The 55,617-nt window shown below is 70.3% G+C and carries 54 protein-coding genes, 2 tRNA genes and 1 other RNA gene (2 of these 57 only partly in view); 33 read left to right on the top strand and 24 right to left on the bottom strand.

What is annotated here, in order from left to right; genetic code table 11:
- Positions 1–748, top strand: partial view of a three-Cys-motif partner protein TcmP gene (gene tcmP, locus DFI_RS12760; RefSeq protein ID WP_027464093.1) — the 3' portion only. Its footprint begins 83 nt before the window's first position; the window shows 748 of its 831 coding nt (coding positions 84–831); its start codon lies off the left edge, out of view; it ends in the stop codon at positions 746–748.
- A 1-nt stretch (position 749) separates the two neighbouring features.
- Here tcmP and DFI_RS12765 read toward each other — a convergent pair whose 3' ends face one another.
- The gene (locus DFI_RS12765) at positions 750–1,466 is read right to left on the bottom strand and encodes a DUF5131 family protein (RefSeq protein ID WP_043779476.1); all 717 of its coding nucleotides are present in this window, start codon (positions 1,464–1,466) and stop codon (positions 750–752) included.
- Positions 1,467–2,135: 669 nt separating this feature from the next.
- Here DFI_RS12765 and DFI_RS12770 point away from each other — a divergent pair.
- From DFI_RS12770 to DFI_RS12790, 5 genes are all read left to right on the top strand, one after another.
- Positions 2,136–2,387: a helix-turn-helix domain-containing protein gene (locus DFI_RS12770; RefSeq protein WP_043779474.1), complete on the top strand. Its 252-nt coding sequence runs from the start codon at positions 2,136–2,138 to the stop codon at positions 2,385–2,387.
- Positions 2,388–2,492: 105 nt separating this feature from the next.
- A complete protein-coding gene (locus tag DFI_RS20775) occupies positions 2,493–2,801 on the top strand; it encodes a helix-turn-helix domain-containing protein (protein WP_043779471.1) in 309 nt (102 codons plus the stop codon).
- The gene (locus tag DFI_RS12780) at positions 2,798–5,290 is read left to right on the top strand and encodes a bifunctional DNA primase/polymerase (RefSeq protein WP_051308258.1); all 2,493 of its coding nucleotides are present in this window, start codon (positions 2,798–2,800) and stop codon (positions 5,288–5,290) included. Before DFI_RS20775 ends, DFI_RS12780 begins: the two co-directional genes overlap by 4 nt.
- Positions 5,291–5,498: 208 nt before the next feature.
- Positions 5,499–5,759 carry a hypothetical protein gene (locus tag DFI_RS12785; protein WP_027464091.1) on the top strand — a complete coding sequence of 87 codons (261 nt, stop codon included), beginning with the start codon at positions 5,499–5,501 and terminating at the stop codon, positions 5,757–5,759.
- A gap of 85 nt (positions 5,760–5,844) precedes the next feature.
- On the top strand, positions 5,845–7,053 hold the full coding sequence (locus tag DFI_RS12790; RefSeq protein ID WP_027464090.1) for a tyrosine-type recombinase/integrase: 1,209 nt from the start codon (positions 5,845–5,847) through the stop codon (positions 7,051–7,053).
- Positions 7,054–7,153: 100 nt separating this feature from the next.
- Here the strand turns inward: DFI_RS12790 and DFI_RS12795 are convergent.
- Positions 7,154–7,230: transfer RNA gene (locus tag DFI_RS12795), tRNA-Pro, on the bottom strand.
- A 74-nt stretch (positions 7,231–7,304) separates the two neighbouring features.
- Between DFI_RS12795 and DFI_RS12800 the strand changes: the two genes are divergently transcribed.
- On the top strand, positions 7,305–8,540 hold the full coding sequence (locus DFI_RS12800) for an aminopeptidase (protein WP_022800925.1): 1,236 nt from the start codon (positions 7,305–7,307) through the stop codon (positions 8,538–8,540).
- A gap of 59 nt (positions 8,541–8,599) precedes the next feature.
- Here the strand turns inward: DFI_RS12800 and DFI_RS12805 are convergent, their stop codons facing one another.
- The gene (locus DFI_RS12805; RefSeq protein WP_051138445.1) at positions 8,600–9,340 is read right to left on the bottom strand and encodes a carbonic anhydrase; all 741 of its coding nucleotides are present in this window, start codon (positions 9,338–9,340) and stop codon (positions 8,600–8,602) included.
- A gap of 31 nt (positions 9,341–9,371) precedes the next feature.
- On the opposite strand from DFI_RS12805, the gene DFI_RS12810 reads away from it, so the two are divergent.
- From DFI_RS12810 to ffs, 3 genes are all read left to right on the top strand, one after another.
- Positions 9,372–9,761, top strand: coding sequence for a hypothetical protein (locus DFI_RS12810; protein WP_022800923.1), 390 nt, complete (start codon positions 9,372–9,374; stop codon positions 9,759–9,761).
- Positions 9,762–9,833: 72 nt separating this feature from the next.
- The gene (locus tag DFI_RS12815) at positions 9,834–10,031 is read left to right on the top strand and encodes a hypothetical protein (RefSeq protein WP_022800922.1); all 198 of its coding nucleotides are present in this window, start codon (positions 9,834–9,836) and stop codon (positions 10,029–10,031) included.
- A 55-nt stretch (positions 10,032–10,086) separates the two neighbouring features.
- An RNA gene (gene ffs / locus DFI_RS12820) (signal recognition particle sRNA small type) lies at positions 10,087–10,185 on the top strand.
- A gap of 137 nt (positions 10,186–10,322) precedes the next feature.
- On the opposite strand, the gene DFI_RS12825 is transcribed toward ffs, so the two are convergent.
- Positions 10,323–10,405 (bottom strand) — tRNA-Leu (locus tag DFI_RS12825).
- A 213-nt stretch (positions 10,406–10,618) separates the two neighbouring features.
- On the opposite strand from DFI_RS12825, the gene rpsO reads away from it, so the two are divergent.
- Entirely contained in the window at positions 10,619–10,894 is a 276-nt protein-coding gene (gene rpsO / locus DFI_RS12830) for a 30S ribosomal protein S15 (RefSeq protein ID WP_022800921.1), read from the top strand.
- 58 nt (positions 10,895–10,952) lie between these two features.
- Here rpsO and DFI_RS12835 read toward each other — a convergent pair whose 3' ends face one another.
- Complete coding sequence (locus DFI_RS12835) at positions 10,953–11,402, bottom strand: gamma-glutamylcyclotransferase family protein (protein ID WP_027464088.1); 450 nt, start codon at positions 11,400–11,402, stop codon at positions 10,953–10,955.
- Complete coding sequence (locus DFI_RS20955) at positions 11,399–12,097, bottom strand: XRE family transcriptional regulator (protein WP_043779463.1); 699 nt, start codon at positions 12,095–12,097, stop codon at positions 11,399–11,401. The genes DFI_RS12835 and DFI_RS20955 overlap by 4 nt, the downstream gene beginning before the upstream one ends.
- A gap of 144 nt (positions 12,098–12,241) precedes the next feature.
- Between DFI_RS20955 and DFI_RS20255 the strand changes: the two genes are divergently transcribed.
- The 4 genes from DFI_RS20255 to DFI_RS12855 all read left to right on the top strand — a co-directional run bounded on the left by DFI_RS20255 (position 12,242) and on the right by DFI_RS12855 (position 16,938).
- A complete protein-coding gene (locus DFI_RS20255; RefSeq protein ID WP_022800918.1) occupies positions 12,242–12,643 on the top strand; it encodes a hypothetical protein in 402 nt (133 codons plus the stop codon).
- On the top strand, positions 12,640–13,878 hold the full coding sequence (locus DFI_RS12845) for a S1C family serine protease (RefSeq protein WP_081426002.1): 1,239 nt from the start codon (positions 12,640–12,642) through the stop codon (positions 13,876–13,878). Before DFI_RS20255 ends, DFI_RS12845 begins: the two co-directional genes overlap by 4 nt.
- A gap of 104 nt (positions 13,879–13,982) precedes the next feature.
- A complete protein-coding gene (locus DFI_RS12850) occupies positions 13,983–14,471 on the top strand; it encodes a hypothetical protein (protein WP_027464085.1) in 489 nt (162 codons plus the stop codon).
- A 61-nt stretch (positions 14,472–14,532) separates the two neighbouring features.
- Positions 14,533–16,938, top strand: coding sequence for a glutamine--tRNA ligase/YqeY domain fusion protein (locus DFI_RS12855; protein WP_027464084.1), 2,406 nt, complete (start codon positions 14,533–14,535; stop codon positions 16,936–16,938).
- 28 nt (positions 16,939–16,966) lie between these two features.
- Here DFI_RS12855 and DFI_RS12860 read toward each other — a convergent pair whose 3' ends face one another.
- Complete coding sequence (locus DFI_RS12860; RefSeq protein WP_043779460.1) at positions 16,967–17,599, bottom strand: SGNH/GDSL hydrolase family protein; 633 nt, start codon at positions 17,597–17,599, stop codon at positions 16,967–16,969.
- Positions 17,600–17,602: 3 nt separating this feature from the next.
- Positions 17,603–19,300 carry a M14 family metallopeptidase gene (locus DFI_RS12865; protein ID WP_027464082.1) on the bottom strand — a complete coding sequence of 566 codons (1,698 nt, stop codon included), beginning with the start codon at positions 19,298–19,300 and terminating at the stop codon, positions 17,603–17,605.
- A 95-nt stretch (positions 19,301–19,395) separates the two neighbouring features.
- On the opposite strand from DFI_RS12865, the gene DFI_RS12870 reads away from it, so the two are divergent.
- From DFI_RS12870 to DFI_RS12880, 3 genes are all read left to right on the top strand, one after another.
- On the top strand, positions 19,396–20,454 hold the full coding sequence (locus DFI_RS12870; protein ID WP_027464081.1) for a hypothetical protein: 1,059 nt from the start codon (positions 19,396–19,398) through the stop codon (positions 20,452–20,454).
- Positions 20,455–20,527: 73 nt separating this feature from the next.
- A complete protein-coding gene (locus tag DFI_RS20260) occupies positions 20,528–22,321 on the top strand; it encodes a WD40 repeat domain-containing protein (protein WP_027464080.1) in 1,794 nt (597 codons plus the stop codon).
- A 70-nt stretch (positions 22,322–22,391) separates the two neighbouring features.
- A complete protein-coding gene (locus tag DFI_RS12880; RefSeq protein WP_027464079.1) occupies positions 22,392–24,053 on the top strand; it encodes an adenine deaminase in 1,662 nt (553 codons plus the stop codon).
- A gap of 6 nt (positions 24,054–24,059) precedes the next feature.
- Here the strand turns inward: DFI_RS12880 and trxA are convergent, their stop codons facing one another.
- Positions 24,060–24,488 (bottom strand): thioredoxin, encoded by a 429-nt coding sequence (trxA, locus tag DFI_RS12885; RefSeq protein WP_043779455.1) that lies wholly within the window; start codon positions 24,486–24,488, stop codon positions 24,060–24,062.
- Positions 24,489–24,514: 26 nt separating this feature from the next.
- Entirely contained in the window at positions 24,515–25,930 is a 1,416-nt protein-coding gene (locus tag DFI_RS12890; RefSeq protein ID WP_027464077.1) for a hypothetical protein, read from the bottom strand.
- 271 nt (positions 25,931–26,201) lie between these two features.
- Between DFI_RS12890 and ftsH the strand changes: the two genes are divergently transcribed.
- Positions 26,202–28,067 (top strand): ATP-dependent zinc metalloprotease FtsH, encoded by a 1,866-nt coding sequence (gene ftsH / locus DFI_RS12895; RefSeq protein ID WP_027464076.1) that lies wholly within the window; start codon positions 26,202–26,204, stop codon positions 28,065–28,067.
- 106 nt (positions 28,068–28,173) lie between these two features.
- Positions 28,174–28,635 carry a GNAT family N-acetyltransferase gene (locus tag DFI_RS12900; RefSeq protein ID WP_043779450.1) on the top strand — a complete coding sequence of 154 codons (462 nt, stop codon included), beginning with the start codon at positions 28,174–28,176 and terminating at the stop codon, positions 28,633–28,635.
- A gap of 8 nt (positions 28,636–28,643) precedes the next feature.
- Here the strand turns inward: DFI_RS12900 and DFI_RS12905 are convergent, their stop codons facing one another.
- Complete coding sequence (locus tag DFI_RS12905) at positions 28,644–29,006, bottom strand: hypothetical protein (protein ID WP_027464075.1); 363 nt, start codon at positions 29,004–29,006, stop codon at positions 28,644–28,646.
- Between the two features lie 111 nt (positions 29,007–29,117).
- Between DFI_RS12905 and DFI_RS12910 the strand changes: the two genes are divergently transcribed.
- Entirely contained in the window at positions 29,118–29,771 is a 654-nt protein-coding gene (locus DFI_RS12910; RefSeq protein ID WP_027464074.1) for an Lrp/AsnC family transcriptional regulator, read from the top strand.
- A gap of 13 nt (positions 29,772–29,784) precedes the next feature.
- Here the strand turns inward: DFI_RS12910 and DFI_RS12915 are convergent, their stop codons facing one another.
- From DFI_RS12915 to DFI_RS12935, 5 genes are all read right to left on the bottom strand, one after another.
- Positions 29,785–30,165, bottom strand: a complete 381-nt coding sequence (locus DFI_RS12915) for an ACT domain-containing protein (protein WP_081426000.1) — start codon at positions 30,163–30,165, stop codon at positions 29,785–29,787.
- Between the two features lie 89 nt (positions 30,166–30,254).
- Positions 30,255–31,763, bottom strand: coding sequence for a S41 family peptidase (locus tag DFI_RS12920; protein ID WP_027464072.1), 1,509 nt, complete (start codon positions 31,761–31,763; stop codon positions 30,255–30,257).
- Between the two features lie 84 nt (positions 31,764–31,847).
- A complete protein-coding gene (locus DFI_RS12925) occupies positions 31,848–32,369 on the bottom strand; it encodes a DinB family protein (RefSeq protein WP_027464071.1) in 522 nt (173 codons plus the stop codon).
- Positions 32,370–32,673: 304 nt separating this feature from the next.
- Positions 32,674–33,012 carry a DUF1905 domain-containing protein gene (locus tag DFI_RS12930; RefSeq protein WP_244940276.1) on the bottom strand — a complete coding sequence of 113 codons (339 nt, stop codon included), beginning with the start codon at positions 33,010–33,012 and terminating at the stop codon, positions 32,674–32,676.
- On the bottom strand, positions 33,009–33,497 hold the full coding sequence (locus tag DFI_RS12935) for a DinB family protein (protein ID WP_027464069.1): 489 nt from the start codon (positions 33,495–33,497) through the stop codon (positions 33,009–33,011). Before DFI_RS12935 ends, DFI_RS12930 begins: the two co-directional genes overlap by 4 nt.
- A 95-nt stretch (positions 33,498–33,592) precedes the next feature.
- On the opposite strand from DFI_RS12935, the gene DFI_RS12940 reads away from it, so the two are divergent.
- The 7 genes from DFI_RS12940 to DFI_RS12970 all read left to right on the top strand — a co-directional run bounded on the left by DFI_RS12940 (position 33,593) and on the right by DFI_RS12970 (position 41,071).
- Complete coding sequence (locus DFI_RS12940) at positions 33,593–34,552, top strand: helix-turn-helix transcriptional regulator (protein WP_027464068.1); 960 nt, start codon at positions 33,593–33,595, stop codon at positions 34,550–34,552.
- A gap of 21 nt (positions 34,553–34,573) precedes the next feature.
- Positions 34,574–35,617, top strand: a complete 1,044-nt coding sequence (locus DFI_RS12945) for a DmpA family aminopeptidase (protein WP_027464067.1) — start codon at positions 34,574–34,576, stop codon at positions 35,615–35,617.
- 128 nt (positions 35,618–35,745) lie between these two features.
- Complete coding sequence (locus tag DFI_RS12950; RefSeq protein WP_051308256.1) at positions 35,746–37,167, top strand: TldD/PmbA family protein; 1,422 nt, start codon at positions 35,746–35,748, stop codon at positions 37,165–37,167.
- Positions 37,164–38,519, top strand: a complete 1,356-nt coding sequence (locus tag DFI_RS12955; RefSeq protein ID WP_027464065.1) for a TldD/PmbA family protein — start codon at positions 37,164–37,166, stop codon at positions 38,517–38,519. Before DFI_RS12950 ends, DFI_RS12955 begins: the two co-directional genes overlap by 4 nt.
- A 133-nt stretch (positions 38,520–38,652) precedes the next feature.
- On the top strand, positions 38,653–39,783 hold the full coding sequence (gene mqnE / locus DFI_RS12960; RefSeq protein WP_027464064.1) for an aminofutalosine synthase MqnE: 1,131 nt from the start codon (positions 38,653–38,655) through the stop codon (positions 39,781–39,783).
- A 2-nt stretch (positions 39,784–39,785) separates the two neighbouring features.
- Positions 39,786–40,136, top strand: a complete 351-nt coding sequence (locus DFI_RS12965; RefSeq protein WP_027464063.1) for a nuclear transport factor 2 family protein — start codon at positions 39,786–39,788, stop codon at positions 40,134–40,136.
- 62 nt (positions 40,137–40,198) lie between these two features.
- A complete protein-coding gene (locus DFI_RS12970; RefSeq protein ID WP_027464062.1) occupies positions 40,199–41,071 on the top strand; it encodes a menaquinone biosynthetic enzyme MqnA/MqnD family protein in 873 nt (290 codons plus the stop codon).
- Position 41,072: 1 nt separating this feature from the next.
- Here DFI_RS12970 and DFI_RS12975 read toward each other — a convergent pair whose 3' ends face one another.
- Together DFI_RS12975 and DFI_RS12980 are read right to left on the bottom strand one after the other, a co-directional pair.
- Positions 41,073–42,305 (bottom strand): M16 family metallopeptidase, encoded by a 1,233-nt coding sequence (locus DFI_RS12975; RefSeq protein ID WP_027464061.1) that lies wholly within the window; start codon positions 42,303–42,305, stop codon positions 41,073–41,075.
- Positions 42,298–43,608, bottom strand: a complete 1,311-nt coding sequence (locus DFI_RS12980) for a M16 family metallopeptidase (protein WP_051308254.1) — start codon at positions 43,606–43,608, stop codon at positions 42,298–42,300. The genes DFI_RS12975 and DFI_RS12980 overlap by 8 nt, the downstream gene beginning before the upstream one ends.
- A 111-nt stretch (positions 43,609–43,719) precedes the next feature.
- On the opposite strand from DFI_RS12980, the gene DFI_RS12985 reads away from it, so the two are divergent.
- The 4 genes from DFI_RS12985 (at position 43,720) to DFI_RS13000 (ending at position 47,282) form a co-directional block, all read left to right on the top strand.
- Positions 43,720–44,229, top strand: a complete 510-nt coding sequence (locus tag DFI_RS12985) for a M23 family metallopeptidase (protein WP_027464060.1) — start codon at positions 43,720–43,722, stop codon at positions 44,227–44,229.
- Between the two features lie 89 nt (positions 44,230–44,318).
- Complete coding sequence (gene ddrC, locus DFI_RS12990; protein WP_027464059.1) at positions 44,319–45,017, top strand: DNA damage response protein DdrC; 699 nt, start codon at positions 44,319–44,321, stop codon at positions 45,015–45,017.
- A gap of 86 nt (positions 45,018–45,103) precedes the next feature.
- Entirely contained in the window at positions 45,104–46,147 is a 1,044-nt protein-coding gene (locus DFI_RS12995; protein ID WP_081425999.1) for an LptF/LptG family permease, read from the top strand.
- 28 nt (positions 46,148–46,175) lie between these two features.
- Positions 46,176–47,282: an LptF/LptG family permease gene (locus DFI_RS13000; RefSeq protein ID WP_022800884.1), complete on the top strand. Its 1,107-nt coding sequence runs from the start codon at positions 46,176–46,178 to the stop codon at positions 47,280–47,282.
- 157 nt (positions 47,283–47,439) lie between these two features.
- On the opposite strand, the gene DFI_RS13005 is transcribed toward DFI_RS13000, so the two are convergent.
- From DFI_RS13005 to DFI_RS13030, 6 genes are all read right to left on the bottom strand, one after another.
- Positions 47,440–48,599 (bottom strand): IS3 family transposase gene (locus tag DFI_RS13005; RefSeq protein ID WP_118375897.1). Its coding sequence is split into 2 segments (ribosomal slippage): positions 47,440–48,335 and positions 48,335–48,599, totalling 1,161 coding nucleotides; the frame shifts between segments, so codons are not numbered across the junction.
- Positions 48,600–48,623: 24 nt separating this feature from the next.
- On the bottom strand, positions 48,624–48,983 hold the full coding sequence (locus tag DFI_RS20265; protein ID WP_155864602.1) for a hypothetical protein: 360 nt from the start codon (positions 48,981–48,983) through the stop codon (positions 48,624–48,626).
- A gap of 17 nt (positions 48,984–49,000) precedes the next feature.
- A complete protein-coding gene (gene pta, locus DFI_RS13015) occupies positions 49,001–51,136 on the bottom strand; it encodes a phosphate acetyltransferase (protein ID WP_027464126.1) in 2,136 nt (711 codons plus the stop codon).
- Positions 51,133–52,383: an acetate kinase gene (locus DFI_RS13020; protein WP_051308263.1), complete on the bottom strand. Its 1,251-nt coding sequence runs from the start codon at positions 52,381–52,383 to the stop codon at positions 51,133–51,135. Before DFI_RS13020 ends, pta begins: the two co-directional genes overlap by 4 nt.
- A gap of 64 nt (positions 52,384–52,447) precedes the next feature.
- Positions 52,448–52,675, bottom strand: a complete 228-nt coding sequence (locus DFI_RS13025; RefSeq protein ID WP_022800881.1) for a hypothetical protein — start codon at positions 52,673–52,675, stop codon at positions 52,448–52,450.
- A 63-nt stretch (positions 52,676–52,738) separates the two neighbouring features.
- Positions 52,739–53,626, bottom strand: a complete 888-nt coding sequence (locus DFI_RS13030) for an SMP-30/gluconolactonase/LRE family protein (RefSeq protein ID WP_027464125.1) — start codon at positions 53,624–53,626, stop codon at positions 52,739–52,741.
- Between the two features lie 151 nt (positions 53,627–53,777).
- On the opposite strand from DFI_RS13030, the gene DFI_RS13035 reads away from it, so the two are divergent.
- Positions 53,778–55,617: the 5' portion of a 2-oxoglutarate dehydrogenase E1 component gene (locus DFI_RS13035; protein ID WP_027464124.1), read on the top strand. 1,004 nt of this gene lie beyond the right edge of the window; only the first 1,840 of its 2,844 coding nucleotides appear in the window; it begins with the start codon at positions 53,778–53,780; the stop codon falls past the right edge of the window.

The raw sequence follows: 55,617 nt of genomic DNA on the forward strand, positions 1-55,617 counted from the left end.
TAAGCAGTGGTGGAGGGAAAACGAGGGCCACGCGAACACCTATTACGTGGACGGGTTCGCCGGGTCCGGCCGCAATGATTTCGGTGAGGAATCGCGTCTCGGGTCGCCCCTAGTCGCACTTAGCATTACTCCAGCCTTCAAGCGCTATTTCCTCGTCGAGTGGAAGTCGAAAAACGTCAAGCTTCTGGAGCAGGAACTTGCGCATCCTGACTTTGATCAGCTGCGTCCGCGCGTAGATCTCTGTCACGGAGATATCAATTCGGAAATTGATCGCATCCTTCACTCTATTCGTGACGGGCACCCCACCTTTTTCTTCTTGGACCCAGAAGGCATGGAGCTGGAGTGGAGGACTGTCGAGAAGATCGGGCAGCGGCAGCGCGCCGACTTGTTCATCCTGATCTCGGCGAGCGGAGCGGTAAGAGGCGCAAGTCCTGACCGACCAGACATGCACGAGCGGATCACGTCGTTTTACGGACACGAGCGTTGGCGAGAGATTGCCGAGCGGGACCGCATCCCAGGCCGTTCAGGTCAGCAGGCATTCGAGGACTACCTGACTCTTTATCTCGAGGGCCTCCGGGGCTTAGGATTCACGCACGTTGACAAGTTCCTTATCGCCTCAAACAGCAAAAATGTCGCTATGCATGGCCTGGTGTTTGCCGCAAAAAACGATGTGGCGATTAAAATCGCCACATCGCAGATCGAAAAGCTCATCAAGGCCCGAAAGGGTACCCAGCCGACGTTGTTCTAGGTCAGTCTGCTGCGCTAGGTAACTCGCGCGGCATCTGGCTCCACTCCACGCCGTCGAGCAGGCGCCCTTTGGACTTCGTGCGGATGCCGCCCCATTGCTTGTGGAAGAACGCCACGTCCGCCGCGAGGCACTGGTCACGGATGCTGCGCACCCAGTCCTCCTCAATGGGCCGGTGCCCGCGGCCGGACTCCCCCCCGGTGATCACCCAGTGGATCCCGTCGAGGTTCAGGTCCAACGGCCCGAGCAGCGGCTCGCAGGACAGGAACCGCACGGCTGCCTGAACCGTGCGCAGCTGGTCGACGCGGTGCACGTATTTCTGCGTTTCGACGCTGACGCCTACCCAGATGTTCTCCGGCCAGGGTAGTAGGGGTGCCAGCTCGGCCAGGCGTTCCCCGCGTTTGGTCAGCACCTGGAAGACGTGCTGTGGGCAGGCGGCCATGACCTCGAACACCTGCTGCAGGTATGTCAGCGGCATGGCCTCGTGAAAGAGGTCGCTCATGCTGTTCACGAACACGCGGCTGGGTTTACGCCAGCGCCGCGGCTGGTCGAGCCGCTCGGGATGGAGCGTGAATTCGAAGCCGTTCGGGAAGTGCGCGGGGAAACGTTTCGTGATTTCCAGGGCGTAGCAGTGCTTGCAGCCGGGGCTCACCTTCGTGCAGCCGGTCGTGGGATTCCACGTCTTGTCCGTCCACTCGATGCCTGTTTTGGTACTCGCCATGATTCACCCCCTCCCGTTCGGCGTACAGCGTAACGCATCGAGCCTGATACAAACGCGACACTTGCGTTCCTCTTATTGCACTTACCGCGGGGTATGTCACTGGCAGCAAGACCTTCTCCTAGGGCTGCCAAATCTGGCCGACGTTACTAATTCCCGACGCGACTGAGGAATACGGCGAGTGCCACATTGGGATTGACAACACGAAAGCTCAATTGCCTGTCTGAAGATTGAAAGGCAAAATTTGCCCACTCATCTGAAGCCAACGAAGCGTAAGGGGGCAATGGGGCAATGAAATCCATTGATTTCCAACGCTCGGGGGCAATCCATAGGGTTATCAACCCTAGGGGCAATGCCATCGCTTGGCGCGGAAATTCTCAGTTCGGATTGTGCACAGATATGTGATTTTTTCTCTCATATGCAAATCTAAGGAATTACGGAATACAAGCTTCAACACGCAAAAAGTAAATTAGATAAATATTAGAAAACTCCTCCAAGCTCTAATATCTGTATATATACATTAAGAGCATTATCGCGCTCAGCGCAAGAAACACTTGCATAGTACTTCTCATCCGTATTACGTTACGTCCACGCCTAACCGGCAGCCGTGATTCTTCCCAGAACGTCACGACTGCGGTTTCAGGTGTCATGACCCACACCCCAAGGAGACGTATGTGCAAGACCCGCACCAGGCAAGCCCCCCCGGGCTCGCCGGACACCCCGCCGCTGCCCAAAAACAGCCCTGACCCCGAGCCTACCACTCCCCTGCTCCTGACGGTCCCCCAGACGGCCAAGCTCCTGCAACTCGGCCTGAACCGCGTGTACGAGATGTGCCGCACGGGTGAACTGCCCACCGTGAACGTCGGCAAGCAGGTGCGGATCCCCAGGCAAGCCCTGGAACGCTGGGCCAACCCGACCCAGTAACCCTGAGCCCCGGCTGCAGGCATCAGCCCACGCCGGAGAACCCACCGAACCGAGCGCCCTGACCCCAGGGTGCAGGGCGCTCACACCCCAAACGAGGCCTCTGATATGAACAGCGAACTCCATATTCCGTCCAACTCGACTCTCCTGCACACCGTGGATCACGGCCACGCCTATGCGGTCACGCAGACCCAGGCGAAGCAACCCCCCCAACTCCCCACCCCGGTCAACATGAGCGCCCTGCTGACCCAGCTGGTGTACACGCCGCAGGACCTGGAGCCCCTGCTGCAGCTGTCCAAGAACACCATCAACGCGCTGCTGAATTCCGGGAACCTGCGCGCCATCCGCGCCGGGCGCAAGTGGCTGGTTCCCCGGGACGCCGTGCTGGAGTTCCTGAATCACGGGGGCGCCCGGTGAACGCCGACACGATCACGGCCGCGCTCCGTGCGGCCCCGCGGACCCTGGGCGAGCATGCCTATCACTACACGAGCGTGTTGGGTTTTGGGGTGACCCCCACCCAGGGCAAGCGCGCCTACCTGCCCAACTGGAACAGCCCGGAGAACGCCCTGCGCGATCCCCAGTCCACCCAGGCCCACTTCGAGCGCACGAACGACAACATTGGCCTCGTTCATGCGGCCAGTGGCACGGCCACGTTCGACGTGGATAACGAGGAATACATGCGGAAATTGTTCGCCGAATTCGGGCGTGATTGGGACAAACTCAAGGCGCAGAGCCCGTACCGCATTCGGGGCCAGAAAGGCGAGAAGCCTCTGTTCCTCATCCCCGAAGGCGTGACTCTGCGCTCCCACAAACTGGTCATCACGTGCCCCAAGACCGGCAAGAAAGTGACGGTGTGCGAACTGCGGACGGGTCAGATGCAGGACCTGTTGCCCCCGTCCATTCACCCCATAACGAAGGAACCGTATGTGTGGGTCAATGGCCCGCCCCGGAGCCGCGACGACATTCCTGTCCTTTCCGGGGAGCTGTTGGACCTGTGGCTGAACTGGGAGGCCGCGCTGCCCCTTATGCTGGCTGCCCTGGGTCAGACTGATGTTGCCCCGCAAGCGCACGTCAGCCGCACGCCGACCGAGTCCCACGAAGAGCTGGGGAACGAGAGTGTCATTGAGTTGTTCAATACCCACCACACCCCGGGCGAAGTTCTGGAACGTAACGGCTACACGCGCAGCGGAAATCACAGCTGGGTGTTCCCGGACAGCACGACTGGCTCGGCTGGCGTCCACCTGCTGCCTGATAGCCGGCCCCTGAGGGTGTATTCCCACCATCAGGCCGACCCGCTGTGCACCGAGCACGGTCACGACGCCTTCAGCGTCTTCACCATCCTGGAACACGGCGGGAACCTGCACCAGGCCGTGAAGGCCGCCGCGCAGGAACTGGGCTTGCCCTTTATGAAGAAGTCCAATAAACCCGGGGAAGCGTCCCATGAAGGTCGCCCTGCGGGGAACCACAGCGAGCCGCGCATCAGTAAGGGGACCCGTGCACTTCAGTTGGTCCTCGACAAAGGGGAACCGTGGCGGGACGACGCGGGTCAGGCGTACATCACGGTGCCCGGCAAGGGCTGCCTGGAGCACCATCGCCTAAGCAGTCGTGGGGCCAAGGACTACGTGGGGGATCTGTTCTTCGACTCTGAGGAGCGCATGCTGGGCGGCCCTGCCCTCTCGGAAGTGATCGATGCGCTGTCCGCTCGTGCCCGCCGCTCCGGACAGGTGTATCCCACGGGCCAACGGGTGAAGCACTGGCAAGGCAAGAGTTACCTGGACCTGGGCCGCGAGGACTGGCTGATCGTCGCGGTCGAGGATGGAGACTGGCACCTTGTGCCTGCGGCGGATTGCCCGGTGCGGTTCACCAGGTCGCCGCAAATGAAGGCCCTGCCCCTGCCGGAGCGCGGCGGCAGCCTGGGCCAGCTTTCCGAGTTGCTGAACACGGACCGCAAAGGCCTGATCCTCTGCACGGCGTTCTTGTTGGGTGCCCTGTCGGCCCGTGGCCCGTACCCCCATCTGGCGTTCAAGGGTGAGCAGGGGGTCGGAAAAAGTACGGCGGCCAGCACGTTGCAGCGACTGATTGATCCGTCCACAGCCAATCGACGACGGGCCCCTCGGAAGGAACAGGACCTGTTCATTGCGGCCCGCAGCTCGCACGTGCTCAGCTTCGACAACCTGTCGAGTATCTCGGCGGATCTGAGCGACAGCCTGTGTGCTCTCTCCACGGGTGGGGCGTTCGCCACCCGAACGCTCCACACCAACGACGAAGAGACCGTGTTGCAGGCGATGCGCCCGGCGATTCTCAACGGGATTGCCGACCTGCTGACGAGGGCAGACCTGGCCGAGCGGACGCTGCTGGTGGAGTTGCAGCGCATCGATGCCAGCCAGCGGCTTACCGAGCAGGCCTTGGAAGAGCGGTTCACCGACCTTCACCCGCAACTCCTTGGCGCCCTGCTCACGGCGCTGGCGGTGGGCCTTCAGAATCTGGAGCAGACGCACCTGGAGCGTCCGCCCCGTCTGGCCGATTTCGCCAGGCTCATCGTGGCGGCCGAGCCGGCGCTGCCCTGGGAACCGGGAGACTTCCTGCAGGTGTACGCCGACATGCAGGAAGAAGCGGCCCGCGTGATCCTGGAGGGCGACGACCTGGCCCAGGCCTTGCGGACCTTCCTGGATGAGCGCAGGCACTGGGAAGGCCCGATCAACCTGCTCTTGAACCTGCTGAACGAGCAGGAAGGCCTGATGGCGGGCTACAGCCGGCCGGCTGTTGACTGGCCCCGGAATCCCCGTGCTCTCGGGGAGCGGCTCCGCCGCCTGGCTCCTCCTCTCTCCAAGACCGGGTATGCCACCACGTACATGGGCAGGCGCAAGGGCGGGATGCACTACCGCTTGCAGAAAGTCCAGGTTTAGACGTTCACGACATACACCATGAGGAATTTCCTGATCTGGACGTGGCTGAGCGCCATCCCGCCACCTGAGGACGTACACCGACCTTCACTGAGAAGTGCATGTCTGTCAGGGGAGAAAAAGATCTCCCAAAGCCAAAATTTCGCCGCAGTGAACATGATGAATGTCCAGAACGGACCTAGTCACTGCGGCACTCCAAAGGAGCCCAACAATGTTCTACCTGCGCACTCGTTCGTTCCACGCTGCCCACAAACCCGCCCAGCTCCCCAAACTGCTCCGCCCGCTCGTGGAAGCTGCCCAACAGGGTGAACTCGCTTTCCCGGCGCAGCTGGCCGAGTACCGCGTCACCGACCTGGGTCGCTGGGTGCTGAAACAGGCTGCCGGCTACTCCACGGGCCGGTACACGACGCGTCGGCTGCGCGACTTGTGGGAGGCCTATGGCATCTGGCAGCAGCGCCACATGTCGGCCTGACAGGAGGAGAGGACGAGCAAAGAGGGGAGCCAAAAGGCTCCCCTATCATCTGGGCAGGAGGTCGCTCAGGAAGGAAACGATTCACTTGACGAACAAGGCCACCACGCCTCAGAAGAAGGCACGGAAGACGAAGGAACGCGGCAATGGACAGGGCAGCGTGTACGCCTACAAGGGCGGACCCAGCCACCGCTGGCTGCTCACCATCGGGGTGCTCCCGAACGGCCGGCCCCGCCGCATCGGAGGCATCGAGCCCAACAAGACTCTGGCACTGAAAGCGCTCCGCAGGGCGCAGCAGGACTTGGAGAGGGGCCTCCTCAGCGTCCCCTCGCAGGTGACCCTGGGGGAGTGGCTGAAGGTGTGGCTCAAGGGCCGGCAGCCTGAAGTGGCAGAAACGACGTTCTACCAGTACGAGCTCTATGTCCGGCTGTACATCCCTGAGGAGTTGACCCGTATGAAGGTGCAGGAGATCAAGCGCACGCACTTACAGAACCTGTCGGCCGACCTGGCTGCCCGGGGGCTGAAGGCCGCGACGCGTTCCAAGGTCTTCCAGCATCTGCGCTCGGCATTCCGGGAGGCAGTCGATCAGGAGTTGATCGTGGTGAATCCAGCCGAAGGGCTGCGCGTTCGCGCCACGGCCACGGAGAGGCTGGAGAAGAGGCCCAAGGCGCTCACGGACCAGGAGTTGGAACGGTTCCTGACGGTCGCTGAGGGGGACCGGCTGTACCCGCTGATCTACGCCCTGTTCGCTCTGGGCCTGCGTCGTGGCGAGGCGCTGGGGCTGCGCTGGACGGACGTGGACTTCCGGGTGCAGAGCATTCGTGTGGAGCAGCAGGTGAAACTGCTGGGGAACACCCCGATCATCGGTGCGCTGAAGACGGCCAACTCACGCCGCACGGTCTACTTCGGAGCGGACCTATTGGATGTCTTGCAGGGCTGGCGAGCCAGACAGTTGGGGGAGCGGAAACAGGCCGGCTCTGCCTGGGAGGACTCTGGCCTGGTCTTCACGACCGCCCTGGGAAGCCTTCTGGACCCCCACAATGTCAACCGGACCTTGCGCCGGCTAAGCAAGGAAGCGGGCGTGCGGTCCTTCGGGTCCCACACCGGCCGTTACACGAACATCACCAACCGGCTGCGGGCCGGGCAGCCCCTGGAGGTCGTGTCCGCGATTGCCGGCCACGCCAACCCTTCCATCACCCTGGATGCCTACCGCGACGTCCTGGAAGACGAGAAGCGGACGCACACCTTCGACCTGCGGCAACACCGCGCCAACGTTGTTGCACACGCACAGGCCTGAAATTCCCTATTGCACACGTATTGCACACGGAGGGCAAAAAAGCGCCTGTAGACCGTCTGGGGTAAAAAGAAAAAAGCCCCTCTAGGAGGGACTTTTCTGCTGGTCGAGGCGGCGAGATTTGAACTCACGACCCCTACCACCCCAAGGTAGTGCGCTACCAGGCTGCGCTACGCCTCGACGGCCAGCCCCAAGACTATAAGTGTCGTTTCTCATTCCGTCAAGGGTGCCGGGACGGGTATATGCTGCCGGTCATGGCGCTTTCTTTCGATGAGAAGCTGAGGAACTACGCCCGTCTGGCCGTCCGGGTGGGCCTGGGGGTCAAGCCGGGGCAGCGGGTGCTGGTGCAGGCCCCGGTGGAAACGGCGAAACTGGCCCGGCTGGTGGTGCGCGAGGCGTACGCGGCCGGCGCGAGCTTCGTGGATGTCCGCTGGGACGACGACGACGTTCAGCTGGCCCGCTTCGAGCTGGCGCCGGACGGCACCTTCGACACGATCAGCCGGTGGCGCGTGGACGCGGAGACGGAGACGGCCGACGCGGGCGGCGCGGTGATTGCGATCCGCGCGACGAACCCGAACCTGCTGGCGAACGTGGACGCCAAGCGCGTCAGCACGTACCAGAAGGCGTGGGCGACGTACCGGCAGCCGTACTCGGCGCAGGTGATGACCAACCGCCTGAACTGGAACCTGATCAGCGCGCCCGTGGCGGACTGGGCAGCCCTGATGTTCCCGGACGCCAGCGCCGAGGAGGCCGTGGAGAAGCAGTGGGACGCGATCTTCGCCGCGACCCGCGCGGACCTGCCGGACCCCGTGGCGGCCTGGGAGGAGCACCTCGCGCACCTGAAGGGACGCCGCGAGGCGCTGAACGCCAAGCAGTACGCGGCCCTGCACTTCCGTGGGGGCGAGACGGACCTGACCGTGGGCCTGGCAGACAACCACCTGTGGGGCGGCGGCGCGGCCGACACGACGGGCGGGATCACGTTCACCGCGAACATCCCCACCGAGGAAGTGTGGACGGCCCCGCACCGCGAGCGGGTGGACGGCGTGGTCGTGAGCACCAAGCCTCTGTCGTACAGCGGGGTGCTGATCGACGGCATCCGCATCGAGTTCAGGGACGGGCGGATTGTGGATGCCAGCGCCCGGCAGGGCGAGGCGGCGCTCAAGGAGATGATCTCCACGGACGAGGGCAGCCACCGCCTGGGCGAGGTGGCGCTGGTGCCGCACAGCAGCCCCATCAGCCGCTCCGGGCTGTTCTTCTACAACACCCTGTACGACGAGAACGCGGCTTCTCATATCGCCATCGGGCGGGCGTACCGCTTCAACGTGGCGGGCGGCGTGGACATGACCGACGAGCAGTTCGCGCAGGCCGGCGGGAACGACAGCCTGACGCACGTGGACTGGATGATCGGCAGCGATCAGATCGACGTGGACGGCATCACGAAGGACGGCAACCGCGAGCCGGTGATGCGCGGCGGCGAGTTCGTGATCTGAGCGTTCGGTACACAGGGGGCAGGCGGTCAGTATGAGCCGCCTGCCCCCTGCTGTTCCGCTTATGGTCTGAGGTCGTCCTCGTCGATCAGGAAGTCCACGGCGCCGCTGCCGATCTCGTAGAACGCGCCGATCACCTTGATCTGCCCGCGCGCCTCGGCCGCCTGGATGACCGGTTCCTGCCGCAGCTGGTGCACCTGGTAGCGCACGTTGTTCAGCACGGCCTCCCGCATGCGGGCCTTCTTGTCGCGGATCTTCGGGAGGTCCTGCACGCTGGGCTGGATGCGGCGGATCAGTTCCCGCAGGTTGGCGGGCTCCTTCTCGATGGCCGTTTCGGGCATCAGGGCCGCGGCGACCGCGCCGCAGCCCTCGTGGCCCATCACGACGATCAGGTGGATGTCGAGGTGTTCGGTGGCGTACTCCAGGGTGCCCAGGCCGCTCGCGCCGACGACGTTCCCGGCGTTGCGGACCACGAACAGGTCGCCGAGGCCCACGTCGAACACGAGTTCCACCGGGACGCGGCTGTCGCTGCAGGCCAGCACGGCCGCGAAGGGGGTCTGCTGCATGATCAGCGCGCGGCGTTCGTTCACGCCCACGTCGGCGCGGCCGCCCTCGCCGGTGAAGAAGCGGGCGTTGCCGTCGCGGAGGGCCTGGATGGCGTCGTCCGCGTTGCCGACGCGGGACTCGCGGAGGTTCGCCATCTCCTCCATGCTCGCGCCGCGCCGCACGGCTTCCAGCACGCGGCGCCTGAGTTCGTCGGTGTCCAGTTTGCCAGGGGCAGGGGTGTCGCTCACGCCCTCCATCCTACGGGCAAGGGCGCCCTATCCTGAACCCATGACTGACGCGACCGGTTCCGCGGAGCCCGGGGAGACCCCCACGCTGAGTGACCTGCTGGAACGCTACGCGACCATCCGCGACACGTTGCAGGGCCTGGAGGTCGAGCGTGACGAGCTGGCCGGCCTGATCAAGGCCGCGCTGCTGGCCGGCGAGCACGCGGAGACGGAGCTGTACCGCGCCACGCTGAAGACGAGCCGCCGGGTCGAGTACCCCCTGGAGCGCTTCCGGGAGACGTTCGGGGACGCGGCCGCGCTGGAGGTCGCCAGCATCGACCGGAAGAAGGCCGAGGCGCTCGCCAAGGCCGGCGACCTGGACGGCGAGCGCCTGAAGGACCTCGCGGTGGTGCGGGAGGTGCAGGCCCTGGTGCTGCAACCCAAGACGATCTGACCCCCGCCGCGGGCTGACCGGCGCGTGACCGGGCGCGGACCGTCCGGTGACACTCGCGCGCCACCCTGAGGCATGACGGAACTTCTTCTCCCCCTTCCTTTTTCCGTTGACCGTGCCGGCCTGACGGGCGGGCCGCTGCCGGGCGCGGCGCCCACCTTCCGCCCGGCGGGCGAGCTGATCACGCCCGCCGGTCACCTGCTGGGCGAGCGCGAGGTCCGGCACGCCCGGGCGCGGGCGAACCAGTCGGTGCTGGAACGCCTGACCCGCTGAGACTTCCCGGGGCCGCTGCCCTTCCTGGCGGGCGTGTGGTACACTCCCTGGCGCATTGCTGGCGCAACGCAGCGCGGACGCTCGAACCTGGTCAGGGCCGGAAGGCAGCAGCCATAAGGGATGCTTCGCGGGTGCCGTTGCTCACCGGCAATGCTTTTTTATGCCTGTTCTCCGGCGTGACCGCTGCAAGTGGAGCGGCCGACTGTGAACAATAGGAGCCGCCTCAGACCGATCTTCCCTGGTGCCGTAATAGAGAAGGCGCCAGCTTCCTTGCGGTTGCTGGCGCCTGTCTGGTGCTCGGGATGGGACTTGAACCCACACGGTCTCCCACACGCCCCTCAAACGTGCGCGTCTACCAATTCCGCCACCCGAGCAGCCTGGGTGTCTGAGAGGCGAAAGCAATAGTACGGGGGCGAGGCGGGGGTGTCAAGACAGCCGCGTGGTGGGCCGGGGTTGTGGTGGGGGCGGGGCGTGGTATCCTGGCGTTTGCCGCCGCGAGCGGTGGGGCCCGCAGGATCGCTCAGGTGTTCTGGTGGATTTTGCCCCGGCTGCTGCGCGCGGGACTTTCGAGGACAAGAGGTTCAATCATGATCGACAAACAGAAGACCATCCAGACCCACGCCAAGAGCGCCAACGACACCGGCAGCACCTCCGTGCAGATCGCCCTGCTGACCGAGCGCATCAACAACCTGAGCGTGCACCTGACCGCCAACAAGAAGGACAAGGCCGGCCAGCGCGGCCTGCAGCTGCTCAACGGCCAGCGCCGCCGCCTGCTGAAGTACCTGGAGCGCAAGAACTACGACGAATACATCGCCCTGACGGATCAGCTGAAGATCCGCCGCGGCCAGCGCATCGTCCGCTGAGTCCCGCCTCCCGCCGCCGCCCCACCTCGGGGCGGCGGTTTTTTTGTGCCGCGTCCGGCTAGCGGTCGCCGTGGGGCGGCCGGGCCCGGTCGGGAACGGCCAGCCAGTCGCCGCCGGGGACGGGGGTGGCGCCGGGCCGGGCGAGGCGGTCGGCGCGGGCGTACACGTACACCCAGGCGGGCAGGGGCCCCGTGCCGGTGTGCAGGGTCACCCGGTCGCGGGTGTACAGGGGCGGGGTGTCGCGCACGCCTTCCAGGGCGTCCAGGAAGACCAGGGCAGCGGCCCAGGCGTGGGGGGCGTAGGTGAGGGCCATGCCGCGCACCGTGTCGGCGGGGGCGCCCGGAATCACGGCCGGGTAGCCTTCCGGGTGCAGGTGCAGCAGGCGGTGCCCGGGCAGGGTGGCGGGCTGCGCGGTGAACGGGCCGCCCTGACGGGCGACGTGGGCGTTGCGTTCGCCGGGCATCAGGGTGCCGTACACGAACACGGTGGTGGGCGCCGGGGCGCTCACAGGCGGTGGCCCCGGGGCTGGTGGTAGTACACGCGGCCGACGGTGGTGGCCTCCTCGGGTTTCACGGGGGGGTGGTCGGGGTTGTCGCTGGTGAGCCACAGGTGCTCGCCGTAGCGCCGCAGGCGTTTGACGGTCAGGCCCAGGCCGGGGACGTGCAGCACGTACACGCGGCCCTCGCGCAGGTCGAGGTCGCCGGGGTCCACGTAGATGCGGTCGCCGGGGCGGATGCCGCTGGCGCCGCCGTCGGTGGTCATGCTGTCGCCCTGCACTTCCAGCACCAGCATGCCGGGGCGGTGGTCGCGGACGGGCACGAGTTCGTGGTCGATGATGCTGTGCTCGTCCTCGGCGAGGGGCAGGCCGGCGGTGGCGAGGGCGCGGACGGGCACGCGGACGAGTTCCAGGGTGTCCAGGACGTCCTCGGTGGGGGTGTGGGCCAGGAGGGGCAGGCCGGTGCGGGCGATCCATTCGCTGGCGGTGATCTGGAGGGCGCGGCGCAGGGCGTCCTGGCGGGCGGGGGTGAGGGCGGCGAGGTCGCGTTCGCCGCGTTCGAGGCGGCTGAGGTAGGGCTGGGTGATGCGGGTCTGCTCGCCGGCCTGGGCGGTGAGGCGGCTGAGGTCGGCCTGCTGGAGGCCGAGGCGGGTGCGGGTGTCGCGCAGCCAGGCGGCCAGGGGGGCGGGGTCGGCGGCGGGCGTCATGAGGGGAGTGTAAGGGCGCAGCCGGGCAGCAACTGGAATGCGCAGCCTTGACGGTATGCCTGTGGACATATAGACTGGCCGTGTCGTTACGCCCTGAACAGATTCAGGGCGCCCGTTCCAACCCTGCCCGAATGGAGGTGCCCCATGCCCGACGTCCTCTCCCCTCCCCTCCTGGCCCTCGCCCCGCTGCTCGGCACCGCCCTGGTCGCCGGCAGCCTCACCCAGCTCGCCCGCCGCCTCGCCCTCCCGGACGCGCCGCGCCTGCGGCCCACCCTGGCCCTGAGCCTCGCCGCCGGTATCGCCGCCCTGACCGTCACCGCCCTGCTGCTGGGCCTCAGCCGCGACCCCGGCAGCGTCTCGCCCGCGTGGCTGCTGGCGGCCGCCTGCATCACCGGCTGGAGCGGCCCGGACATCCTGGCGCGGCTCGGGCAGCTGATCGAGAAACGCCTGGGCCTGCCCGCCACGCCGCCCCCGCCCGACCCCACCGCGGGCAATGTGCCCCAGGTTCCTGCCGCGCCGGCCCCCGGCGCCGAGAATGGCTCATGACCGGGGAACGCACAGGCCCGCACACCACACCCGCACAGCAGCCCGGCCGGTGGCGCGCGGCCCTGCTGCTCGCCGCCCTCCTGACCGGCCTGCCCGCCGGCAGCGCCCAGACGCCCCCGGGGGCGGGGGGCGCCGCGGCCCAGACCCGGGACGCGCAGGACTTCCCGCGGCGCGACTACCAGGGCCGCGCCTCGAACACCAAGGCCAGCCGCGAGAAGATCAGCGTGCAGGAGCAGGGCACGCTGGACGCGCTGTACACCCGGCTGCGGCCCGCCACGCTGCGCATCGAGGACTGCCCCACGCCGGGCGTCGCGGCCGGCAGCTGCGCCGAACCGGACGGGGTGGGCACCGCCTTCCTGATCTCCGCCGACGGCCTGGCGCTCACCGCGTACCACGTGGTGGAGGGCGCCAGCAATCTGGTGGCCGTGACGGCCGACCGCAAGCGCTACCCGCTGAACGTGGTGGGTTTCGACGCGCAGAACGACGTGGCGCTGCTGCGCGTGCAGGTGCCGGCCGGCACGCCGTTCTTCCCGCTGGCGGGCGCGGCACCCAGCGTGCGGGACCCGGCGCTGGTGATCGGCAACGGGGACGGCCGCTTCCTGCGCTCCAAGACGGGGCGGCTGCTGGCGCTGGACACCGCCGCCGAGCAGGCGGACTTCCCGAGCGGCACGCTGAAACTCACGGCGGAACTGATTCCCGGGGACAGCGGCGGCCCGGTGATCAACGCGCGAGGCGAAGTGGTGGGCGTGGTGAGTTACATCAGCGTACAGGGCTCGTCGCGGCGGATCACGTCGTACGCGGTGCCGGTCACGTCGGGCTCGGCGCTGCTGGCGGACCTGCGCCGGGGCGTGCAGCGGGACGTGCCGGTGATCGGCGTGTCGCTGCCGCCGGCCCTGGCGGAGCTGTCCGAGGACGAGTTCCGGGAGGTGAACCGCCAGCTGCGCCTGGGGCTGGGCACGACCGCCGGGGCGTTCTTCACGACGGTGGCGCCCGGCAGTCCGGCGGCGCAGGCGGGCCTGAAGGCCACGCGGATCGCCTCGAACGGCGGGGCGGGCACGCCCGGGGACGTGGTGACGGCCGTGAACGGCAAGCGGATCTTCAATTTCAGCGATTTCCAGTTCGCGGTGCGGGCCTTCCGGCCCGGGGACACGGTGACGCTGACGGTGGTGCGGGAGGGCGCGCAGCGCACGGTGAAGCTGGTGCTGGTGGGCCGGCAGGAAGTCCGCAGCGGCTGAGTCCTGGCAGACGGGCGTGAGGGTGACGGGCAAACGGGTCCGGCCACCCTTCATTGTGTCTAAATTCATCTTGACAATTCTGCTTAAAACAGAATAATGCGGGCATGGACACCCTGAAAAAAGCCGGCGCGATGCTCGCCCACCTGGACCTCTTCAGCCAGATGCGCGACCTGCGCAGCCTCCTGCAACTCGCCGCGCACATGGAGGAGCGGGGTGACCGCGTCACCCTGATCAGCCCCGAGCAGATCACCCTGGTCGGCGCGCAGATGCACACCGAGGCCGCGGTCACCACCGCCAAGGGCGCCACCATCCAGGCCGCCACCGCCTACGCCGTCCTGCACGGCCTCAAGGGCCACGACGCCCCAGAGTACGCCGTCACCCGCGAGGAACTCGCCGCGCTGAACGCCCGCGCCGTGGCCGAACTCGAGGCCAGCGACGCCCTGCGCGCCTTCGAACAGACCCTCGCGCGCATCGGGGCCGCCCCCGCCCCGGCCGCCGAAGCGGCCCCCACCGCCGAACGCCCCGCCCGCCCGCGCCGCACCGACCCCGACGCGACCCCCAGCGGCCCCGCCCCGGCCCCCTCGGCTGCCTGAGCCCCCGCCCTCCCCGCGCCCCACTCCGGTTCACTCCGGGTGGGGCGCGTATCCTGTCGGGATGACGGACGTTCCCTCCCCCACCCCGGACGCGACCGGTGGCCCGGCGCCGCTGGTCGCGCCGAACTTCATCACGGAAGTGATCGAGAAGGACCTGGCCGCCGGCAAGTACCCCGAGATCGTCACGCGCTTCCCGCCGGACCCCAGCGGGTACGCGCACCTGGGCCACATCTTCGCCAGCTTCCTGGACTACCGCACCGCCGTGCAGTACGGCGGGAAGTTCAACCTGCGCATGGACGACACGAACCCCGAGCTGGTCAGGCAGGAGTACGTGGACAGCATGGTGGACGACCTGAAGTGGATGGGCCTGGACTGGGAAGACCGGCTGTACTACGCCAGCGACTACTTCGGCCGGTACTACGAGTACGCCGAGCAGCTGGTCCGCCAGGGCGACGCCTACGTGGACAGCGTCAGCGCGCAGGAGATGTCGCGCCTGCGCGGCAATGCCCACACGCCCGGCACGCCCAGCCCCTACCGCAACCGCAGCGTGGAGGAGAACCTGGACCTGCTGCGCCGCATGAAAGCCGGCGAGTTCGAGAGCGGCGCGCACGTGCTGCGCGCGAAGATCGACCTGAGCAGCCCCAACATGAAACTGCGCGACCCGGTGCTGTACCGCATCGTGAAGCACCCGCACTTCCGCCAGGGCGACGCGTGGTGCATCTACCCCGCGTACGACTTCGAGCACCCCCTCCAGGACGCCATCGAGGGCGTGACGCACAGCATGTGCAGCCTGGAGTTCGTGGACAACCGCGCCATCTACGACTGGCTGATGGAGCGCCTGGGCTTCCAGCCGCGCCCGCACCAGTACGAGTTCGGCCGCCGGGGCCTGGAATACACCATCACCAGCAAACGCAAGCTGCGCCGGCTGGTGCAGGAAGGCAAGGTGAGCGGCTGGGACGACCCGCGCATGCCCACCATCCGCGCGCAGCGCCGCCTGGGCGTGACGCCCGAAGCGATCCGGAACTTCGCGTCGCAGATCGGCGTGAGCCGCACGAACCGCACCGTGGACATCAGCCTGTACGAGAACGCCGTGCGGGACGACCTGAACCACCGCGCGCCGCGCGTGATGGCGGTGCTGGACCCCGTGAAGGTCACCCTGAGCAACCTGGACGGCGAGAAGACCCTGAGCCTGCCGTACTGGCCCTTCGACGTGATCCGCGACAGCCCGGACGGCCGGGTCGCCCTGCCGGGCGGCGAGCGCGTGGCCCCCGAGCAGGCCGTGCGGGACGTGCCGCTCACCCGCGAGATCTACATCGAGCGCGACGACTTCAACCCCGAGCCGCCAAAAGGCTACAAGCGCCTCACGCCGGGCGGCACCGTGCGCCTGCGCGGCGCCGGCATCATCCGCGCCGACGACTACCAGACCGACGACACCGGGCGCGTCACCCACGTCACCGCCACCCTGCTCGGCGAGGACGCCAAGGCCGGCGGCGTGATCCACTGGGTGAGTGCTGGGCGCGGCCTGCCGGTGGAATTCCGGCTGTACGACCGCCTGTTCCGCGTGCCGCACCCCGAAGGCGAACAGGAAGCGGACGACGACGACAGCGCCGGCCCCTCCGAGCACGACGCCGAGCACACCGCCGCGCCCGTGGATGCCGGGTACATGCGTTACCTCACCGAGGGCAGCCTGAAGGTCCTGCACGGCTTCGTGGAACCCAGCGTGGCGGGCGACCCCGTCGATACCCGTTACCAGTTCGAGCGGCAGGGCTACTTCTGGCGTGACCCGGTGGACAGCCGCGAGGACGCCCCGGTGTTCGGCCGGATCATCACCCTGAAAGACACCTGGGCGAAAGAAGCCCAGAAGGCCGAGCCCGCCAGGCCCAAGGCCGCCCCGAAACCCGGCGCCACCCCGAAAGCTGACGGGCCCGCGAAAACCCTGACGCCCGAACAGGAGGCCGAGGTGGCGCGCCTGACCGGCCTGGGCGCCGCGGACGCCGACGCCCGCACCCTGGCGCGGGACGAGGCGCTGCTGGCCTTCGTGGGCGGCGCCGTGCAGGACAGCACCTTCGGGCAGGTCGCGTCGTGGACGGTGAACGACCTGGCGGTGGGCCTGCGCGGCGGCGAGGTGAAGGTGCAGGCCGCGGACCTGGCGCCGCTGGCGGCCCTGCTGGCCGGCGGCGGGATCACCACCCGCGTGGCCCGCGACGCCCTGGCCCGCGCGGCCGCGTCCGGGGACGCGCCGGTGGCGATCATCGAACGCGAGGGCCTGAACGCCGGCCTGTCCAGCGACGACCTGCGCCGGGCCGTTCAGGACGTGCTGGCCGCGAACGCCGACAAGGTCGAGGCCTACCGCGGCGGGAAGACGGCCCTGATGGGCTTCTTCACCGGGCAGGTCATGCGCGCCACCGGCGGCAAGGCCGACCCGAAAGCGCTGGCGCAGGCGCTCGGCGAGGCGCTCGGCGGCTGAGGAAGTCCCCTGCTCCCCTCTGGCCCCGTCAGTCCGCTGGCGGGGCCGCTTCCGTGCCGGGCAGGCCCAGCAACTCCGCCATCGCCTGCGCCACCTGCGCGTACCCGCGGGCGTTCGGGTGGACGCCGTCGGCACTCCACACGGCCGCGTGGTGAAACGCCTCGTCCGCGCCGATGTCCAGCAGCAGCGCGCCGTGCTTCCGGGCGAGGCGGCGGATGATCCCGTTCGCCTGCACCCACTGCCGTTCGAAGCGGGCCGTCATGGTGGGCGGCATACGCAGCGGTACCGAGAAGTTCGGCAGGGTCATGGTGAGGCAGGTGGCGCCCGGGAAGGCGCCCAGCAGGGTGCCCAGGTCGGCCTCGAACCGCGCGGCGTCCCAGCGGCGCAGCAGCAGGTCGTTCGCCCCGGCGATCACGCTGACCAGATCGGGGCTCAGGGCCCGGGCCGGGTCCAGCTGGGAGGCCAGGATCTCGTGGCTCTGCAGGCCGCGCCGGGCGAGGTTCACGTACACCAGCGCCGGGTTGAGCCGCCGCAGCCGGTCGGCGAGCTGATCGTGCGAGCCCCGGTCCGGGAAGCCCGGCACGGGATCCCCCACGCCCTCCGTGACGCTGTCCCCCAGGGCCACGAAACACTGCACGGGGATTCGGCTTGGCGTTGGCATGGGCTAGTCGAGCGCCACGTCGGCGCGTGCCACGCCGGCCCGCTGCCCGGCGGCCTCCACGGTCACGCGCCCGCCCGCAGGGGCGTGGATCACCCATTCCAGCTTGCGTTCCTGGGTGCTGCCGCCCGCGTCGGTGGCGGTGCCGCTGCGGCCGTCCAGGTGCCCGATGTCCTGTGTGGCCTCCCCGCTGACCAGCGCCGCGCCCGGCCCCGGCGTGACCTTCACGCGCACCGGGTCCACCGCCTGCCGTTCCAGGGCCTTGGCGGTGGTGTGGGTGGGCAGGAAGCCGGCGTTTTCCAGCACGCCCACCACCCGCCACAACCCGCCGTCCAGGGCGTGGACCTCGATCAGTTTCCAGTTCAGCAGGGGGCTGGCGGCGGCGTGCGCGAGCGTGAAGCGGGCGTTGCGCTCGGCGATGTCCGGCAGGAACTTCAGGGGCGCCACGCCCCAGAAGCGGCGGTAGTCCCAGCCGCCGATCTCCACCGCGCCGAGCTGCGGGTGGTCGAAGGGTCGCCACGCCTCGAAGCCCTGCAGGTCGTGTTCGTCGTTGAACTTCAGGAGCTTGACGTCGTCTTCCTCGGGGTGGGTGCGGGGCCAGGCGATGAAGTCGCGTTTCAGAATGCCGGCCTTGTCCTTCTCGCCGATGCCGGCGGCGGACACCACGTCCCACAGTTCGTTCGCGAAGGCGAACAGCCCCAGCGAGTCGTACAGCCAGTCGAACAGCCCACCGTGCAGGTTGGCCTTGGGGTCGTAGCGGAAGCCGTGGTGCACGCTGGTGTGCGGGTACCCGGTGAGTTCCGTGCCGCGGTCGCCGAGCAGCTGGTACACCCGCAGGTCGTGCGTGGGGAAGGTGTCGTCGGGTCTGGAGGCGTACGGGCGCAGGATCACGCCGCCGTAGGTGTGGTAGGACTGCACGCCGTTGATGTTGCGGTGCGTGCTGAAGAATTCCGCGATGGCCCGCGTCTCCGGTTCGCTGGCCGGGTAGGGCCCGGCGCCGCGCTGCTGGCCTTCCGGCGCCCAGTCGAAGGGAAAGTTGCGGTTCAGGTCCAGGCCGTGCTTCACCGGGGCGGGCTTCACGGTGTACCCGTCGAAGTCGCGGATCAGACCTTCCGGGTACACCTGGTAGAAGGGCCCTTCCCGGTCGTCGAAGCGGCGGCGGCGCATGATGCGCGGGTCCGTGTCGCTGGCCCGCCAGGGGCCCTTGGGGTCGGGCACGCGCATCTGCAACATGCGGCCGTCACCGTCGATGTCGTGCGGGTACAGGCCCTCGCGGTCGTCGCTGAACGGGTAGGGGCGCAGGCTGGAGCGCACGTGCCGCTCGCCGGTCAGGAACGCCTCGGTGCCGTCCGGGGAGAGCCGGGGCGCGATGTAGAACGCGAAACGGTCCAGCAGCCAGGTGACCTCCTGCCCGTCCGGGCCGTCCTGCCCGAAGTGGCGGACGAGGTGGTCGATGGTCCACAGGGCAGTGGCGCCGCCCGTGATCTCCCCGGCGTGGATGTTCGCGTCGATCCAGTAGGCGGGTTTCTCGGTGTCGGGGCCGGTGCGGGTGTTCGTGAGGGTCATCACCCACAGGTCGCGGCCCTCGTAGGACTGCCCCATGCTGTCCAGGCGCGCGAGGTCCGGGTGCTGCGCGGCCACGTCCCGGAGGTACGCGGTCAGCTCGTCGAAGGTGTGGTAGTGCGGGAACTGTAGTGTCGCCATGCGTCTCCTTGAGGGGGCCGGGCCGCGGGCGTCGGGCGGGGCCAGGGGTTGTGCGGTGCGGGCAGTGTAGGGCCGGGGCGCCTAGCATGAAGCGCATGCCGGACGCCCCGACCCCAGAAGTGCCCCTGCTGCCGGCGGCGCTGCACGCCGTTCCCGGCCGGGGCGTGACGCTGCTGCCGGACACCGAGCGGCAGGTGCTGGGCGGGCCGGGCAGCCTGACGCGGCAGCTCTCAGGCGTGTACGACGACGTGACCGAGCGCGTGCGGGTGGCCCTGCGGGTCCCGGCGGACCTGCCGGCGCGCCGGGCGCACCCCTGGACCCTGCTGACCGAGCACGAGTCGCCGCTGTGGCCGCTGCTGGCACTGAAGGACCCGCCGCCCCTCACGGCCGCGCAGGTGGCGCGGCTGGTGCGGCACCTGGGCAGCGCGCACCAGGCCATGCCGGCCGACCGGGCCCGGCAGCTGGGCGCGCCGGGGGCGGGCGCCCCGCCCGACGCGACGGACGCCCTGATCGCCACGCTGTGCGGCGGCGCGCCCCCCACCTGGGCGGCGCTGCTGGCGGGGCTGCTCACGGCGCGGGCGCATCACCTGCTGCTGGGCTCGTGGGGGGTACTCTCGGCGTTCGTGGGCGCGCACCCGGACCTGCGGGTGCAGGGGGCGCGGCAGCTGCGCGCGGCCCTGCTGGCCGACCCGGCCCTCGCCGCGCGGCCGGCCGACCTGGCCCGCTGGACCCTGTGGAGTGCGCTGACGCCGCTGCACGGCGGCGCCGACCCGCCGGGCACGCTGGAGGAGGCGGTGCGGCTGTCGCGGGGCCTGCGGTCCCTGCCGCAGCGCACGCAGGCACAGGCCCTGCCGGACCCGGCGGCCCTGGCCGCCCACCTGCGCGCGTGGCTGCCGGACCTGCCGGACGCCGACCTGGACCGGCACGCCGCGGCGCTGCACGCCGGGCAGGCGGGCGGCCCGGGGGACGCTGGGGTGGGCCTGGCGCTGCTGGTCCGGCCGGGGCGGGCGGCGTACTGGCTGCGGGTGGGCTCGCAGGTGCAGCTGATCGTGAGCGAGGCCGGCCGCGGCGAGGCGGGAGCGGAGTGGGTGGTGTGGTCCTGGCAGTGGTTCCGGCCGCCGGGCGCCCGCCTTCCGGGACGCGGCCGGGGCTGAGCGGCGCGGCGCCTGGGGCCCGGCCCGGGCAGACTCGCGCCGGGCCGGGCGGGCGGGCCGCTAGAGTGACCGGGTGAAACTTCCTGCCCTGCTGCTCTCCGTTACCCTGGCCGTCTCTCTGGGCGGCGCCGCGTCTTCCCTGAGCCTCAAGCCCCTGCAGGTGTACTCCGTGCCCGGCGCGGACGTCGAGCGGGCGCTGGAACTGCCCGGCGGGCAGTGGCTGGTGTCTGCCGACAACGCCGTGGTGGTGCTGGGCGCGGACCTGAAGGTCGTGCGGACCATGGCGGCGCTGCAGGGCGTGGTGGAGCACCTGGCGCTCAGCCCGGACGGGCAGCGCGTGGCGGCCATGACCGGCTCGCAGTGGGCGGTGTGGGACCTGGCGAGCGGGCGGGTGCTGGGGCGCGGGGAGGGCTACGGCGGGATCGCCTTCGACGCGCAGGGCCGCGTGCTGCTGCTCGACGACGGCCTGCTGGTGCGCGGCGACGCGACCGGCACCGGCGCGTTCCTGCCGCTGGACGTGGACGGCGAGTGGTACGACTTCCGCTTGTCGCCGGACGGCGCGCGGGCCGTGGTGACGGACGGCGTGGTGGTGCAGCTGGTGAACGTGGAGGACGGCAAGGTGCTGTCCGAGGGCGAACTCAGCGACGACTACTCCGATCTGGCGGTGGATTTCGCGCCGGACGGCAGCGTGGTGGTCCGCACGGACGTGGAGACTGCCATCCTGCGGGCTGGGGAGGACGCCCTGTTCCTGGACGAGGAGGAGGCCCTGGACCCGGAGGGCACCGTGCTGTTCCTGGGTGAGGGTGAGTTCGTGTACGGCGGCTGGGGTGACGCGCAGCGCTACAGCCTGAAAACCGGGGAGGCGCTGGGCCGCAGCTTCGACTGGGACGCCGAGGGCCGCGTGGTGAGCAGCGCCGACGGCAAGGCGTCGCTGGCGCTGGGGCGCGGCGTGGCGCTGTTCGACACGCGCCGCTGGAAGGAGTCCGGCCGGGTGAACCTGCCGTCCGCGAACGCCTGGCTGGGCGCGTTCCTGCCGGACGGGACGGCGTACGCGGGCGTCGACGGCTTCCGGAACCTGAAGACGGGCGCAGCGCTGAATGTCGGGCCGGTGAACGACCTGTACGACTTCGACGCGCAACGGGGCGTGATCTGGACGCTGAACGGGACGACCGTGCGCGTCACCGAGGGCGGCCGGGTGCGGCAGATCGCCGCGCTGGACGAGGACGCCGAGTACGAGGATCTGGTCGCCACGCCGGACGGCAGCGTGGCCGTGGCGAGTGGGTACTACGGCTTCGCGGTGCTGAACGCCAAGACCGGCAAGGTCGTCCGGCGCGTCACCGAGGACAACCTGAACGCCATGAAGATCGAGGACGTGCACGCCGCGGCGCCCACCCCGGACGGCAAGGGCGTGCTGCTCATCCCGCACGAGGGTGACCTGCGCCGTTACGACGTGGCGACCGGGAAGCTCACGGTGGCGTTCAAGGCGCCGGCCGGCGCGGAGTTGCAGGGCCTGCAGCTCAGCCCTGGCGGCACCCTGGCCGTCACGTACCTGGACAGCCGGGACGCGGTTCAGGTGGCGCTGGTCAAGCCGGGCGCGACCACCGCGTTCAAGACCGTGCCGCTGGGCGGCCGGGTGCGCAGCGTCCGCTTCAGCCCGGACGGGAAGCTGCTGGCGGTGCTCACCAGTGAACTGAAAACCCCGCTGTACGTCCTGGACACGGCCACGGGCGCCGTCCTGACCCGGACCGGGGCGTTCAGCACCACGTCTAGCCTGCTGGCCTGGTCCCCGAACGGCCAGCAGCTGATGGTGGGTGCCGGCACGGCCGGGCAGCCGGGCAGCGTGACGGTGTTCAGCGTCCTGCGCTGAACGTGCCGCGTGCCTGCCCCCGGGCACCGCCCGGGGGCGTTGCCGTGCCGGCCGCGGCATAGACTGGCCCATGCGGCCTGATGACGGCGGAGTGCAGGAGCGGCAGCGGCTGGTGCGGGTGGCGCGGGGCGAGGAACCGGGAGACCTGCTGGTGCGCGGCGCGCAGGTGGCGCAGCCGGTCACGCGGGAGCTGTACCCGGCGGACGTCCTGATCGCCGGCGGGCGGATCGCGGCAGTGGGCGCCGGGCTGGACCTGCGCGCGGGGCGGGTGCTGGACGCGGGGGGCGCGGTGCTGGCGCCGGGCTTCATCGACGGGCACGTGCACATCGAGTCGAGTCTGCTTACCCCGGCGAGTTTCGCGGCGGCGGTGCTGCCGCGCGGCACGACCTGCGTGGTCGCCGAACCGCACGAGGTCGTGAACGTGCTGGGCGTGGCGGGCCTGGACTGGATGCTGGCCGCCGGGCGGGCGTCGGGGCTGCGGGTGTACGCGTCGGCGCCGTCGTGCGTGCCGGCCAGCGAGTTCGAGCGGGGCGGCGCGCAGGTGGGCGCCGCGGAGGTCGCGGCGATGCTGGCGCGGCCCGGCGTGCTGGGGCTGGCGGAGGTCATGAACTACCCCGGGGTGCTGAGCGGCGACCCCGAGGTCTGGGCGGTACTGGAGGCGGGCCGCGCGGCGGGCCGGCGGGTGGACGGGCACGCGGCGGGCGTGCGGGGCCGGGACCTGCTGGCGTACGCGGCGGCGGGCGTGCAGTCCGACCATGAGGCCACCAGCCCGGACGAGGCGCGCGAGCGGCTGCGGGCGGGCCTGTGGCTGATGGTGCGGGAGGGCTCCGCGGCGCGGAACCTGCAGGCGCTGCTGCCGGTGCTGCGGGAGCGGCCGCGCCGGGCCATGCTGGTTAGTGACGACGTGAGCGTGGACGAGCTGCTCGAGCTGGGGCACCTGGACCGCCTGCTGCGGGCGTGCGTGGCGGGCGGCCTGGACCCGCTGGACGCGCTGGCGCTGGTGACCTGCAACCCGGCCGAGTACTGGGGCCTGCACGACCTGGGGGCGGTGGCGCCGGGGTACCGGGCGGATTTCGTGCTGCTGCGCGACCTGCAGAGCTTCGAGGTGCTGGGGACCTTCGTGGGCGGGCAGGAGGCGTGGGCGGGCACGCTCACGCCACCGCTGCCGGGGGGCGGCGTGGTCCTGGGGGCGGGCTGGAACGCGGCGCGCTTCGACGTGCCGGGCCACTGGCCGGTCGTGCAGGTGCACGCCGACCAGATCACCACCGCGCACGCCGCCACGCCCGGGGACGCGCGGCTGGTCGTCGCGGACCGCTACGGGCGAGGCGAGTGGGCGGCGTGCTGGACGGCCGGGAGCGGCCTGACGGGCGGCACGCTGGGCGTGAGCGTGCTGCACGACGCGCACCACGCGGCCTTCCTGGGCGGCACGGACGAGGACATCCGCGCGGCCGGACGGGCCCTGGAGGCGCTGGGGGGCGGCGTGGTGCTGGTGCAGGGCGGGCAGGTGCGCGCCGAGCTGCCCCTGCCGTACGCGGGCCTGATGACCGGCGCGGCCCCCGCGGACGCCGCGCGGCAGTTGCGGGAGGTCACGCGGGCGGCGCAGGCGCTGGGCTGCACGCTGCCGTACCCGGTCACCACCCTGAGTTTCCTGGGCCTGAGCGTGATTCCGGCCCTGAAGCTCACGCCGCGCGGCCTGCTGGACGTGACCGGCTGGCGCCTGCTGCCCGCCTGAGGGGCCTCAGGCGCCGGGCGGGAACAGCTTCTGTTCGATGGTGGCGCGCGGCGCGGCGCCCACGATGCGGTCCGCGAGCTGCCCGTCCCGGAAGATGATCAGCGTGGGAATGCCCTGCACCCCGAACTCGCTGGGGGTGCGGGGGTTCTCGTCCACGTTCACCTTCACGATCCGCACCCGGCCGGCGTGGTCGCGGGCGATCTGTTCGAGCACCGGGCCGATCACGCGGCACGGGCCGCACCACGGCGCCCAGAAGTCCACCAGCACGGGCACGCTGGCGCGGGTGTCCTGCGCGAAGCTCTCGTCGGTGCCGTCGTGCAGCCAGGGCAGCTTCTGGCCGCAGCGGGCGCAGGCGGGCACCTCGCCCTCGGGGACGGCCTGCACGCGGTTTTTCGCCTGGCAGTGGGGGCAGGTGAGGATGCTGGGGCTGGTCATGCGGGGCACCTCCTGGGTTGGGTGGGTCAGTTCAGGGTGCGGCCGCCGCCCTGCGTGCCGATCAGGGCCTGCGTCCGCGTCACGTAATCCTGCAAGGTGGCGTGCCAGTCGTCACTTTCCGGGGTGAGGGCCAGGGCCTGCTGGGCGTGGGCGTAGGCGGCGCTGGGGTTGGGGAAGCCCTGCTGGGCCATGATGTCGGCCGCCATCTGGTGCGCCAGGATCCAGTCGCGGGTCTCAGGCGCGGCTTCGCGGATCACGCGTTCGTAGTGTTCCAGGGCCTCGTCCAGCTGGAAGTAGTCCAGGGCCACGCTGCCCAGCACCAGGCTGGCGGGCACCACGGCGCCCTGCGCCATGGCCGCCTCGGCGCCGGCCTGCGCCTCGGCCAGCCGGCCCAGGCGGTAATCGCACTCGGCCAGGTCGGCCAGGACTTCCGGCTGGAAGGGGTAGTCGCGTTCGTGCAGCGCCGCTTCCAGTTTCTCGCGGGCGTCCACCGGCCGGTCCAGGTCCAGCAGCGCCACGCCGAGTTCGTGGTTGGCGTAGGGGCGGTCCTGGGGGGCGGCCAGGGTCAGGGCGTCCTGGAAGGCGGTGAGGGCCGCTTCGGTCTGGCCCAGGTGGGTGAGCACCTGGCCGCGCACGAGCGCCACGCCGTAGCTGGGGTCGCCGTGCTCGCGTTCCAGCCGGTCGGCCTCGCGGATGGCGTCCTGGGCGGCTTCGGGCCGGCCGAGGTTCAGCATCGCCTGGGCGCGCAGGTAGTGCCAGGTGGCGAGGTTCAGGGCGTCGTCGTCCTGCGTGACGGCCGGCGGGTACAGCGGCCGGGCCTGGTCCAGGGCGCGCTTGGCACCCTCGGCGTTGCCGAGCTGCAGTTCCAGCGCGGCCTGCTCCTGCAGCATGGTGGCGCGGTTCAGCCCCGCGCTCAGGTGCGCGGCCTCGGCGTACAGGTGCGCGGCGTCCTGGGTGTGCCCCAGGCTTTCCTGCGCGTCGGCCTGCCAGCTGCGCAGGCGCCAGCGCAGGTGCACGGGCAATTCCGTGATGGGCAGGTGCACGTCCAGCGCGGCCTGCGGGTCGCCGCCCAGCGCCAGGGCGCACACGGCGTGGTAGCGGGCCAGGGGGTCGGCGGCCGCCTGCACGGCCGGGGGCACGGCGGGCGGGGTGGGCTCTTCCGGGTGGGCGCGGGCGTGGCGTTCGGCGTCCAGGGCGGCGTACAGCGGCGTGGAGGCTAGGGCGGGGTCGGTGCGGGTGGCGCGCTGCAGTTCGCGCTGCACGTCGGGCAGGGCGGGGTCCCCGTACAGGGAGTGGACGCTGGCGAGGTACAGGTGCAGCGGCCCGCGCTGGGCGGGCTGCGCTTCCCTGAGGGCGGCTTCCAGCACGTCAAAGGCCGTGTCGTAGTCGCCTGCCGCGAGCGCCGTGCATGCCTGCTGCCAGGTGGTGGCGACGTCGATCATCACCCCTCAGGATAACGCCCCGGCCTGTGTGGGGCGCGGGCGGGGAGGAACGGGGGGAAGGTTGCCGTTTTCTAAACCGAGTGTTGGCGCCGACACGCAGCCCCGCACCTTGAGTCTGGTACACTCAAGTCTATGGGGCGCCCGGCGTCCCACCCGGCCCGTTTTCCGCTCCTGCGCCGGTGCCCGCACGCGCAAAGCTGCGCTCCAGGCGTGCCCCGGCTGTGCCCGACCCGACGACCGTTCCCCCGACTCACCCACTGGAGGCTCACCCTTGAGGCGGCTCAATCCCTGGTTAATGGTTCTTTTCGTCCTGGTGGCCCTGATGCTGGCCGCCCAGGGCTTCGGCGGGGGCAGGTCCTCCGTGAATTACAACGTCTTCAAGGACGCGCTGGCCCAGGGGCAGATCGAATCCCTGGTCGTCCGTCAGGACACCGCCACCGTTACCTTGAAGGAAAAAACGACCCTGCCCGTGAACACCGCGCAGGGCACCTCCCCCCGCGAGGTGGAGGGCTTCACCGTGCGCCTGCCCGGCAACCCGGCCACGCCCGACAGTGAACTGCTGAACGAACTCAAGACCCGCGGCGTGAACTACAGCTTCGCGGCACCCAGCCAGTGGCTGAGCATCATCCTGAGCTTCCTGCCGATCCTGCTCCTGATGGGCATGATGTACTTCTTCTTCGCCCGCGCGCAGGGCGGCCAGAGCGGCGTGATGCAGTTCGGGCAGTCCCGCGCCAAGAAGTACGGCAAGGAAAACCGCGTGCAGACGAAGTTCACGGACGTCGCCGGGCACGAGGAAGCCAAGAAGGAACTGATTGAGGTCGTGGACTTCCTGAAAAACCCCGCGAAGTACCACCAGATTGGCGCCGAGATTCCCAAGGGCGTGCTGCTGGTCGGCCCTCCCGGGACCGGCAAGACCCTCCTCGCCCGCGCCATCGCCGGCGAGGCCGACGTGCCCTTCTTCAGCGTCAGCGCCAGTGAGTTCATGGAGATGTTCGTGGGCGTGGGCGCCAGCCGCGTGCGCACCCTGTTCGAGGACGCCCGCAAGAGCGCCCCGGCAATCATGTTCATCGACGAGATCGACTCCATCGGCCGCAAACGCGGCGCCGGGATCGGCGGCGGGCACGACGAGCGCGAACAGACCCTCAACCAGATCCTGTCCGAGATGGACGGCTTCGACAAGACCAGCAACGTGATCGTGCTGGCCGCCACCAACCGGCCCGACGTGCTGGACCCCGCGCTGCTGCGCCCCGGCCGCTTCGACCGTCAGGTCACCATCGACCTGCCGAACCTGAAGGAACGCGAGGCGATCCTGAAAGTCCACATGCGCAACAAGCCCCTGGCGAATACCGTGGACGTCGAGGAGATCGCCAAGAGCACCCCGTACTTCAGTGGCGCCGACCTGAAGAACGTCACCAACGAGGCTGCGCTGGAAGCCGCCCGGGTCGGCAAGACCCAGATCGACATGAGCGACTTCTACCGCGCGCTGGACAAGATCACCCTGGGCCTGGAAAACGGGTCCCTGACCATCAGCGACACCGAGAAGCGCGCCATCGCCTACCACGAGGCCGGGCACGCCGTCACGGCCGCCGTGATTCCCGGCAGCGACAAGTTGCAGAAGGTCAGCATCATTCCGCGCGGCCGAGCGCTGGGCGCCGCGTTCTACCTGCCGGAAGAACAGGTGCTGATGAGCAAGGAACGCCTGGAAAACCAGCTGGTCGTGGCCCTGGGCGGCCGCGCCGCCGAAGAGGTCTTCACCGGCAACGTCACCTCCGGCGCCGCCGACGACTTCCGCAAGGCCACCAACATCGCCCGCAAGATGGTGCTGGAGTGGGGCATGGGTGACAACTTCAAGAACATGGCCCTGAGCACCGACTCCGGCCCGGTGTTCCTGGGGGAGGACATGGCCAAACCCAAGATGTTCAGCGAGCACACTAGTCAGCTGGTGGACGAGGACGTCAAGCGCATCCTGAACCGCGCCTACGAACGCGCCCGCGACCTGATCACGCAGTACAGCGCCGCCATGCACGAGGTCGCCGACGCCCTGATGAGCCAGGAACTCATCACCGGGGACGTCGTGCGGGACGCCGTGGCCCGCGTGGGCGGCGAAACGCACGCCGTGCCGCAACCCACTGCCTGACCCCGAGCGCCCCTTCCCCGGCCCCCTGCCCCGCGCAGGGGGTTTGTCATGGTGCTGGGCGATCTGGCCGATGCACCGCGCCGCAGCGCTGCCGCAGACTGGACGCATGCCCTCCTACCACCTGGAATCCGGCGCCGACCCCGCACGTGAAGATGTGGTGTCGTCCGGTCTGGTCGCCTACAACGACCGGCACAGCGCCATGCTGCGCCAGCGCCTGACGCCCGAACACCGCCACCAGTCCACCCCGGTCGAGAGTTACGTGCTCTCGGAGGCGGGGGAGGTCGTGGGCGGCTGCACCGGCCGGGCGGTGCCGCTGTGGGGGTGGCTGGAGATCAACCTGATGTGGCTGCGGGACGACCTGCGCGGCCAGGGCTGGGGCGCGCGCCTGCTGGCGGACGTGGAGGCGCAGGCCGCCGCGCTGGGCTGCACCCGCGTCAAACTGAGCACCTGGGAGTTCCAGGCCCGGCCCTTCTACGAACGCCACGGGTATGCCGTGTACGCCGAGGAGCACGACTACCCGCCCGGCCACACCAACTACCTGATGCGCAAGGACCTCAAGCCCCGCTGACCTGGGGGTCAGCGCCCGAAGGCCGGGGGCAGCGCGGGTCGCCAGAGGAACATCCGCCACGCGAAGGCCACGGTCAGGAGGCCCAGCAGGGCCGCCACCAGCCCCATGCCCTCGGGCAGTTCACCGGCCAGGGTGGCCCGGCCCAGGGTGGCCGAGAGGCTCAGGAAACACAGCAGGTTCCCCAGTCCGAGCGGCCGCCCGGCAATGCCGCCCACCAGGTTGCCGCGCCACCACCAGTCGATGACGCCCAGCCCGAGGAGTCCGCTGGCCGCGACCTGCGCGAGGCCTTCGACCGCCGGGCCCGGGGCGCCGGCCGCGGCGGCCACGTGGTCGGCCGCGAAGAGCAGAGGCATGCCGAGGGCGAACAGCACGCCTGCGGCGCCAGTGAGGAGGGCGCGACCGAAGAAGTCCTGGGGCGTGCCTGCACCCTGGCCTATGCTCTACTTGCCATGCAATCGGTAATGAAAAGTAGGCCCTGCCGGGTGGAGAGCTCCGTTCAGGCCGAACTGCTGATGGACCGGGCTTGGACGCGGTTGCTGGGGGCCTTCATGGACGAGGCCCGGGGCATTGCCGAAGCCGCCCGGTCCCTGGGGGTGAGCACGGAGTGGCTGTACCGGCGGGTGCGGCGCCTGGAACGCGCCGGCCTGCTGGCGGCCGTCGAGGTGCGCCCCCGGGCGGGCCGGGCGGTGCGCCTGTACCGCGCGACGGCCGGCGCCTACTTCGTGCCGTTCTCGGTCGTGTCGCCCGCGCAGGTCGGCCGTCAGAACCGCGCGCAGCACCTCGAACTCTTCGAGTCGGCCATTCACCGCACGTTCTCCCGGCCCCCCTTCGACACGCAGGGGTGGGGGTTCGTGACCGAACGCTCCGCGGGCGGGGACGTGTCCTTCCGCATCATGCGGGACGACGGCCTGCGGTGGGCCGACCTGGGCGCCCAGGCGCCGGTGATGGTCAGCGGCTGGCACCTCGTGCACCTCAGCCCGCAGGACGCGCTCGCCCTCCAGGCGGACCTGCGGGCCCTGCACGAGCGCTACAGCACGTGCCGCGGGGAGCCGTACCTGCTGGGAATCTTCCTGGCGGACACGGAGAACGTGCCTGGGCTGGAGCACGCCCCGGCTTCCACGGAACCCGAACGCTGACCACCGGCGAGAACTAAGCCTCCAGGACGGTGTGCCCGGCGGCGCGCAGGACGTTCACGGCCTCGCTCAGGTGCGCGCGGTTGACGAGCACGTAATCGGTGTCGAAGGTGCTCAGGGCGAAGATACCGATCTCGGCGTCCCGCAGCGGTTCGAGGACGCTGGTGAGGATGCCGGTCAGGTCGAACGGGAAGGGGCCGTGCAGTTTGAAGACCGCCCAGCCACCCTCGGCGGTTATGCCGTCCGGGACGAGGTACTCCTCGCACACCAGGGACACCTCGTCCGGGGTGTGGGTCAGGCTCCAGAAGTCCCCGCCGGCGGCCGGCACGGGGGTGTCCGGGCGGACCCGGCACACCGCGAGTTTCAGGGGCAGCACGGACAGGGTGAGGTGGGCCATGCCCTCCATTGTGCGCCCCGGCCCGTCGGGGACATGAGGGCCCCCGCCGGCCCGGGGTGGGCGCGGCGGGGGCGGGGGAGGTTGGGGGCTTACTTGAGCAGTTCGGTGAAGGCGGTCTGCAGGGCGGCGTCGGTGCCGCTGGCGGCCAGGGCAGCGAGGTCATCGCGCACGGCGATGTCCGGCGTGACGAACTGGGTGGAGGCCTGCCCGCCGACGGACACGCGACCGGCGGTGACGCTGATGCCGCGCTCGCCGGGAAGTTCGAGGTGGAAGGTGCTGGTGTCGCCGACGCCGTAGGTTTCCTCACCGATCAGGGTGGCCTGCCCGCCGAGTTTGATGTTCTGGCTGAACATCTCGCTGGCGCTGGCGCTGCCGCCGTTCAGGAGCACGGCGACCTTGCCGGTCCAGAGGCTGGCGGCGGGCACGGCACTGATGGCCTGCGGGGCGGAGCAGGAGTAGTTGTAGTACACCTTCCCGGCGTTGTAGCGGAAGGTGGTGCTGGTGCCGTCCACGTAGCGGACCTGCTGGGTGGCCTTGTCGGGCACGAACGCGCCGACGGCGCCGACGAACTCGGTCAGGAGGCCGCCGCCGTTGCTGCGCAGGTCCACGACCAGCCCGCTGACGCCCTGCGCCCTGGCCTCGGCGACGAGTTCATGCACTCTCGCGGCCACGCCCTGACCCATGAAGGTGGGCACGCGCAGGTAGTAGAAGCTCCTGCCGGTGGTGTCGTTGCGGATCTCGCCCCAGGGGTACTCCATGCCGTTCAGGACGCTGGCCTGCAGGGTGGCGGTGCGCTGCGCGGCGCCGCGGCGGACCACGAAGGTCACGGGCGCCTGCCTGGCGGCGGCGGCCGAGATGACCTTGCCGAACGCGGCCATCTGGGCGCTGTCGTTCACGCTGCCGTCGGCGCCCACCTGGGCGGGGATGGTGCGGGTCAGGGCCTGGCCGTCCACGCTGAGGATCACGTCGCCGCGGCGCAGGCCGGCGGCAAAGGCGGCCCCCTCGGCGCGGACGTTCACGACCAGCAGGCCGTCCTGGCCGGGAATGGTGGTCTGGCGCAGCCCGAAGGTGGGGGTGGCCTGGGGGGCGTTGCTGCTGCTGTCGTTGGACAGTTTCCAGATCTGGGCGTCCATGTAGTACGTGTGGCCGTCCTGGATGGCGTTGATGTACTCGTCCATCAGGGCGTCGGTGGTGTCGTCCACGTAGTAGGTGCCCAGGTGCTTGGGGTAGGTCTGTTTGAAGGTGGTGTAGGTCGTGTCGTGCAGCTTCTGCAGGTCCACGGTGCTGTACCCGAAGTACAGGGGGTTGATGATGCTCTTGCTGGCGTACAGCATGTCCTGCACGGTGCCGAGCAGGTCAGTCTGCTGCCGCAGGGCGCTGAGGGTCACGAGGTTGCCGCGGTCTTTCTGGTCGGCGCCGAGCAGGCCGGCGACGCCGCGCGTGGACCCCTGCGTGCCGTCGGGGCAGGTGACGGGGCCGCTGACGGTGCGGGGGATGAAGGGCGTCTTGTCGTCGGCGTTCGGATCGACGACCTGGGGCTGATTGCAGGAGCCGAGGAGCAGGCTGAGGCCGAGGATCGTCAGAACAGATTTCTTCACGCTTGCATCATGCACCCCCAAATGGGGGGGCGCACGCACGTTTGCGGCCGTTCCGTCCAGAGGGACGCGCCGCGCCCCCCCGGCTTACTCGCGCCAGATCGCCCAGTGCTCCTCCAACGCGTCCCTCTGCTCCTTGGACCGCCCCCCCAGCCGCAGCAGGGCCATGATCTGCCCCCGGTGGTGGCTGTCGTGCACGATGGTGTGCATCAGGAAATGCGCCGGGCTGGAGCGGTAGGTGCCCTCGTTCCAGGGATCGGCGAACGGCTCGCCGCTCGCCAGGTGCGCCTGCACGGCCCGCACGGCCGCCTCGTCCCCGGCGGTCAGGGCCTCGCCCAGGTCCGCGGGCGGGCTGTCCTGCCAGCGCCACTGAGGGTCGCCGTCCGCGTCCCGGCGGGTCTCGTCCAGCAGGGGCCGGGCGTGCTCCGGGGTCATGTTCCACAGCCAGCCCACCCGGAAGCCGGCCATGTGCCGCAGGTGCCGCTCGACGGTCCAGCCGCCGCGGCCGTCACTCAGGGCGAAGTCCTCGGGGGTCAGCGCGGCCAGCACGGCCTGATTCACGCGGGCGTTGCGCCGGAACGATTCCAGCAGGAAATCCAGGTCACTCATGGGAAGCTCCTTCGTTGGAAATGGTCGGTGAAGCCCCGCCCGGCAGGGCAGCGGGCGGCCACATGTCCGACAGGGTGGAATGGTGCCCCGGTCTATCACGGCCAGGGCCGTGTGTTCCGGGTGCGTCTCTTGGGGTGGAGGCCGCCCGGGGCTGCACATGCACCTTCACGGTCATGGTCTGGCCGGCGTCCAGCGGCGCGGCCCGCCGGACGCCGGCCCGGACCGGCCGCAGGGCGGCGGCCTGAAGGTCGTCCCGGAGGTGGGGGGACCGGTCACGGAATACCAGGCGGGGTGGCCGGGCCGGTCATTCCCGGCGCCGCACGGTGCGGGAGGCCCGGCCGGACCGCAGGGTCAGGGTGACCTGCACCGGCTGGTCTTCCGTGAGGGCCTGCGTCTGGCGGACGTCCGCGCGGACAGGCACGAGGTATCCGCCCTCCTTGGGGAAAAGGGAGGTGTCGTATTCGGCCGCGCCGATGCCCACGGTGACGGGAATCATGCCCCAGCCGTAGGTGACGAGTGCGGCCGCGTCCTTGAGGAGGGGGCACAGGTCGTCCGGCACGCGGACGAAGTAGTGGGGGGCCGGGCCCCGCCACTGCCAGAGGTCGCCCGTGAACTGCAGCCGGCTGGGCGCGGCGGGGGTCACCGTTCGTAGAAGGCGGGGGGTTCGATGCCCAGGGCGCGCAGGTACACGTAGCCCTGTCCGCGGTGGTGGATCTCGTTGTCGATGGTGTAGATGGTGGCGGCCCAGCCGCTCATCTGGCCCCAGGGCAGGGTGTGCTGCTGCCCGAAGAAGGCGGGGTCCACGGCGGCGAAGTTCTCTTCCAGGCGGGTGCTCAGGGCGTCCCATTCGGCGAGCAGTTCGGCGCGGTCGGTGCCGGTGCCGCGGCGCCAGTCGGGTTCGGTCCAGGTGCCGGTGAGGAGGCCGTCCAGGGTGAGTTCGCTGACCTGGTGGATTTCCCAGGCGAGGGTCCCGAAGGGCCGCATGGGGGGTGCGGCGGTGAAGGTGAACAGCTGGTCTTCGGGGAAGGCCTCGATGACGCGGCGGGTGAGGCGTCGGTGGCCCTGCCAGTGGGTGAGGAAGCCTTCGGGGGTGACGATCGGGGCGGGCGTGGTGATGGTGTGGGTCATGTCATGTCCTCCTTACGTTCTGAGCGTAAAGGCAATTCCCGTCAGAAGGTGACGCAATTCCCGGTACACTGCCCTCACCCGCCCCCGGAGGTCTCATGTACGACCCGTCCATGCGCATCCTGACCGTCCTGGAGCTGCTCCAGGCCCGTGAATCCGTGACCGGCGCGGAACTCGCCCGGCGGCTGGAGGTCAGCCCCCGCACCGTGCAGCGGTACGTGACCCGCCTGCAGGACCTCGGCATTCCCGTGGAGGGCCGCCGCGGCGTGGGCGGCGCGTACCGCCTGAAGCCCGGCTTCCGGCTGCCTCCGCTGATGTTCACCGGGGAGGAAGCGCTGGCGCTCGCGCTGGGCCTGCGCGCCCTGAAACAGCTGGGGCTGCACACCCTGACGCCGGCTGCCGAGGGTGCCAGCGCCAAACTCACCCGCAGCCTGCCCGCCCCACTGCGGGAGGACATGCACGCCCTGGAGGCCGCCGTGCAGCTGGACGCGTCCCCCTGGGTGGTGAGCACCGACGCGGCCCTGCTCGCCACACTGCTTCGGGCGGTGCGGGGCGCGCAGGTGGTGGAGTTCGCGTACACCTCGCTCACCGGCCGAGCCTCGCGCCGGAGGGCGAACGTGTACCGCGTGATGCACCTGGACGGCCGCTGGTACGCGGTGGGCCTGTGCCAGCTGCGGCAGGAACTGCGCTCGTTCCGGCTGGACCGCGTGCGGGACCTCGCGGTGCTGGACGAGACGTTCACGCCGCCCGCGACCTTCGACGCCCTGGCCCTGGCGCGCGCCAGCCTGCCCGCCAGGCCCCGGCACGACATCAGCGTGTGGCTGGCCTGCCCGCCGGAGGCCCTGCAGGGCCGCCTGACCACCTGGCACACCGACATCACCGCCGAGGCCGGCGGCACCCGCGTGCGCTGCCAGCGCGAGGAGCTGGAGTGGTTCGCGTCGTTCCTGCTGGCCCTGCCCTACCCGGTGCGGGTGGACAGCCCCCCGGCCCTGCTGGACACGCTGCGGGTCATGGCCGAGCGCGGCCGCACGCTGCTGGCCGCGCAGGCGACCGGCTGAGCGCGGTGGCATGATGCGCGCATGAACCGCCGCGGACGCCTGAGGGACCATGGCCCGAGCGTGGGGCGCCTGCCTCCCGGGCCGCTGAACGCGATCACGGACGTGCCGGACGTGCACGTGGGCCACCTGACCCTGCTGGAGGGAGACGCGGTGCGCACGGGCGTCACGGCCATCCTTCCCCACGGCGGGAACGTGTTCCGGGAGCGGGTGCCGGCCGGGCTGGCGGTCGGGAACGGGTACGGGAAACTGGCGGGCGGCACGCAGGTGCAGGAACTGGGCGAACTGGAAACGCCCCTGGTGCTGACGAACACCCTGAGTGTCGCCGCGGGCCTGGACGGCGTGATCGGCTGGACCCTGGAGCAGCCGGGCAACGAGGCCGTGCAGAGCGTGAACCCCGTGGTGGGGGAAACGAACGACGGTGTCCTGAATGACATCCGCGCGCGGGTGGTGCGGCCGGAGCACGTGCGGGCGGCGCTGGCGGCCGCCCGGTCCGGTCCGGTCGCGGAGGGCGCGGTCGGGGCGGGCACCGGCACGGTGTGTTTCGGCTGGAAGGGCGGCATCGGCACGGCGTCCCGGGTGGTGGTCACGGACGCGGGCGCGTTCACGCTGGGCGCCCTGGTGCAGAGCAACTTCGGCGGGGACCTGACCGTGTGCGGCGTCCCGGTCTGGGCGGACCTGCAACCGCCGCCGGCCGCGCCGGACGGGTCGGTGATGATCGTGCTCGCCACGGACGCGCCCCTCTCGGACCGGAACCTCACGCGCGTGGCCCGGCGGGCGTTCCTGGGCGTGGGCCGCACCGGGGGCGTCATGGCGAACGGGTCGGGCGACTACGCGCTGGCGTTCAGCACCGCGCCGGGCGTGCGGCGCGTGGCAGGAACGCCGCTTCTGCACACCAGCGAACTGCCGAACGTCGCGCTCACCTCCCTGTTTCAGGCGGCGGTGGAGGCGACCGAGGAGGCCATCCTGAACAGCCTGTTCACCGCGCACACGATCACCGGAACGGGGGGCCGCACCGTGCAGGCCCTGCCGGTGGACCGGGTGCTGGCCCTGACGCGCCCCGCGTGAGCTAAGCCGAATGGCTCAGTGCCGCCGCCCGCGCTTTTCTTTTGCGCAGGGCCACGGCAGAGTAGGCAGGAACACCAGCATTCAGCCACGCGCCCCGGCCCCGTGCCGGCCGGCGTTTCAGGAGTGACATGACACAGACCGTAGGAACGGACAGCCTGCTGGACCAGGCGCTGGCGGCCGAGGTACTGCACCTCGCGCGCGCGGGCGGCGCGGACTTCTCGGAGCTGTTCATCGAGGACAGCCTGAACACCACCCTGCGCACCCTGCAGGGCGAGGTGAAAGACGCCACCGGCGGGAACCTCTTCGGCGCGGGCCTGCGCCTGCTGTACGGCACCCGCGTGGTGTACGCCTACACCAACGACGTCACCCCCCGCGGCCTGCGGGACCTGGCGTCCCAGGTGGCGCGCGCGCAGGGTGGCCGCGGCGAGGTCGCGCGGGACGGCGCGGGCGGCCTGGACTTCCGCCGCGTGGACGCCCCGCCGCTGTACGTGGCCCGGCAGCACCCGCTGGCGGCCGCGAAACGCGCGAAGCTGGACCTGATGCGCCGCGCGCACGGCGGGGCCGCCGGGGTGGGCTTCGTGCGCACCGTGGACGTCACGTACCTGGACCGGGTGCAGCGCGTGCTGGTCGCCAACAGCGAGGGCCTGTGGGCCGAGGACGAGCGCGTGTACACCCGCCTGATCGTGCGGGCCATCGCGCAGGACGGCACGCTGCGCGAGACCGGCATGTACGGCCCGGGCGCCGCGCGCGGCCTGGAGTTCTTCGAGGAGAAGATTCCCGAGGAGATCGGCGAGGAAGCCGCCCGGATCGCGAACGCCATGCTGCACGCCGAGTACGCCCCGGCCGGGAAGCTGCCCGTGGTGATCGGCAACGAGTTCGGCGGCGTGATCTTCCACGAGGCCTGCGGGCACATCCTGGAGACGACCGCCGTGGAGAAGAACGCCAGCGTGTTTGCCGACAAGATGGGTCAGAAGATCGCCGACGCCTGCGTGACCGCCATCGACGACGGGACCATTCCCGGCGCGTGGGGCATGGTGAACGTGGACGACGAGGGCATGCCCGCGCAGCGCACCGTGCTGATCGAGAACGGCATCCTGAAGTCCTTCATGGTGGACCGCGTGGGTGCCATGAAGACCGGGTACGCCCGCACCGGTTCCGGCCGCCGCCAGAACTACACGTTCGCGCCGGCCAGCCGCATGCGCAGCACCTTCATCGACAACGGCACCCAGACGCCCGCCGAACTGATCGCCGGCGTGAAGCACGGCATCTACGCCCGCAAGATGGGCGGCGGGAGCGTCACGCCCGGCACCGGGGACTACAACTTCGCGGTGAACGAGGCGTACCTGATCGAGAACGGCGAGGTGACCCGGCCCCTGAGGGGCGCGTCCCTGGTCGGGAACGGCGCGCAGGACCTGATGAACATCGTGGGCGTCGCCGGCGACCTGAGCCTCGGCCAGGGCATGTGCGGCAGCGTCAGCGGCAGCATTCCCACCGACGTGGGCCAGCCGCACATCCTGATCAGCGAGATCACCGTGGGAGGCCGCGCATGACCGCCAGCACCGAACAGCTCAGCATCGACGCGGCCCGCACGTACCTGCTCGCCCGCGCCACCACCCGCGACGTGCCGCTGGAGGTGTACGCCCAGCGCGCCAACTCCACCAGCGTCAAGGCCTTCGGCGGGGAAGTCAGCGAGTTCAAGCTGCAGGCCCGGCAGGGCGTGGGCGTGCGCGCCCTGGTGCGCGGCGCATGGGGGTACAGCTTCACCGAGAATCTCTCCCGGCCCGCGCTGGACCGCGCGCTGGACGACGCCGTGGAGAACGCCGAACTGGCCGCCCCCGAGGCCGGCGCGGCCCTGCTCGCCTGGGGGGAGCCGCCCAGCGTGGACCTGTACGGCGAGGGGCTTTCCGGCGTGGGCGTGGACCAGAAGGTGCGCGTGGCCCTGGAGCTGGAGCAGGCCGCGATGAACGCCGACCCGCGCGTGAAGAGCCTGCCGTACGGGCAGTACGTGGACAGCGACCGCGAGGTGCTGATCGGCAACACCCAGGGCCTCACCCGCGGGTACAAGGCCCTGCACGCCATGGTCGCCGCGTACCCGCTGGTCAGCGAGGACGGGCAGAACAAGATGAGCGGCGACTGGCAGTTCACGCGCGAATTCACGGAACTGGATCCCACCCGCACCGCATTGAGCGCCGTGGAGAAGTCCCTGGCGCTGCTGGGCGCCAAACCCGCCCCCACCGGCACCTTCCCGGCCGTGATCACCGGGGAGTGCCTGGCGGAGCTGCTGGCGCTGTTCTCCCCGATGTTCAGCGGCAAGATGGTCGAGGAAGGCAAGAGCCCCCTGGCCGGGCGCCTCGGGCAGGGGATCATCAGCCCCCTGATCACCCTGGTGGACGACGCCACCCTGCCGCGCGGCCTGCAGTCCCGCGCCTTCGACGCCGAAGGCTGCCCCAGCGCCCCCCTGACCCTGGTCGAGGGCGGTGAACTCGCGGCGTTCATGCACAACGCCCAGACCGCCGCCCGCGCCGGCGTGACCAGCACCGGCCACGCCGACCGCATGGGCTACCAGGGCACCGTGGGCGTGGGGTACAGCAACCTGCACCTGCAGCCCGGCGCCACCCCCGAACCCGACCTGCTGCGCGGCCTGACCGGCCTGAAACTCACCGGCGTGAGCGGCGGGCACGCCGGCGCCGACCCGATCACCGGGGACTTCAGCCTGCAGGCCGAGGGCTTCTGGGTGGAAGACGGCGTGGTCGCGCACCCGCTGGAGGTGTTCACCGTGGCCGCCAACATCCTGGACCTGCTGGGCCGCGTGGAGGCCGTCGGGGATACCGTGGAGTGGACGAACTGGTCGGTGGGCGCCCCGATGGTGCGCGTGGCGGCCCTGGCGGTCGGCGGCAGCTGACCCCGCCCACCTGAGCAGCGGCCGCGCGGCCCGGCAACGGGCATGCGCGGCCGCGGCCGTTCTCCCCTGCCCCGCTGCCGTATTCCTCTGTGGGAGACACTTGGGATTGCCGGACGGGCGTATTGTGGCGGGTATGAAGTGGCTCCGTGACCCGTCCCTGGCACCCATCGTGGAGAAGGTCGAGGCAGGCGACCGCCTGAGCTTCGAGGAAGGCATGCAGCTGTACCGCACGCGGGACATGAACGCCCTGATGCGCCTGGCGAACACCACCAAGCAGCGCCTGCACGGCGACAAGGTGTTCTTCGTGCACAGCATGCGCCTGGAGTTCACGAACATCTGCTACGTGGGCTGCACCTTCTGCGCCTTCGCCGCCCACAAGGGCGAGGACCGGGCCTGGGACTACGACCCGGACGAGGTCGTCCGGCAGGTCGGGCGCCGCTACCTGCCCGGCATCACCGAACTGCACATGAGCAGCGGCCACCACCCCAACCACAAGTGGGAGTACTACCCCGCCATGGTGCGCAAGCTGCGCGAGGCGTACCCGGACCTGCAGGTCAAGGCCTTCACCGCCGCCGAGATCGAGCACCTGAGCAAGATCAGCAAGAAACCCACCCTGGAGGTCCTGCGTGAACTGCAGGCCGCCGGGCTGGCCGCCATGCCCGGCGGCGGCGCGGAGATCTTCGCGGACCGCGTGCGCAGGCAGGTCGCGAAGAACAAGGTCAAGGCCGAGAAGTGGCTGCAGATCCACCGCGAGGCGCACAGCCTCGGCATGCGCACGAACGCCACCATGCTCTACGGGCACATCGAGACCCTGGAAGAGCGCCTGGACCACATGCACCGCCTGCGCGACCTGCAGGCCGAGACGGGCGGCTTCCACGCGTTCATCCCGCTGGCCTTCCAGCCGCTGGGGAACACCCTGGCGCAGAACCTCGGCAAGACCGAGTACACCACCGGCCTGGACGACCTGCGCAACCTCGCCGTGGCCCGCATCTACCTGGATAACTTCCCGCACATCAAGGGCTACTGGGTGATGATCGGCTCCGAACTCACCCAGGTCAGCCTGGACTGGGGCGTGTCGGACATCGACGGCACCATCCAGGAGGAACACATCGCGCACGCCGCCGGCGCCACCAGCCCCATGGCGCTCTCGCAGGCCGGGATGGTCCGCATGATCCAGCACGCGGGGAGGCTCCCGGTGCTGCGCGACGCGTACTACAACGAACTGGAAACCTTCCCCCGCGAGGGCGCGCAGGCCGCCGACTGACCATGACCGCCCCCGATCAGGCCGACCTGGACGCCGTGCTCGCCCTGGACGAGCAGTGGAACGCCGCCTACCACCACCGCCGGCCCCAGGACCTGGCGGAGTTGCTGCACGACGACTGGCTGGGCTTCTTCCCGGACGGCACGGTCGTGACCAAGGCCGGCATGCTCGAGGGCATGGCCCAGGCGCCCGAGGCCACCCTGATCTTCGAACGGCACGCCAGCCGCGTGTACGGCGACACGGCCATCACCCGCGGCACCCTGTACGTGGGCGGGCAGCGCATCCAGGGCTTCCTGCGCGTGTACGCCCGCCAGCAGGGCCAGTGGAAGGTCGTGAGCGTGCAGGTCGTCCCCTGACCGCACCCCGCCGCTGCCCACGCTGAGCCGCCTCCCTCCACTCCTTTGCCCGAAAGAAGCCCATGACTGACTCACACCCCCCACCGGCCGATCCCCGCCCGCTTTCCCCGTACCGCGCGGGCTGGATTCACTTCACGAATGTCGCTCCGATTCTGGATTCGCTGGTGCTGCCGCCGGGCGTGACGGCGATCACGGGCGTGCCCACGCAGATGAACGAGGCGCTGCTGTCCGGCGCGGTGGACATCGCGAACATCAGCGCGGTGGAGTTCATCCGGCACGCGGACACGCTCTCGGCCCTGCCGGATTTCAGCGTGAGCGTGCTGGGGCCGGTGTACAGCGTGAACCTGTTTCACACCTGCGCGCTGAGCGAGTTAAAGCGCGTGGCGCTGACCAGCCAGTCGGCGATGAGCGTGGCGCTGCTGGAGGTGCTGCTGCTCGAGTGGGGCGTCTCCCCCACCCTGGAACGCGCGGAGGGGGAGGCGGAGGCGCTGCTCGCGCAGGGTTTCGACGGGGTGCTGCGCATCGGCGACAGCGCGCTGCGGGAGTGGTACGGGGTGGTGGGGCCGTTCACGGAGGCGACCATCGTGCCGGAAATCCCGCAGTCCGGTCGGGGCATCACGGTGACGGACCTGGCGGAGGAGTGGTTCCGGGTGACGGGGCGGCCGTTCGTGTTCGCGGTGTGGGCGTACCGGAAGGCCACCCCACCCCCGGCGGCGCTGCTGGACGCGATGCGGGCGGCGCGCCGGCACGGGATCGGGCACCTGGCGGAGGTGAGTGAGCGGCACGCGCGGAAGCTGGGCCTGCCGGCGGACGTGGTGCAGCACTACCTGTGGAACTTCCGGTATCACCTGGAGGACGCCGACCGGCTGGCGCTGAACGAGTTCGCGGACCGGGCGGTGCCGGGGCACGCGCCGCTGGAGTTCGGCGTCCGGTAAGTCAGCTCAGGGTGTCGAGCGGCCCGAGGGCCACGACGGTGAGCGGGTCCAGCGGGCAGAGGCGCAGCACCTCGCGGACCTGTTCGGCGGTGACCTGCTCGTAGCGGCGCACGAGGTCCTCGGTGGTGAGGGCCTGCCCGTGCGCGAGGTACTCCATGCCCAGGGTGAACAGGCGGCCCTGGGGCGTTTCGGCGCGCAGCAGGGTGCTCACGGCGAGTTTGCGCGCGGCGCGGCGCACGCCGGTGTCGGTGATGAGGTCGCCGGCCCGGGCGAGCACGGCGCGGAAGGTGGCGAGGGCCTGGGCGGTGCGGTCGGGGTCGCAGGAGAAGCCGCCCTCGAACACGCCGGCGTCGCGGTAGTCGAGGTGGGCGAGGTCGGCGCTGTCGCACAGGCCGGTGTCGAGCATCGCCCAGTACAGCGCGCCGTTCTCGCCGCCGATCAGGTCGCCGAGCACGGCGGCCGCCTCGCGCAGCGGGTGCGTGAGGGGCAGGCCCGGCGTGCAGGCAGCGACCTGCACGCGGGTCAGGGCGTGGTCGGTCACGACGCGCACGTGCCCGGGGTGCCGGGGCGTGGGGGCGGGTGAAGGCCGCGGGGCAGGCCCGGCGGGCCAGGCGCTCAGGTGCGCCTCGGCCCAGGTGTGCACGGCCGCCGGGTCAAAGGCGCCGGTGACGGTCAGGGCGACGCGGGCGGCGCCGTAGTGCTCCTGGTGGTAGCCGCGCAGGATGCCGGGCGTGAGCGCCGTGACGGTCTCCGGCGTGCCGAGGATGCGGTGGCCGAGGGGCTCGTCGCCCCAGTAGTCGGCGCGCAGCTCGTCGATGACGCGCACGCCGGGCTGGTCGGCGTACATGGCGATCTCCTCGAGGATCACGCCGCGTTCGACCGCAATGTCCTGGTCGCGCAGGGCGGGGCGCAGCAGTTCGGTCAGGGTGTCCAGCAGTTCACCCGTGCGTTCGGAGAGGCTGGCGGCGTGGTACACGGTCGCCTCCTCGCTGGTGAAGGCGTTGGCGTGCCCGCCGAGGTCGTCGAGCCGGGCGTTCAGGTCGGCGGCGGGGAGGGTCTCGCTGCCCTTGAACAGCAGGTGTTCGAGGAAGTGGCTGACGCCCATGTGCGGGGCGGGTTCATCGCGGGCGCCGGTCTGCACGAAGTACCCGGCGGCGACGGTCTGGGCGGCCGGGTCGGGTTCGAGCAGCAGGGTCAGGCCGCTGGGCAGGCGGTGGGTGCGCGGTTCAGGCACAGGCGGCCTCCACGGTGCGGGCGGGGCGGGCGGCGTCCGGGCCGAGGGTCACGGTGCTGAGCTGGGCGGCGGGGTCGTACCCGGCCAGGAAGGCGTTGATGTCGTCCAGCGTCAGGGCGTTCAGCGCGGCGCGCAGTTCCGCGAGGGGCCGCACCCGGCCGAACAGGGCGACGTCGCGGGTGAGGCTGCCGGCGCGGCCGCGCAGGGATTCGCCGCTGAACACGAGGCTGGTGGTCAGGCCGGTGCGGGCCCGCTGGAATTCCGCGGCGGTGAGGCCCAGGGGCAGCCGGGCCAGTTCGGCGTGCAGCACGTCCAGGGTCTCGGGGGCACGGGCGGGGGTGCTGGCGGCGTACACGCTCAGGAAGCCCTGCCCGGCCAGCAGGACGGGGCTGGCGCTGACGGCGTAGGCCAGGCCGCGTTCCTCGCGCACGGCGTGGAAGAGGCGGCTGGCGCTGCCGCCGCTCAGGGCAGTCAGCGCGATCTGCCAGGGCAGCCAGTCCGGGTGGGTGGGGGCGACCCCGGGCGCGGTGAGGCTCAGGTGGGTCTGTTCGGCGTCCTCCTCGGTCACGTGGGCCTGCGTGCCGGGCTGGAACGCGGCGGGCACCGGCTCGTTCTGCCCGGGGCGCAGGTCGCCCAGGGCGGCGGTGACGTGGGCCAGCAGGTCGGCGGGGTCCAGGTCCGCGACGACGCCCAGCACGGCGCCGGTCTGCCCGTAGCGGCCCAGGTGGGCGCGCAGGGGCGCGGCCGTGAGGTGCCGCAGGCTGTCCGGCGTGCCGCTGGCGGGGTGGGTGAACCCGGCGAAGGGGGACCCGGGCGGCGGCGGGAAGGCCACGCGGCGCGCCTCGATGGCGAGCAGGTCGGTGGGGCTGTCCTGCAGGCCCTCCAGGTCCTGCCGGGCCAGGTCGGTGAGGACGTCCAGTTCGCCCTCCGGCAGCACGGGGCGGGTGAGCACGTCGCCGATCAGGTGCAGGGCGGCCGGGAGGTCGGCGGTAAGGCCGCTCACGCTCAGACGGGTGGCCTCGGCGCCCACGCCCCCGCCGCGGCGCACGCCCAGGTCGTCGAAGGCGTCCTGCAGGCCGCGGGCGTCCAGGGTGCGGCCGGCCCGGGTGGTGGCGCCCTTGAAGAGCCATTCCTCCAGCAGGCCGCCGGCCCCTTCCAGGCCGCGGGGGTCGTGGGCGCTGCCGACGGGGAGGCGCAGGTCGAAGGCGAAGCCGGGGCCGGCGCGGCGTTCGAAGGCGACGGTCAGCCCCCCGGGAAGGGTGAGGAGCGGGGCGGTGGGGCTGGGGGGGGCGCCGGACGGCATCCGGGGAGTCTAGTGCACGGGGCGCTCGGGCCACAGGGCACCGGCACACTCTGCGCGGGACTGCAACCTTGGGGGGATTCGCGCGCCGGGAGGCCGGGGCATGCTGGGAGCATGAGACGGCTGGTGGGGTGGCTGCTCGCGCTGGCCGTGCTGGCCGGCGCGGCGTACGTGCTGTGGCCCGTCATCGAGGGGATGCGGCGGTACGCGGCGCTGGTGTCGGCGCCCGTCCCGGCGGCGCTGCCGAACCCGGTGCCGGGCGCGGCGCTGACGGACACCTGGGGCGGGGCGCGCAGCGGGGGGCGGCGGCACGAGGGGATCGACATCTTCGCGAAGCGGAACACGCCCATCCGCGCGACGACGCGGGGGGTGGTGCTGCGGGTGGGCGAGAACGCGCTGGGCGGCCGGACGGTGATGATCCTGGGGCCGGGTGGGCAGCGGCATTACTACGCGCACCTGGAACGCTACCCGGACCTGGGGCGCGGGGACTGGGTGGAGGCGGGGGACACGGTGGGGTACGTGGGGGACAGCGGGAACGCGAAGGGCACGCCGCCGCATCTGCATTACGGCATTTACGAAGCGGGTGGGGCGATCAACCCCTATCCGCTGCTGGCCGCGAAGTAGGCGAAACCACGACATTGACGCCGTGAACCAACTCGGCCTCGCCCCTCGCATCATTATGTCTTTTACATAATCCGTGGTATACTCTTCGTATGAAGAGCCTTCCGAACATCCTCGAATTCGGCAGCGTCCGGCTTCCCGTGAGCGCGGACGGGCTGCTGCACGCCCCCACCGCCCTGGCTCACCTGGGCCTCGACCTCACCACCCCCTGGACCGACCTCGCCGCCACCCACGACCTCCAGAGCCCCCCACGCGACTTCGGCGCCGGCGCCGAACCCACCCTGCACCCCGACGAGTTCACCCGCCTCGCCTTCACCCTCGACACCCCCGAAGCCCGCCGCTGGCGCAAACGCGCCCAGACGCTGCTGTCCCGCGCCATGCAGGGCGACGTGCGCCTCGCCGCGCAGATCGCCGAACGCAACCCCGACCCCGAACAGCGCCGCTGGCTCACCGCCCGCCTGGAAAGCACCCACGCCCGCCGCGAACTGCTCTCCACCGTCTCCCGCCACGGCGGCCACGGCCAGGTGTACGGCCAGCTGGGCAGCATCAGCAACCGCAGCATCCTCGGCACCGACAGCGCCACCATCCGCCGCGTGCGCGGCGTGAAACAGACCCGCGACGGCCTGAACAGCACCGAACTGCTGCGCCTGGCCTACCTGGACACCGCCACCACCCGCGCCATTCAGGAACACGGCGCGCACGGCAACGCCGCCATCCTGAAACTGCACGAACAGGTCGCCCGGCAGGAACGCCAGAACTGGGACACGCCCCTGTCCCCCCAGGCCGGCTGAGTCAGGCCGCCCGCACCGCCACGCCCCGTCCGGCGTGGCGGTTTCTGCTGCGCCACTCCTCACGCCCGGCCATTAGAATTCCCGTCGTGCCCACCATCTTGACCCGCGCCGTGCTGCGTGAAGTGACACTGTGGTACGTCGCGGGCGTCCTGCTGTTCTTCAGCCTGCAGATGACCGACGCGCTCGCCAGCACGGTCTCACGCATCATGACCTACGACCCGCCGCTCGGAAAGGCGGTCGCGGCCTTCGCGGCGTACCTGCCCAGCGTGCTGAACAAGACCCTGGCCGCCGCCGTGCCCTTCGCGGTGCTGCTGACCTTCTCCCGCATGCAGCGCGACAGTGAACTCAAGGCCGCCCACGCCGCCGGGGTGCGGCCCCTGAGCCTGGTGTGGCCGCTGCTGCTGCCCTTCGCGGTCGTCAGCGTGCTCGCGTTCTGGAACACCGGCACGCTGGTCCCCGCCGGCCTGAAAAACTGGGACCGCGCCTGGTTCGACATCTACGGCCAGGCCGTGCCGCCCGCCACGCAGGACAGCTACACCTACGCCCCCCCGGGCGCGCTGTACCACGCCGGGCGCGTGCAGACCGCCGACGACAACGGCGTCGCCCCCCTGAGCGGCGTGATGGTGCAGCGCGGCACCGAAACCCTCACCGCCCAGAGCGGCAGCTGGGACACCCGCAAGCAGACCTGGACCCTCACCACCCCCTGGGTGGTCAAACCCGGCGAACGGCCCCGGCAGCTCCCCACCCTGACCGTGCCGCAGAACGACGTGCTGCGCCCCCCACCCCCCGACCCCAAGCAGGTCAGCAACGCCGAGCTGCGCGCCACGCTGGCCCGCCCGGACCTGCGCCCCGCGCAGCAGCGCGACTACCAGTTCCAGTTCTGGCAGCGCCTCGCCGACCCGGTCACGCCCATGGTGTTCGCCCTGGCCGCCGGGGCGCTGGGCCTCCTGATCCGCAACCGCGCGGCCGCCTTCGCGGCGGTGCTGGTGTTCATCGTGTGCTTCTACGCCCTGTGGGTCACCATGCCTACCCTGGCCCGCGCCGGCGCCCTGGACCCCGCCCTGGCCGCCTGGCTGCCCAACGCCGCGTTCCTGCTGCTGGCCGGCGCGCTCGCCTGGAGGCTCCGCTGATGCCCCGCCCGCACCCCCGGAGCCGCCCATGAAACGCTTCGAGCGCTACGTCCTCGCCGAGATCCTCCCCCTGCTGCTCGGCGCGCTCAGTGCCGTGATCCTGGTGCTGGTCCTCGTCGCCCTGCAGGAGGTCATCGCGCCGCTGCTCGCCAAGGGCGCCAGCCCCCTGCTCGTCGCCCGCGTCCTCGCCCTGAACGTCCCCGAAGCCACCGCCCGCGCCCTGCCCCTGGCCCTGATGTTCGCCATCCTGCTGGGCCTGTCCCGCCTCAGCAGCGACAGCGAACTCAAGGCCGCCATCGCCAGCGGCATCCCCGCCCGGCACCTCTACCGCCCCGTGCTACTCCTCGGCGTCGGCGTCACCCTCCTCGCCTTCCTGATCGGCGAGGGCCTCGTCCCCCGCACCAAGGTCCTGGAACGGCAGGTCAAACAGCAGATCGTGCTCGACAACCCCCGCGTGATCGGCCTGGGCGGCACCGACGCCAGCGGCCAGTCCCTGGTCCTGCGCGACGCCCTGAACCGCGCCATCAGCATCGGCCGCGTCGAACCCGGCGGCCAGCTCAGCGACCTCCGCATCGTCACCATGCAACCCGGCCAGCCCCCCCGCGACGTCATCACCGCCCGCCGCGGCGAACTCAAACCCGGCAGCACCGTCCTCACCCTCCACGACGGCCAGCGCGTCACCTACCAGGACGGCCGGCCCGTCACCGTCCTGCGCTTCAAGACCGGCACCCTCCCCGTCCAGGACGTCCAGGCCGACCTCGACACGAACGGCAAACCCCTCAAGGCCACCTACCTGCCCCTCCCGGAACTGCTCACCCGCACCAACGTCTACCGCCAGCAGAACATCCAGGCACCCGCCGAATTCAGCGCCCTGCACCAGAAGTTCGCCCAGCCCCTCGCCGCGCTCGCCCTGGCGTTCTTCGGCGTCAGCCTGGGCATTTTCAGCTTCCGCAGCGGCCGCGACCTGGGCCTCATGTGGGCCCTGCTCCTCACCTTCGCCTACTACGCCACCTGGAGCGTCTTCCGCATCATGGGCGAAAACGGCGCCCTGCCCGGCGCCCTCGCCGCCTACGCCCCCGACGCCATCGCCGTCCTTGCCGGCATGGCCCTGCTCTGGGTCGCCGCGCGGCGGTAAGAGGCGACAAAAACCAAGATCAGTAGGTGATGACTCGTTTCACTGTAAATACGCCTCTCTCATCCTTGATGCGGTACTCGACCCAATTGCCTTTGGCATCATATGTCCACGTGATGTAAGGCGTCGTTGGGCTTGCCCCGACACTGCGTAGCTGAAGTTAAGCGGCTGTAGCTTGCCGTTCGAACTCGTGGGGCGTCAAGTAGCCCAGGGTGGAATGGCGACGCTGGCGGTTGTAGAAGACCTCGATGAATTCGAACACCGCCTGTCGGGCCACCTCTCGAGTCTCAAAGATGTTCTCGTCCATCAGCTCCCGTTTCAGGGAGCTGAAGAAGCTTTCCACCACGGCATTGTCCCAGCAATCCCCCTTGCGGCTCATACTGCCTCTGGCCCGCATGCGGGCCAGTTCTGCCTGAAAGAGCCCACTCGCGTATTGACTGCCCCGGTCACTGTGATGCATCAGACCGGGAGATGGAAGACGGCGCCGGGCAGCCATCTGAAGGGCAGCCAGCGGCAAGGTGGCCGGCATCTGCGTGTCCATGGCGTAGCCCACCACCGCCCGCGAATGCAGGTCCAGGGTGACGGCCAGGTACAGCCAGCCTTCCCGGGTGGGCAGGAACGTCAGGTCTGACGCCCACACCTGATTCGGCTGCTGCACCTCAAACTGGCGTGCCAGCAGATTCGGGCAGACCGGCATGGTGTGACTGCTGTGCGTGGTTTGCACCCAACGGCGCTTTCCTTTGGCCCGCAGACCACCCAGGCGCATCAGGCGCGCGACCCGCTTCCGGGAGACCCGGAGACCTTCAGCTCGCAGTTCTGCGTGAACGCGTGGTGCCCCGTAACGTCCTTTGCTGCGTTGGTGAGTGTCTCGGATGCGCTGCTGGAGCAGCGCATCCTGCTGCGTGCGCTTGGAAATCGGCCTTCTCCGCCAACTGTGGTACCCGCTCACCGATACCTCCAGGACCCGGCACATCACGTCCAGGCGGTACTGCTCGCGGTGGTCTCGGATGAACTGGTACCTCATCGTGTGATTTCTTTGGCAAAGAAGGCCGCTGCTTTTTTCAGGATTTCACGCTCCTGACGCAGAATCTCGTTCTCTTTGCGGAGTCGCTGAATCTCCTGTTGCTCCGGGGTCAACACCTGCTTCCCTTGACCGGGGAAGGCGGATTCCCCCCTCTGCTGCTCGGCATTCATCCATTTCCGCAGCAAAGAGGCGTTGATGCCCAGGTCGCGGGCGGTGCCCGCGAGGTTGCCGCTGGTTCGGGCGAGTTGTACAGCATCTCGCTTGAACTCGGCGGTATGGATTCTTCGGTTCGTCATGATGGCGCCTCCTATGTTCGAGGCTTATCTCCATCTACGCCATATCGGGTCACCCTCACCGCCCGTCCAGCGTCCATCGGCGTAGTTATAGAGTTGGGAGCCCTTCAAGCCGTCCTGAAAGATCACCGTCTTCCACAGGAGACCCTCCTTGAGATAGTCGCTGGCAGACCACAGCAGGCGCGTCCCGGCCGATTGCTCAGGCCCAATGAGCGCGACTTGCGCTGCCCACTGCACCTCGCGCGGTTTTCCTGCCATCACCTCAGGCAGATGGACGGTACTGCCGAACGGTGCTGGGAGCGGTTCCGCCTTGCAGAAACCGGCGCTGGCTGAAGCGCTGAGGAGGAGCCCCAAAAGGGGAAGAAAGAAGCGATTGGCGCGATCCACGCCGCCGATTCTAGGTTTCAGGCCGTCGCATCAGGGGCCGATTTCTTCTCCACCTGGGTGGCCTGGATCGCGGTGAGGGCGATGGTGTAGACGATGTCGTCCACGAGGGCGCCGCGGGAGAGGTCGTTGACGGGTTTACGCAGGCCCTGGAGCATGGGGCCGACGGCGACGACGCCGGCGCTGCGCTGCACGGCCTTGTAGGTGGTGTTGCCGGTGTTCAGGTCGGGGAAGATGAACACGGTGGCGCGGCCGGCGACGGGGCTGCCCGGGGCCTTGCTGCGGCCGACGGACTGGACGCTGGCGGCGTCGTACTGGAGGGGGCCGTCGATGGTGATGTCGGGGCGGCGTTCGTGGACGAGGCGGGTGGCTTCCTTGACCTTCTCGACGTCGGCGCCGCTGCCGGATTCGCCGGTGCTGTAGCTGAGCATGGCGACGCGGACGGGCAGGCCGAAGGCGCGGGCGCTGTCGGCACTCTGGATGGCGATGTCGGCAAGCTCCTCGGCGGCGGGGTCGGGGTTGATGGCGGCGTCGCCGTACACGAGGACCTGTTCGGGCATCAGCATGAAGAAGATGCTGCTCACGAGGCGGGCGCCGGGGGCGGTTTTGATGAGTTGCAGGGCGGGGCGGACGGTGTTGGCGGTGGTGTGCACGGCGCCGGAGACGAGGCCGTCGACCTCGCCCAGGGCGAGCATCATGGTGCCGAGGACGACGGTGTCCTCGAGTTGCGCTTCGGCCTGGTTGGGGGTGAGGCCTTTGGTCTTGCGCAGCTCGACCATGGGGGCGACGTAGCGGGCGCGGATGGTGTCCGGGTCGAGGATTTCCAGGCCGTCGGGGATGCTGAGGCCCTGGCTGTGGGCGACCTGGTGGACCTTGTCGGGGTGGGCGAGGAGCACGCAGCGGGCGATGCCTTTTTCGGTGCAGCGGATGGCGGCCTTGACGGTGCGGGGCTCATCCCCTTCGGGGAGGACGATGCGTTTGTTCGCGGCGCGGGCTTTCTGGATGAGCTCGTAGCGGAAGGCGCTGGGGGGCATGCGGCGTTCGCGGGTTTCGTCGGGGCGGCGCAGGCGGGTGCCGAGGGGGACGGTGTCCATGCGGTCGGCGATGAAGTCCAGTACGCGGTCCATGCGGGCGGTGTCGTCGTGGGGGACGCGGGGGTCCAGGCGGGAGAGGCGGGAGGCGGTCTCGAAGGAGTTGGTGGGGACGCGCAGGACCGGGAGAGTGCTGGTCAGGGCGGTCTGGCAGAGGTTCTGGATGCCTTCTTCGGGGGCGCTGCCGCTGGTGAACACGAGTCCGGCGAGGGGGGTGCCGCTCATGTGGCTGAGGGCGGCGGCCATGACGACGTCCTCGCGGTCGCCGGGGGTGACGATCAGGGCGCCGGGGCCGAACAGGTGAGCCATGCGGGGCACGGTGCGGGCGGTGACGACGTTGCTGCGCACGCGGCGGAGGTGGGCTTCGCCTTCGTTGACGATCTCGGCGTGGAGGTGGTGGGCGATGTCGATCACCCGGGGTGCGGCGAGTTCGTCGGAGACGGCGATCACGCCGAGGAGGGGCAGTTCGCCGCTGGCGATCACCTGGCTGCGGGCGCGGAGTTCGGCCATCAGGCCGCCGAAGTCCAGGTCTTTCGGCGCGAAGTTCAGCACGAAGCCGGCCAGGCCGCCGCCGTCGCTGCGGCGGTAGGCCTGCGCGGCGATTTCCATCTCGTCGGCGAGTTCGGCCGGGGTGACGCCCTGGAGGCTGGTGACGAGGATGGTGTCGGCTTCCAGGTTGCGGGCCAGGGAGGCGTTGAGGGGGCTGGCGTACACGTTGCGTTCGTTCAGGGCGAGGCCTTCGACGATCAGCACGTCGGCGGGGCCGCTGTCCGGGTGAGGGCGGGTGGCCTCGCGCGCCAGGGCGATCACGCCCTCCATCAGTTCCTCCTCGGCGCCCAGGCTGAGCTGTTCCTCGGCGTGCGCGAGGTCCAGGGGGTCGGGCGGGGTGAGGTGCGCGACCGCGCGGGCGAAGTGGACGCTGTCGTCCGCGCCGTCGTGGACCTGCGCGATGGGCTTGAGGAAGGCGACGTGCAGGCCCTGGCGTTCCAGGGCGCGGGTCAGGCCGAGCGCGGTGCTGCTGAGCCCCACGCCGTTGCGGGTGGGGGCGACGAACAGGGTTTTCATGCGGGGTGCTCCTCGGTGAGGGCGGGGCGGTCCTCGGGGTCGCCGGTGACGAGCCGCAGGGTTTCCAGGGCGATGGCGAGTTCCTCGTTGGTGGTCACGACGAGGACCGGCACGCTGCCGGGCGCGCTGATCAGGCCCCGGGTGCCGCGGGGCAGGTTGGCGTTGGCTTCGGCGTCCAGGTGGAAGCCCAGCACGCCCAGCCGCTCCACGGTCCGCTGGCGGATGTACGCACTGTTCTCGCCGATGCCGCCGGTGAACACCAGGCCGTCCACGCGGCCGAGCGCGACGGCCATGCCGGCCACGTACTTGGCGAGGCGGTACACGAAGGCGTCCAGCGCGAACTGCGCCGCGGCGTGCCCGCTGTGGGCAGCCTCTTCCAGTTCGCGCATGTCGTTGGAGAGCCCGCCGGACAGGCCCTTGAGGCCGCTGTGCTTGTTCAGGGCGGTCATCACCTGCTCCAGGGTGAGCCCGGCAGTGTTATGCATGAATTCGTGCAGGCCGGGGTCCACGTCGCCGCTGCGGGTGCCCATGACCAGGCCCTCCAGCGGCGTGAGGCCCATGCTGGTGTCCACGCTCTGGCCGCCCTGCACGGCGCACACGCTGCTGCCGTTGCCGAGGTGCGCGGTGATCAGGTTCAGGTCCTCCAGCGGGCGGTCCAGCATGGGCGCGGCCCGGCGGGCCACGTAGGCGTGACTGGTGCCGTGGAAGCCGTAGCGGCGCACGCCGTACTCCCGGTACCAGGTGTCCGGCACGGCGTAGCGCGCGGCGACGTCCGGCAGGGTGTGGTGGAAGGCCGTGTCGAACACCGCAACCTGCGGCAGGCCGGGAAAGGCGGCCTGGGCGGCCTCGATACCGGCGATGTTGGCGGGGTTGTGCAGCGGCGCCAGCGGAATGCACTCCCGCATGGCGTCCAGTACCTCCGGGGTGATCAGCACCGACCCGGAGAAGCGGGTGCCGCCGTGCACGGTGCGGTGCCCGACCGCGCCGATGCTGGGCGGGTCGGGCAGGGTGCGGATGCGCTGCCCGATGGCGTCGAAGGCCTCGGCGTACGTGCCGCTGGTCAGGGGGCGGTGCTGGCGCTCACCGTCCACCTCGAAGCGGATGGTGGCGCCGGTACCGGGTGGGGCGTGCTCGGCGCCTGCGCCGAGTTTCTCGGCCAGACCGGTGAGGCGTACCTGGCCGGAGGCGGGGTCCAGCACCGCGAATTTCACGCTGCTGGACCCGCAGTTGAGGATCAGGGTCCACATGCTCCGTATTGTGCCCGGATGGGGCCGGGACAGACTTCACCTTTCCCTGCGCTGAGGCGGTGGGTCAGCGTTTGGGCATGCTGAGGCCCAGGCCGGTCAGGAAGCCGCCGCCGGCGAGCAGGGCGGACTGGATCAGCAGGTTGGCGTTCGGGTTGGGACCCTCGTTGCTCTTGTTGGCGTACGCGACGGCGTGCAGCTGATTGATGGCGATGTAGTTGGTGAAGAGGTAGTACGCGCCGGCCAGCAGGACCAGCAGCCCGATGATCACCAGCAGGCCGGACAGGATTCTCATGAGATCAGTTTAGGGGCGCCGGGCGCGTGCCACCGCAGGAAAGCCTGACGGCTTTTCACATCTTCACGCGCTTGGTGCGGCCCAGGTCAGCGCGCGGGTGCGGGTAGGAATGCGGTACAGGCCGGTCGTGGCCGTCATGTACAGCAGCGTGCCGTCCGGCCCGCCGAAGCACAGGTTGCTCACCGTTTCCGGCACCAGAATCCGGCCCAGTTTCCGGCCGTCCGGCGTGAGCACGTGCACGCCGTCCGCGGCGCTGCTCCAGATGCGGCCCTGCTCGTCCAGGCGCAGGCCGTCCGTCTTGCCGGGCGACACGCGGAAGTGCTCGCCGTTCAGGGTGGCCGCGCCGTCCGGCGTGACGCGGTAGCGGTACACGGCGCCGTCGCCGGTGTCGGCCAGCAGCAGGGTGCCCGCGTCCGCGAAGGCCAGCCCGTTCGGTTTGCTGCGGTCCCGGATGGGCGCCGTCAGGGTGCCGTCCGGGTCCAGGCGGAACACCCAGCGGCCCGGAAGCTCCATGTCCCCGCCGTACCCCTCCTCCGGCTTGTCGATGCCGTAGGTGGGGTCGCTGAACCACAGGCTGCCGTCCGGGTGCAGGGCCACGTCGTTCGGGCTGTTCAGCCGCAGCCCCTCGAACCGGTCGGCCAGGACCGTCCACTCACCGCTGTCCTCCTGGCGCAGCAGGGCCCGCAACCCGTGCGAGCAGGCAATCAGACGCCCCCGCGCGTCCAAGCAGTGGCCGTTCTGGTGGTGGCTGGGCTCCAGTTCCACCGCCAGCACCCCCAGGTCCGTGAAACGCCAGGTGCGGTTCTCGCGCACGTCGCTGAACACCACGCAACCCCGCCCGGGCAGGTAGATGGGGCCCTCCGCCCAGGTGAAGCCGCGGCCCACCTGCTCAAACGCGGCGTCCTCGGGAAACAGGGTCAGGAAGTCCGGGTGGGTGGCCTGCAGGGTCATGCCCCATGGTGCCCCGCGCAGGGCCGGGACCGGGTGAGGACGCGTCAGGCCGGGCCGCGCGGCTGCCCCCCAGGGAGTGACGGAATCAGGCCTGAAATGGCGCTCTGCCCGCCTTCACGCGGGGGGCGGGGCAGGTATGCTTGGGGGCGTTATGACGCAGCAGACGATCATGTCAGGGGCCAACGCGGCCTTCATTGAGGGCCTGTACGAGGCTTACCTGGCTGACCCGCAGAGTGTGGACGCCGAGTGGCGCGCGTACTTCGACGAGCTTCGCGGCGGCGCTCAGGACGTCCCCCACTCCGCCATTCAGCAGGCGTTCTACGAGCTGGGCACGCAGCGCCGCGGGAACCACGTCGTCCCGGTGCAGGGCGGGCAGAGCGGCGCGCAGCAGGCCGCGGGCGCCATGATCACCGCGTTCCGGGTGTACGGGCACATCAGCGCCAAGACCAACCCCCTGAAGATGCGCGGCCTGCCGGTCGTGCCGGAACTCACCCCGGAGTTCTACGGCCTGTCGCAGGCGGACCTGAACGAGCACGTGCAGGACGGCCCCTTCAGCGGCCCGCTGCGGGACGTGATCGAGCAGCTGCGCGCCACGTACTGCGGCGCGATCGGCTTCGAGTACAGCTACCTGCCCGCCAACGAGCGCGCGTGGTTCCAGGACCGCATCGAGCGGGTGCAGGGCCGCGCCGCGTTCACCCGTGAGGAGCGCCGGCGCCTGATGTGGAAACTGAACGCCGCCGAAGGGCTGGAACTCTACCTGCGCAACAAGTACCCGGGCGTGAAGCGCTTCGGGCTGGAGGGTGGGGAGAGCTTCATTCCGCTGATGGACCGCATCATCCAGCAGGCCGGGGCGGCCGGCGTGAAGGAGGTCGTGGTGGGCATGGCGCACCGCGGGCGCCTGAACACCCTGGTGAACATCTTCGGGAAGCCCAGCGGGGCGCTGTTCGACGAGTTCGACGGCAAGAAGAAACTCAGTGACGACCCGGACGTCGCCGGGGACGTGAAGTACCACATGGGCTACTCCAGTGACGTGCGCACCCCGGGCGGCCCGATGCACATGGCGCTCGCGTACAACCCCTCGCACCTGGAGATCGTGTCCCCGGTCGTGCACGGGTCCGTGCGGGCCCGCCAGGACCGCCGCGGGGACGAGACGCGCCGCAGCGTGCTGCCCATCACCGTGCACGGCGACGCGGCCGTGAGCGGGCAGGGCGTGGTCATGGAGACCCTGAACTTCAGTCGCCTGCGCGGCTTCACGACGGGCGGCGCGGTGCGCATCGTGATCAACAACCAGATCGGCTTCACGATCAGCGACCCGCGCGACACCCGCAGCAGCCGCTACTGCACCGACGTCGCCAAGATCGGCAACGCGCCGGTGCTGCACGTGAACGGCGACGACCCCGAGGCGGTCGCGTTCTGCGGGGACCTGGCGGTCGCCTACCGCCAGGAGTTCGGGAAGGACATCTTCATCGACCTGATCGGCTTCCGCCGCAACGGCCACAACGAGTCCGACGAGCCGCGCATGACGCAGCCCGTCATGTACCGCGAGATCGACCAGCACCCCGGCGCCCGCGCGCTGTACGCCCGCACCCTGGAAGAGGCGGGCGTGCTGGACGCCGGCGAGGGCGACCGACTGGTCGAGAAGTACCGTGACCTGCTGGACAACCGCGCCACCGTCGTGGAGGAGATGGAGAACCTCGCGCAGAGCGCCCTGGCGGTGGACTGGGACCTGTACGACGACGTGAAGTGGGACGACCACGTGGACACCGGCGTGCCCCTGGCGAAGCTGCAGGACCTGGGCGCCAGGCTCACGCAGCTGCCCGAGGGCTTCAAGGTGCACCGCACCATCGAGCGCACCGTGATCAAGCCCCGCGAGGCCATGACCCGCGGGGAGCAGCCGCTGGACTGGGGCATGGGCGAGATGCTCGCCTACGCCAGCCTGCTGGACGAGGGCTTCGGCGTGCGCCTGGTCGGTCAGGACTCCGGCCGCGGGA

Origin of the sequence: Deinococcus ficus (genome assembly GCF_003444775.1) — a bacterium.
GTDB classification, from domain to species: Bacteria; Deinococcota; Deinococci; order Deinococcales; family Deinococcaceae; genus Deinococcus; species Deinococcus ficus.

What these genes read in the sequence shown, in the direction of transcription:
- DFI_RS20255 (WP_022800918.1), top strand. Translation starts at nt 12,242, where the DNA reads ATGCCCGACGTCCTCTCCCCTCCCCTCCTGGCCCTCGCCCCGCTGCTC.
- DFI_RS12865 (WP_027464082.1), bottom strand. Translation starts at nt 19,300, where the DNA reads ATGGCGACACTACAGTTCCCGCACTACCACACCTTCGACGAGCTGACC.
- DFI_RS12970 (WP_027464062.1), top strand. Translation starts at nt 40,199, where the DNA reads ATGACTGACTCACACCCCCCACCGGCCGATCCCCGCCCGCTTTCCCCG.
- ddrC (WP_027464059.1), top strand. Translation starts at nt 44,319, where the DNA reads ATGAAGAGCCTTCCGAACATCCTCGAATTCGGCAGCGTCCGGCTTCCC.
- DFI_RS12880 (WP_027464079.1), top strand. Translation starts at nt 22,392, where the DNA reads ATGCGGCCTGATGACGGCGGAGTGCAGGAGCGGCAGCGGCTGGTGCGG.
- mqnE (WP_027464064.1), top strand. Translation starts at nt 38,653, where the DNA reads ATGAAGTGGCTCCGTGACCCGTCCCTGGCACCCATCGTGGAGAAGGTC.
- DFI_RS12855 (WP_027464084.1), top strand. Translation starts at nt 14,533, where the DNA reads ATGACGGACGTTCCCTCCCCCACCCCGGACGCGACCGGTGGCCCGGCG.
- DFI_RS12815 (WP_022800922.1), top strand. Translation starts at nt 9,834, where the DNA reads ATGACGGAACTTCTTCTCCCCCTTCCTTTTTCCGTTGACCGTGCCGGC.
- DFI_RS12915 (WP_081426000.1), bottom strand. Translation starts at nt 30,165, where the DNA reads ATGGCCCACCTCACCCTGTCCGTGCTGCCCCTGAAACTCGCGGTGTGC.
- DFI_RS12785 (WP_027464091.1), top strand. Translation starts at nt 5,499, where the DNA reads ATGTTCTACCTGCGCACTCGTTCGTTCCACGCTGCCCACAAACCCGCC.
- DFI_RS12965 (WP_027464063.1), top strand. Translation starts at nt 39,786, where the DNA reads ATGACCGCCCCCGATCAGGCCGACCTGGACGCCGTGCTCGCCCTGGAC.
- DFI_RS12845 (WP_081426002.1), top strand. Translation starts at nt 12,640, where the DNA reads ATGACCGGGGAACGCACAGGCCCGCACACCACACCCGCACAGCAGCCC.
- DFI_RS12770 (WP_043779474.1), top strand. Translation starts at nt 2,136, where the DNA reads ATGTGCAAGACCCGCACCAGGCAAGCCCCCCCGGGCTCGCCGGACACC.
- DFI_RS12935 (WP_027464069.1), bottom strand. Translation starts at nt 33,497, where the DNA reads ATGACCCACACCATCACCACGCCCGCCCCGATCGTCACCCCCGAAGGC.
- DFI_RS12945 (WP_027464067.1), top strand. Translation starts at nt 34,574, where the DNA reads ATGAACCGCCGCGGACGCCTGAGGGACCATGGCCCGAGCGTGGGGCGC.
- DFI_RS20955 (WP_043779463.1), bottom strand. Translation starts at nt 12,097, where the DNA reads ATGACGCCCGCCGCCGACCCCGCCCCCCTGGCCGCCTGGCTGCGCGAC.
- DFI_RS12810 (WP_022800923.1), top strand. Translation starts at nt 9,372, where the DNA reads ATGACTGACGCGACCGGTTCCGCGGAGCCCGGGGAGACCCCCACGCTG.
- DFI_RS12985 (WP_027464060.1), top strand. Translation starts at nt 43,720, where the DNA reads ATGAGACGGCTGGTGGGGTGGCTGCTCGCGCTGGCCGTGCTGGCCGGC.
- DFI_RS12800 (WP_022800925.1), top strand. Translation starts at nt 7,305, where the DNA reads ATGGCGCTTTCTTTCGATGAGAAGCTGAGGAACTACGCCCGTCTGGCC.
- DFI_RS12870 (WP_027464081.1), top strand. Translation starts at nt 19,396, where the DNA reads ATGCCGGACGCCCCGACCCCAGAAGTGCCCCTGCTGCCGGCGGCGCTG.
- DFI_RS12900 (WP_043779450.1), top strand. Translation starts at nt 28,174, where the DNA reads ATGCCCTCCTACCACCTGGAATCCGGCGCCGACCCCGCACGTGAAGAT.
- DFI_RS12925 (WP_027464071.1), bottom strand. Translation starts at nt 32,369, where the DNA reads ATGAGTGACCTGGATTTCCTGCTGGAATCGTTCCGGCGCAACGCCCGC.
- DFI_RS12940 (WP_027464068.1), top strand. Translation starts at nt 33,593, where the DNA reads ATGTACGACCCGTCCATGCGCATCCTGACCGTCCTGGAGCTGCTCCAG.
- DFI_RS12860 (WP_043779460.1), bottom strand. Translation starts at nt 17,599, where the DNA reads ATGCCAACGCCAAGCCGAATCCCCGTGCAGTGTTTCGTGGCCCTGGGG.
- rpsO (WP_022800921.1), top strand. Translation starts at nt 10,619, where the DNA reads ATGATCGACAAACAGAAGACCATCCAGACCCACGCCAAGAGCGCCAAC.
- DFI_RS12950 (WP_051308256.1), top strand. Translation starts at nt 35,746, where the DNA reads ATGACACAGACCGTAGGAACGGACAGCCTGCTGGACCAGGCGCTGGCG.
- DFI_RS12765 (WP_043779476.1), bottom strand. Translation starts at nt 1,466, where the DNA reads ATGGCGAGTACCAAAACAGGCATCGAGTGGACGGACAAGACGTGGAAT.
- DFI_RS13000 (WP_022800884.1), top strand. Translation starts at nt 46,176, where the DNA reads ATGAAACGCTTCGAGCGCTACGTCCTCGCCGAGATCCTCCCCCTGCTG.
- DFI_RS20775 (WP_043779471.1), top strand. Translation starts at nt 2,493, where the DNA reads ATGAACAGCGAACTCCATATTCCGTCCAACTCGACTCTCCTGCACACC.
- DFI_RS12980 (WP_051308254.1), bottom strand. Translation starts at nt 43,608, where the DNA reads ATGCCGTCCGGCGCCCCCCCCAGCCCCACCGCCCCGCTCCTCACCCTT.
- DFI_RS12805 (WP_051138445.1), bottom strand. Translation starts at nt 9,340, where the DNA reads ATGGAGGGCGTGAGCGACACCCCTGCCCCTGGCAAACTGGACACCGAC.
- DFI_RS13025 (WP_022800881.1), bottom strand. Translation starts at nt 52,675, where the DNA reads ATGAGAATCCTGTCCGGCCTGCTGGTGATCATCGGGCTGCTGGTCCTG.
- DFI_RS12955 (WP_027464065.1), top strand. Translation starts at nt 37,164, where the DNA reads ATGACCGCCAGCACCGAACAGCTCAGCATCGACGCGGCCCGCACGTAC.
- DFI_RS12890 (WP_027464077.1), bottom strand. Translation starts at nt 25,930, where the DNA reads ATGATCGACGTCGCCACCACCTGGCAGCAGGCATGCACGGCGCTCGCG.
- trxA (WP_043779455.1), bottom strand. Translation starts at nt 24,488, where the DNA reads ATGACCAGCCCCAGCATCCTCACCTGCCCCCACTGCCAGGCGAAAAAC.
- DFI_RS13020 (WP_051308263.1), bottom strand. Translation starts at nt 52,383, where the DNA reads ATGTGGACCCTGATCCTCAACTGCGGGTCCAGCAGCGTGAAATTCGCG.
- pta (WP_027464126.1), bottom strand. Translation starts at nt 51,136, where the DNA reads ATGAAAACCCTGTTCGTCGCCCCCACCCGCAACGGCGTGGGGCTCAGC.
- DFI_RS12850 (WP_027464085.1), top strand. Translation starts at nt 13,983, where the DNA reads ATGGACACCCTGAAAAAAGCCGGCGCGATGCTCGCCCACCTGGACCTC.
- DFI_RS13030 (WP_027464125.1), bottom strand. Translation starts at nt 53,626, where the DNA reads ATGACCCTGCAGGCCACCCACCCGGACTTCCTGACCCTGTTTCCCGAG.